The following is a 55,441-nucleotide window of genomic DNA, read 5'->3' on the forward strand; positions in this document are numbered from 1 at the left end:
CTCCGACTCGACCCTGGCCAACGGCTGGAAGCCCGACTACTTCCCCGGCGACGTCGCTCCGGTCCGCGCCCTCGTCGTCGACGGACACGCCGTCAACGACACCTCGATCGACGCCGGACAGGTCTTCGCCCAGCAACTCACCGCCGACGGCATCACCGTGGACGGCGACGTCACACGCCGGACGGCGGACATCACCGACGTACCGGTGGCCCGTCACTGGTCCGCCCCGCTGTCGGACATCGTCCACCACATGCTCAAGGTCAGCGACAACAACATCGCCGAGACCCTGCTGCGGATGACCGCGCTGGGCGCCGGGCAGCCGGCCACGTTCGAGGGCGGCACGGCGGTCGTGCGCGACGTGCTGAGCCGGCGGTACGGAGTGTCGCTGGAGAACTTCGAGGTGTACGACGGGAGCGGCCTCTCCCGCGCCAACCGCATCCCGGCCCGGACCCTGGCGGAGATCCTCGACCTGCTGACGGAGCCGCGCTACGAGGACATCCTGGGCTCGATCCGCGACGGCCTCCCGGTCGCGGGCGAGGCCGGCAGCACGCTCGGCCCGGAGTGGGGCCGCTTCGACGACGAGAACTCGAAGTGTGCCGTCGGCAAGGTGTACGCGAAGACCGGCACCCTCACCGGTGCCATCGCCCTGAGCGGCCTGACGCAGGGCAAGGACGGCCGGTGGAAGGTCTTCTCCTTCATAGAGAACGACTCGACGGCCTCCGGCAGCGCCATCAAGGACGCGATGGACGGCCTCGCCGCGACCGTGAACGGCTGCTGGGCCTGACGGCTGCTGGGCCTGACGGCTGCCGGGCCTGACGCGAACGTGTGCCCCGGGCGTGGGTGCCCCCTCCCACGCTGATGAGCGTGTCCGAGGAAGCCGCCGGATCCCGACGGGGCACGCCCCTGCCGTACCCCCGTCCTCGCCGTCCTCACCCACCTTCGGTGCATGACGGCGGGCGGCCGGGGACGGCGAGGTTGCGGTGTTCGTCCGCGGCCCCAAGCATGGGGTCGGGGAACAGCGACAGCGCCCCTCGGAAGGCACCTCCCAGGAGGACGTGAGAGCCATGACGTTTCCTGCGCCCCGGTCCGCAGGCCGTCGCGGGACACAGCGCACTCGAAAGGCATGCGTGCGACCGGCATGACCGACGACGACCGGCCGCTGCGCTGTCTGGTCACCGGTGCCACCGGTTACCTGGGTGGCCGGCTGGTGCCGGAGTTGCTGGCCGCCGGGCATTCCGTGCGCTGCCTGGCCCGCTCGCCCGGCAAGCTGCGGGATCATCCGTGGGCCGGGCAGGCGGAGGCCGTGCGCGGGGACGTGACGGACGAGGGCGCCGTGCGCGCGGCCATGGAGGGCATGGACGTCGCGTACTACCTGGTGCACGCGCTGGGCACCGGTCGGGGCTTCGAGGAGACCGACCGGCGCGCCGCCCGGATCTTCGGTGAGCAGGCGCGGGCCGCCGGAATCCACCGGATCGTCTACCTCGGCGGACTCAGCCCTTCCGGAGTGCCCGAGCACGCACTCTCACCCCATCTGCGGTCCCGCACCGAAGTGGGCCGCATCCTCCTGGCCTCGGGCGTGCCGACCGCCGTACTGCGGGCAGCCGTGATCATCGGCTCGGGCTCGGCCTCGTTCGAGATGCTGCGGTACCTGACCGAGCGGCTGCCCGTGATGGTGACCCCGAGCTGGGTGCGCACCCGCATCCAGCCCATCGCCGTCCGCGACGTGCTGCGCCTCCTCGTGGGGTGTGCGAGGCTGCCGTACGACGTGAACCGCGGCTTCGACATCGGCGGACCGGACATCGTCACGTACGAGGAGATGATGCGGCGGTACGCCGTCGTCGCCGGGCTGCCGAAACGGGTCATCGTCCCGGTTCCGCCGCTCACCCCCCGGCTGTCCAGCCTCTGGGTCGGTCTGGTCACCCCGGTGCCGGGCGCTCTCGCGCGCCCGCTGGTCGAGTCGCTGAGGCACGAGGTGGTCTGCGCCGAGCGGGACATCGTCCGTTACGTGCCGGACCCGCCGGAGGGACCGGTCGGTCTGGACCGGGCGATCCGGCTGGCTCTGCGGCGTGTGCAGGACGCGGACGTCGCCACCAGGTGGTCCTCGGCCTCGACTCCGCGCGCCCCCAGCGACCCGCTGCCCACCGACCCCGACTGGGCGGGCGGGAGCCTCTACGCCGATCACCGCGAGTGCACGGTCGCTGCGCCGCCGCAGGCGCTGTGGCGGGTGGTGGAGGCGATCGGCGGCGAGAACGGCTGGTACTCCTCGCCGCTGGCCTGGTCCCTGCGGGGCCGGCTGGACGCTCTGGTCGGCGGGGTCGGTCTGCGCCGGGGCCGCCGGGACGCGACCAGGCTGCGGGTCGGCGACAGCCTGGACTTCTGGCGAGTGGAGGAGATCGAGCCGGGCCGGCTGCTCCGGTTGCGCGCGGAGATGCGGCTGCCGGGCCTGGCCTGGCTGGAGATGACCGTCGACCGGGATCCACAGGGGCGCACGGTGTACCGGCAGCGGGCCCTGTTCCATCCGCACGGTCTGGCCGGGCACGCCTACTGGTGGGGCGTGGCCCCCTTCCACGCCGCGGTCTTCGGCGGCATGGTCCGCAACATCGCCGCCGCGGCCGAATCGGCTGCCGCCGAACCGGCCCGTACTCACTGAGGGGGCTCGAGGAACGGTGAGCGTCTGCGTCGCCCTGTTCACCGCCGACCTGCGGGTGCACGACAACCCGGTCCTTCAGGCCGCTGTGAAGGACGCCGAACGTGTGGTCCCGCTCTTCGTCGTGGACAGCGGCATCCGCCGCACCGGCTTCACCGGACCCAACCGCGCGGCGTTCCTCGCCGACAGCCTGGCCGATCTCGACATGGCCCTGCGGGCCCGGGGCGGCCGGCTGGTGGTGCGCGTCGGTGACGTGGTCGAGGAGACCTGCCGGGTGGCGGCGGAGACGGGGGCCGCCGTGGTGCACATCGCGGGCGGGGTGAGCCGCTACGCGGCACGGCGCGAGGACCGGCTGCGCGCGGAGCTCGTCGGCGCCCGACGCGAACTACGCGTCCACGACGCCTCGTTGACGGCTGTGCCACCGGGGGCGCTGACGCCCGTGGGCAAGGACCACTTCGCGGTCTTCACCCCGTACTTCCGCCGCTGGGAGAGCTTCTCCGTGCGCGGCGTCCTGCCGGCACCGGACGCCGTACGGCTACCGGACGTGGGCTCGGCCGGCCTTCCTCGCGCGAAGTCCCTCGCGTCGGGCTCCACCTCGCCGGGCCTGCCCGCCGGCGGGGAATCCGAGGCCCGCCGCAGGCTGCGGTCATGGCTGGCGGGCCCGCTGTCCGCGTACGACGACCGGCACGACGACCTGGCCGCCGACGCGACCTCCCGGCTCTCTCCCTACCTGCACTTCGGCTGCCTCTCACCCACCGAACTGCTGCACCGGGCCCGCGCCCAGGACGATCCCGGTGCGCGGGCCTTCGTCCGCCAGCTCGCCTGGCGGGACTTCCACCACCAGGTCCTGGCGGCCCGCCCCGACGCTGCCGACCACGACTACCGGCCCCGGCACGACCGTTGGCGCCGCGCCACGAAGGAGTTCGAAGCCTGGCAGGACGGCCGCACGGGCTACCCCGTCGTCGACGCCGCCCTGCGCCAGCTTCGCCACGAGGGCTGGATGCCGGGCCGTGCCCGCCTGCTCGCGGCAAGTTTTCTCACCAAGACGCTGTACATGGACTGGCGGGCGGGAGCCCGCCACTTCCTGGACCTCCTTGTCGACGGCGATGTGGCGAACAACCAGCTCAACTGGCAATGGGTCGCCGGGACCGGCACGGACACCCGCCCGAACCGGCTCCTCAACCCACTCGTCCAGGCACGCCGGTACGACCCCCGCGGGGAGTACGTACGCCGCTGGCTCCCCGAGCTCAGCCACCTCGACGCCACCGCGGTCCACCGCGTCGTTCACCTCGACGCGGCCACCCGGGCGGGCCTGGACTACCCCGCCCCGATCGTGGACCTCGCCGCGGCCGCCACCCGCTTCAGGGAGCGGCGGAGAGCCGACTGACCTCCGTTTCGCCTTCGGAGCAAGGTGTGGCGAAACGGCCAGGACCGGCGTCGGGCTGCTACGCGGGTTCGAGCACGAAGACGGGGATCACGCGGTCGGTCTTCTCCTGGTATTCGGCATACGGCGGATACGCGGCGACCGCGCGCTGCCACCACTGGGCCTTCTCGTCCCCGGTGAGCTCACGGGCCGTCATCTCCCGGCGCCGAGAGCCGTCCTGGAGCTCCACACGCGGGTCGGACTTGAGATTGAAGTACCAGACCGGATGACGCGGGAAGCCGGCTTTCGAGGCCACGGCGGCGTAGCGTCCTTCGTGCTCCACACGCATGAGCGGGATCTTACGGATCTTGCCGCTCTTCGCGCCGCGCATCGTGACGATGACAACGGGCAGGCCCGTGTCCCACAGGGTCGTACCCTGCGTGCCGCCCGAACTCTCGTAGAGCTCGACCTGTTCACGAATCCACTGCGCTGGACTCGGCCCGTATTCGCCCTCAAGAGCCATCGCCTTCGTCCCATCGTCGCGTGCGGAGTATGCGGCGCAGTTCACCACCATCCTCGTGCCTGGGCGAGACAGGCGTGGACCAGGGCGAGCAGGTCCCGGTGGCGGTGGAGGAGGCCCGGCTGCCGGGGAGGAAAGCGGAGCCGCGCCCGTGTGCTGTGGGCCGCTGCCAAAGCCGGCCGTGCGGGTGCGGGACGCCAGGGCTTCGCCGGTCACAGCCGGAGGGAGAACCAGGTGGTCTTCCCCTGCTCGTCGGGGCGGACGCCCCAGTTGTCGGCGAGGGTGTCGACGAGGATGAGGCCTCGTCCGGATTCGTCGTCCTGGGCGGCCAGCCGTGGCTCGGGCAGGTGCGGGCTGAGGTCGCTGATCTCGACGGCGAGTTCGGTGGCGGTGTGGCGCAGGTGGAGGACGACAGGACCTTCCGCGTGCTGGACCGAGTTGGTGAGGACCTCGGAGACCAGCAGTTTCGCGTCGTCGGCTTTGTGGGCGCAGCCCCAGGCGGCGAGGGTCTCGACCACGAAGGAGCGGCCCGCGGACACCGCGGAGGCAATGGCCGGTAGTTCCTTACGTGCGATGTCCAGCGGGGCGGCGGGGAGCTGGGCCAGAAGGAGGGTGACGTCGTCGTCGTGGCCCTCGGCGTCCGGCAGCAGCGCGGCGAGTACGTGGTCGGCGGCATCCTCGAGGCCGCTGGAGAGCGTGAAGGCGTCGTCCAGGGCCGTGGTGAGCTTGTCGATCTGGTGCTCGATGTCGCTGCCGGGGGTTTCGACCAGGCCGTCGGTGTACAGCACGAGGGCGGCGCCGGGTGCGATGGCCGCGCTGGACTGCTGGTAGAGAATGTCACCGACGCCGAGAGGGGCGTTCACCGGTGTGGGAAGTCGGCTGACGCCGTTGCCGGCGGTGGCGACGAGCGTGGGCAGGTGGCCGGCGGAGCACAGGGTGACGGATCCGGCGTCCGGGGCGATGACCAGGTAGCAGCAGGTCACCAACTGGTCTGGGACATCGAGGTCGGCGACGACCGCGTCCAGAGCCTGCATGAGCTGACGGGGCTGCATTCCGGTCTTGGCCAGGGCATGGGCGGCGGAGCGCAACTGACCCATGACGGATGCCGCTTCCAGACCCCGGCCCATGACGTCACCGATGAGGACGCCGACCCGGCCGGCGCCGAGCGGGATCAGATCGAACCAGTCGCCGCCCACACCGGCGCCCTGGGTGGCGGGCCGGTAGCGGCTGGCAGCGGCCAGGCCGGGGATGGCAGGCGGGGTGCCCATGAGGCTGCGCTGGAGGGTGAGGGCGATGTGCTTCTGCTGCCTGTACAACTCGGTGAGTTCGGCCTCGGCGCGCTTGCGGTCGCTGATGTCACGGACGATGGCGCAGGCGCCGACGACCGTTCCGGTGGCGTCCCGGGTCGGCCACAGGGTGACGTCGACATCGAGCATGACACCGGTACTGGTGACCCGCAGGGTTTCGAAATGCTCGATCTTCTCGTCCTGCCGCAGCCGCTCCAGCAGCTGGATGATCTCGTCCTTGCGCTCGGGCGTGGCCAGCATGGACACGTGCTGCCCGACGGCTTCCTCGGCCGTGTAGCCGTACAGCCGCTGAGCGGCGGTGTTCCAGTACGTGATGCGCCCGTCGAGCGTCTTGGCGAGGATCGCATCCTGAGAGGACTCGACCAGGGCGGCGAGCTCGGTGATGCGCGCCTCGGCGGCCTTGCGTTCGCTGACGTCCCGTACGGCCGCGGAGACGAGGAGCCCGTCAGCCGTCTCCAGGGGGCTGAGGCTGATCTCGACGGGGAACTCGCTGCCGTCCTTGCGCAGTCCGTGCAGTTGGAGCCCGGCCCCCATCGGCCGCACCTGCCGGGTGGCGGCATAGCCGTCCCGGTGCCGGGTGTGGTGGGTCTGGAACCGCTTGGGCACCAGCAACTCGACCGGGCGGCCCAGGAGTTCGTCGCGCCGATAGCCGAAGAGGGCTTCGGTCTGGGCGTTGACGAGCCTGATGGTCCCGGTGTCGTCCACGATCACCATCGCGTCCGGGGCCGCCTCCAGCAGTGCCCGGAACCTTTCCTCGGCGGCCTTGCGTTCGCTGACGTCGCGGACGGCGGCGGAGACGAGGAGGCCGTCGGCGGTTTCCAGGGGGCTGAGGCTGATCTCGACGGGGAACTCGCTGCCGTCCTTGCGCAGTCCGTGCAGTTCGAGCCCGGCCCCCATGGGGCGCACCTGCCGGGTGGTGGCGTATCCGTCGCGATGGGTGGCGTGGTGGGCGTGGAAGCGGCTGGGGATGAGGATCTCGACAGGGCGGCCGAGGAGTTCGTCGCGGTGGTAGCCGAAGAGGGCTTCGGTCTGGGCGTTGACGAGTCTGATGGTCCCGGTGTCGTCCACGATCACCATCGCGTCCGGGGCCGCCTCCAACAGCCCCCGAAACCGGTCCTGGACTGTTCCGGGCGTGCTCGGACGGTTCGTGGTGCCGCGTCGGCGGCCAGCCTGCTCGGCACGTCCTGCTCTGCCGGTCGACCCTGATGTGATCGTGTCGCTCATGGCGGCCCCAACTGACTGGCAGGTTGCGGTGAGTCGGGCCATCCCAGCGCATCCCGGTCATGCCCGCCCCGGTCTGCCCCTTATTGGCCCCGGGACGGCCGTACCTGCCTGCTTGCGACCGGACGCTGTTCCTGTCTGGCGAAAACGAGAGGGGGGACCACGATGTCACTGGTCACAAGCGTCCGACGCGTTTTCGGCGCATGTTCAGCGGCCGCAGGCCACGAGGACCAGGCGCTGGGTGTCGGGCAAGCGGCTCAGCACGGCGAGGTCGATGGCGGTGATGGCAGGCGCGGTGGCGAGGACTTCCTCGAGTGTGAGGATTTCCTTGAGTGTGGCGATGATGGTGGAGCCCATGGACGTCAGCCACCACAGGACGCGATCGCGTGTGGTGAGGTTCTTCAGCGTCGGCCGTCCGCCGGGCGCCAGGCCGGGCGTCTGGGTGGGCATCGAGTCGACGGGGTCACTCCCGCCTCCGCCGCCAGGTGCCGCCGCAGCGAGGTGGCGGTGGCGAACCCGACCTCGTGGGCGACCCGTTCCACTGACAGGTCGCTGGACTCCAGCAGGTGCCGCGCTCGCCGCAGCCGTTGCTCGGTCAGCCAGCGGCCGGGGCTCAGATCGGTTACCTCAAGGAAGCGGCGGGCGAAGATGCGGGTGCTCATCGCCGCGTGCTCGGCCAGCTCGTCGAGTGTCAGAGGCAGTTCCAGCCGTTGCAGCGCCCCGTCGCGGGTCGGCCCGGTGCCGGTGTCGCTCACTGGCGGCGGTAGCGGCCGCTCGATGTACTGAGCCCGCCCGCCTTCCCGGTAGGGCTGTACGACGCAGCCGCGGGCGACCTGGTTGGCCACCTCGCTGCCGCGGTCCTGGCGGTCTCAGCCTGGGAAGCGACGGTGCTTGAACCGGCGCTTCAGCTCTGACCCGCAGAGATGCTGGCCCGCTGGGTGGCCGTGCGGGTCGAATCGCACCGTTGTCGACCGTTGGTACCCGCCCGTATGGGCACGGCGTTCTGGATGGGCGGGACATTGCGTGAGCGCCCGTGGGCGGCCCCGGGCCGGGGCCGCCCACGGGTTCTTCATCCGCCCGCACCTTCCTGGGCCCCGGAGACACCAGATGGGCGCAACCCCCCGACCGTCGCGCCGGCTGTTCCTCGGCATGGCCGCGGCCGTGCTGTGTCTCTTCCGCCGTCCGGCCCGGCAGCTGACACCCTCCCTCGCTCCGGCCCGGATCCGCTCCTGCCGGAGGGCATCCCCGCCGGCGCGTTCGGGAACGAGAAGGCCGCTGACCCTCACGCGGGGCTGCACACCCGCCGGTACGGGGCGTCAGGAACGTAGGTCTGCCACTGGGCCGGGCTGAGGCCGGACCCGCCTGTGCGGGCGCACACCCGCGACAGGGCGTGGGCAGGGTCGAGGTCGTACCGCTGGAGGGGGACACGGGCGCTGCCCGCGTACAGGGTGGTGCCGCGTAGGGGGCGTAGACGGCGGTGACCATGTTGGTCTTCCGCGGCCTGCGGGTCGCGTTCGATCCGGTGTCCTCGTTCGGCCGGCGCCCGTCACCGGGATGGCCTGGCCCGCCATGCGCCGCTCGTCGACTGCCTCACCGAACACTGCCGACTGCGTGCGCTGACCTTGCACGCCGTGTTCACCGCCCGCGAGCGGTCCGGACCGTGCGGTCACCGGTGGCCACGCGGGAGGACTTTCTCACAGCCGGGTGTCATTTCCGTCTGTCGGACAGCTGTGAGTCGGCTGAGATGCCACTGCCATGTACGACCGCTTCCTTGCTGCCACCGGGGCGAACGGCCCCCGGGCGAAACACCCGAACCAGTCGCCGGGCAGGAACCGGGATACCCATTCACATGCGATCCCCACTGTTGCTGTCTGGCGCGGCACGCACGGTTCAGTCAGCCCGCGGCACCAGCAGTGCCACCACGGGCACCTCGGCCGGTCCACCGAGCACCAAGGAAAGACACAGATGAAACCGACAGCAAGAAAGAAGTACCTCGCGCGGGTCCTGACCGCGACCGTCGCCGTCGGCGCGCTGCCGATGATCTTCGGCGTGCCCGCGGCGTCCGCCACGCCGGACTCGTCGTCGGACACCCCGAGCCAGGCACAGTGGCAGGCACTCGACAAGGTCGCCACCGCGAATTCCGCCCTCGGCGTCTACGGGCTCACCGACACGGTGCTGATGCTCCCCGCGGGCACACCGGCCGCGAAGAAGGCCAGGGTCGAGGCGGAGATTCCGGCGGGGATGAAGGTCGCCGTCAGGATCAGCAAGTTCACCAAGGCCGAGAAGGACCAGGTGGTGAAGTCCGTTTCGAGCGGCCAATGGAACAAGACCGGGGAGCAGCTCGGCCTCGCCGCCGCGTACGACGGCCAGAAGGACAAGGTGCAGGTCGCCGTCGAAGGACCTCGATCCGCTGCGGGCGTCTTGCAGAAGCGTTACGCGGGCAAGGTCGAAGCCGGTCCGGGGCGAATGACCCCGGAGTGGGGCCGATACGACGACGCCATCCCCTTCTGGGGCGGCAGTTCGATCAAGGCTGTAGGCGGCGGCACCTGCACGGCGGGTTATGCGGTCTGGGACAAGGCGACCAACGTGACCAAGATGGTGACCGCCGGTCACTGCCAACAACTCTTCGGCAAGTGGCAGACCCAGGCCGGCAAGGACTTCGGCACCGTCGAGCGGCGGGACACGAACCTGGACGCCGAACTGATCAGCGGCAAGCAGTACAACGGCACCATCTGGACCGGCGGCACCGCGGAGAGCGACAGCAGCCTCAAGGTCGTGAGCTGGAGCGGCTGGACCTTCCTGGGCAGACAGCTGTGCGTGAGCGGACAGACGACGTTCAACCACTGCGGACATCCGGTCAGCGTCAACGGCGTGGCGGTCAACTACTCGGCCTTCGGCCAGAACCACACGATCAACTCCGACGCCGCCTACATGATGGACCGTGGCGGGACCGACCCGTGCCACTGCAACGGCAAGTTCACCGCCCCCGGAGACTCCGGCGCACCGGTCTACGAACAAGGCTGGAACGCGGACACCCCGGGCAACCAGGCAGCGACCATCATGGGCCACCACTTCGGGGCGGTCTTTTTCGGCGGCGCCAACCGAATGGTCAACGTCAAGCCCGGCCAGGTCCTGGACAACTGGAACCTCCGCATGGCGTACGGGTCGAGCTGATCTGAGTGGCGCTCCTGCGCCGCCGGACGGCCGGCACCCCTTCGAGTGCCGGCCGTCCTCCTCGGCTCCACCCACCCCACTGCTCCTTCCCGTGACCGGAGTTTCGCATCATGTCTCACCCCGAGAACCGCACCACCCGCACCGCCGTCCCCATGGATCGGGACCCGATCAGCGGCAACCACCTCGGTGACCGCTCGGTCGTCGTCCGGTTCGGCCGATGGCTGGCAGGCAGCACCCATTACGTCGGCGCGCTCGTCGCGATCGGCGGCCTGCTCACCTTCCTGGCCTACGCCGTCGGCGGCGTGGAGGTCGCCGGGAACGCGGGCACACTGCTCAACGACGGGCCGCTGACCCAAGCCGACTCCTGGGCCGCGCTGATGATCCAAACCGGCGCCTCCGCGCTGCTCCTGCTCACGCCCGTCGTCGGCGGCTACGTCGCCTACGGCATCGCCGGGCGGCAAGCGGTCCTTCCCGGTGTCATCGGCGGCGTGGTCGCCATGGTGTCGATCGGGGGTTTCCTCGGCGGGATCGCCTCCGGCGTGCTGGCGGGCGTCACAACCGCGGTGGCGCGGCGGATCAGCGGCCGTCTGGCCCAGCGCGGCACCGTCTCGATCGTGCTCGCTCCCACGGTCGCCACCGCGGTCACCGCCGCCGTGATCTTCGAACTCGTCGGACCACGCGTCAGCGACCTCGTGGACGCGCTGCACAACGAGCTGCCGCCACTCACCTGGGCCAGCGGCCCGGTACTGGGCCTGGTCCTGGGGCTGCTGGTGACCGCGGACCTCAGCGGCACGATCAGCAAGGCCGCCATCGCGTTCGCCGCAACCGGCGTCGAGGTCGCGCCGAACAGCCTCAATTTCACGATCATGGCGACGGTCATGGCCGCGGGCATGGTGCCGCCCATCGCCCTGTCACTGGCCACCCTCGTGCGCGGCAGTGTGTTCACCCCGGCCGAACGCAGCTACGGCAAGGTCTCCTGGTTGTTCGGCGCCGCCTTCGTCCACGAGGGCGCTGTGCCGTTCGCGTTGGCCGACCCGCTGCGAGTCCTGCCCGCGACGCTGGCCGGCGGTGCCGTCACCGGCACCCTGACCATGACGTTCGGCTCCACGATGACCAGCACCATCGGCGGTGTCTTCGCGATCGGCAAACTCGGCTCGCCCCTGCTCTTCGCGGGCGCGGTGGCGGCCGGCGTCCTGGTGACGGCCGGCGCAGTGGTCGGCCTCAAGAGCCTGCGGCGCGCGGTGCCGGCAGAGACCAACGCGCGAGCCGCCACCCGGCGTACCACCAAGATGGATGCCTCGATGGCATGAGGACGCACCGACGTGTGACGTCGTCGACCCGGTCGCTCGTGCCGGGTCAGACAGACCGGCGACCTTGGTCGCCGGTCTCCGTCGGTGACAGCCTTCACCGGGCACCAGGAACCGGAGCGACTTCAAACAGCACCACGTGCGAGTCAGCACCCAAACGTATCGCCGAGCACGCCTTCACCCCACTGCTCGAGATCTCCCCACACACCTTCTCGGCCGCTCCGGGCCGCAAGTGTTGCGGCCCGTGGGCGAGCAGCTCTGCCGAAGCCCGGGCCTGGTGTGCGTACGACGACAGCAGCGCCGTTCACCGTCGGTGAGACCGGTGCCCGCCCGTGCCGGCGGGCGTTGCCGGATCAGCCTGTTCCGCGCCCGTGTTCGGCCTCGACACCGCCAACAGCTTCTCGACCAGCCTGCGCACCCCCGGACCGGGTCCCGCATCAGATCGGGCGCCTTGCTTTCGGTCCTCGCAGCCTGAGCGGTGCGCGGCTGAGCGGCTGCCATGTCCACCGAGTCCTCGTGCGGTCACCGCCCCGGTGACCTGTGCGACAGCTGTGACGTGTCTCACCGGAACTCGCCCGCACCGGACGTCAGTTCAAGACGTGACCACAGATATGCGAACCCGGGTGCGAAACGGAGATCCGGACGCCTTCGCGGAACTCTTCGACGCGTGCGCCCGCTCGGTGTACAACCACGCCTTCCGGCTGACCGCCGACTGGTCGCTGGCCGAGGACGTGATGTCGACGACCTTCATGGAGGCGTGGCGGCGCCGCGCCTCGGTCGAGGCCGAAGGCGGCTCGCTGCGGCCGTGGCTGCTGGGCATCGCCACCAACGTCGCCCGCTCCCACCACCGCAGCAACCGCCGCTACCGCAACGCGGCGAGCGCCGCGGCCGCCGCGCACGCCGCTGAGGAACGGGTCGAGGACCACGCCGAGGAGACCGCCGGACGCCTGGACGACCGGCGCCGTATCAACGCCACGCTCGCCGCCCTCAGCCTGCTCAAGCGTCCCGAGCGTGAGGTCCTGACGCTGTGCCTGTGGGAGGGGATGGAGTACGCCGAGGCGGCCCGCGCTCTCGGCATCCCGGTCGGCACCGTCCGCTCCCGCCTCTCCCGCGCCCGCGCCAAGCTGCGCAAGCTCGCCGATGCGCAACTCCTCGGAGAAAAACGGGAACCCACCCGCACGAACCGGCAGATAACAGGTGATCGCGGATACGCGGTCCGGTCCGCACAGGAAGGAAACCGATGAACGCCAGCCCCTCCCACCGGCCCCACCCGGCCGAGTGGACGGAGACGCAGAGTCTGCTGCCCTCCGCCGAGCGGGATCTGCCGGCGGGCCGCCACCAGTTCCACAAGGAGCAGATGATGGCCCGGATCCACGAAGACCTCCGCACCTCCTCCCGTACGTCCGCCACCTCTCCGGTCGCGCCCCTGAAGCGCTCCAACCCGTTCCTGCGCCGAGCGGTCCTCCTGCCCGCCGCGGCCTTCGCCCTGGCCGGCGCGGTCGTGGGCGGCCTCGCCCTCACCGGCGGCGGGGCGGACGACGGCAAGGCCACCCTGGCCACCGGCCCCGCACTGACCACCAGGATCGGCGCCGCCGACGCCAAGGGCGCCCCCCAGCTCCTCGAACGCATCTCCCTGGCCGCCGCCGACACCTCCGCGCCCACCCCGCACAAGGGCCAGTACATCTACATCGCCTCGAAGGTGGCCGACACCTACATCAAGACCGTCGGCGACAAGAGCGAGGCGGTCAGCGACGAGCTGCACTCCCGCCAGGTCTGGAACTCCCTCGACGGCAGGGACGGCTGGCTGATCGAGGCCGGTCAGACCAGCGACAAGGGCATCACCCTGAAGGGCGACACCCCGTTCAGCGGCGCCTACAACGCCCTGGCCGCGCTGCCGACCGACCCCGACGCGCTGCTCCAGCGGATCTACCGCGAGTCGGACGCCGTCCGGGACCCCGAAGTCCCGCGCGACCAGGCCGCCTTCGTCGCGATCGGCGATCTGTTGTTCGAGAGCTACCCGCCCGCCGAGGTCGGCGCCGCCCTCTACAAGGCCGCGGCCAAGATCCCCGGAGTCGTCTCGGTGGATGACGCGGTCGACGCCACGGGCCGGCACGGTGTCGCGATCGCGCGGGAGGACTCCGGCAACGGCGAGCGCATCGAGTGGATCTTCGACAAGAAGACCCTGCGGTTCCTCGGCGAGCGCATCGTGGTGGTCAAGGCCACGGCGGACAATCCCCTCAAGGTCGGTACCGTCACGCACACCAGCGCGATCACCGAGCGCGCGGTCGTCGACGCCAACAAGCAGCTCCCCGGGCAGGTGAGCTGAATGCGCGACAGAACCACAAGCGCCTCGCTGGCAGCCCTGCTGGTGGCGGGGCTGATGACGGGCGTCTCGGTGGCGGCCACGGGCTCCGGCCTCGGCTTACGGACGCAGGACACCGTCACGGTCGCGGCGCCCGGCGGCTCCGTCCTCGGCGCGCGGACCGCCGGCTCCGCCTCCGCGACCGGCCGGTACGTCACCCTCCTCACCGGCGACCGGGTTCTGCTGGACGCCCGGGGCCGGGTGACGGGCGTACGGCGGGCACCGGGCCGTGAGCACGTCCCGGTGTCCGTGCGCGGCGTCGGGGGCGATCAGTACGTCGTCCCCGCCGACGCCGCCGCCCTGATCGGCCAAGGCGTCCTGGACATGCGGCTGTTCGACGTCAGCGGCCTGATACGCGCCGGTTACGACGACACCCGGCGCGGCACGCTCCCGCTGATCGTGTCGTACGAGGGCACGTCCGCCCAGCACAGGAGTACGCAGAAGTCGCTGGTCGCGGACGCGGACGCCACCGTGCGTCGGGAGCTGCCCAGTGTGGCGGGCGCCGCGATCACCGTACCCAAGGCCGGGGCCGACGACATGTGGCAGGCCCTCACCGAGGGGAAGGGAGTCGCGCGGGTCTGGCTGGACGGCCGGTTCAAGGCGCCGGCGGACGAAGACGGCGCAAGGGCCGGGGAGGCGGGCGGCGGCGTCGCGCAGATCGGCGCCCCGGCCGCCTGGGCGGCCGGATACGACGGCAAGGGCGTCAAGGTCGCCGTCCTGGACACCGGCATCGACACCACACACCCGGACCTAGCCTCGGCGGTGACGGCAGCGAAGGACTTCAGCGGCACCGGCAGCACCGACGACAAGGCCGGCCACGGCACGCATGTCGCGGCGACGGTGGCGGGCTCGGGAGCCCGCTCCCGCGGGCGCTACAAGGGAGTCGCACCCAGCGCGAAGATCCTCAACGCGAAGGTGCTGAACGACGACGGCGAGGGCACCGACTCGTCCGTCATCGCCGGCCTGGAGTGGGCCGCCGGGCAGGGCGCCAGGGTGGCCAACCTCAGCCTGGGCCAGGCCGACACCCCGGGGGAGGACCCGGTCGAGGCGGCGGTGAACGCCCTCTCGAAGAGCACCGGCATGCTCACCGTCGCCGCGGCCGGCAACGAGGGCCCCGACGCGGGAACCGTCGGCTCCCCGGGGGCCGCGGAATCGGCGCTCACCGTGGGCGCCGTCGACGGCGAGGACCGGCTCGCCGAGTTCTCCAGCACCGGTCCGACCGCCGACAACGCGCTGAAACCGGACCTCACAGCACCGGGCGTGGCCATCGTCTCGGCGAGGGCGGCGCACGGCCACATGGGCGACCCGGCTGCCGACGGCTATGTCTCCATGTCCGGTACGTCGATGGCGACGCCGCATGCCGCGGGGGCGGCCGCGATCCTCGCCCAGCGGCACCCCGACTGGACCGGCGCACAGATCAAGCAGGCGCTCACCGCGTCCACCACCCCGACCACCGGCGCGACCGTCTACCAGCAGGGGACGGGCTGGCTCGACGTGTCCCGGGCACTTCAGGGGACGGTGGCGAGCGAACAGACCTCCGTGTCCTTCGGCAAGCAGCTGTGGCCCCACACCGACGACCGGCCGCTCACCCGGCACATCACCTACCGCAACGACGGCGACCACCCCGTCACCCTGGACCTGACGGCCACCGCGACCGGCCCCAAAGGCAGTACGGCCCCCGAAGGCATGTTCACGCTGAGCACCACACGGCTCACCGTCCCGGCGGGCGGCACCGCCGGCGTCGACCTCACCGCGGACACCCGCGTCGAGGCGGCGGACGGCGCCTACTCGGGCACGCTGGTCGCCACCGCGCGGAACGGCGCCGACCCCGCGGCCGTACGGACCGCCTTCGGTGTCGTACGCGAGGCCGAGGCGTACGACCTCACCCTGAAGTTCCTCGACCGCGACGGTCGGCCCGTGAGCGCTCCGCTGACCGAGATCCTCGGGTACTCGGGCACGTACTGGACCACGAACCTCGCGGACTCCGAGCAGATCTCCCAGGGCGTGTACCGGGTGCGGGTCCCGCGCGGCGACTACGTCGTGGACACCGTGCTGGAAGACGCCGAGGGCACTTCCGCGCTGGTCCGGCCCCGGCTCTCGCTCACCGGCGACACCACGGTCGTCTTCGACGCGCGCAAGGCGAAGCCGGTCCGGATCACCGCGCCGCAGGGCGCGAAGATGTCCGACGGCCAGCTCAACCTCGCCGTGGGCCCCGGGGACACCGGGAGCGAAGCGCACAACAGCACCCTGTTCTGGGGAACGTTCAAGAACCTGCGCACCGCGACCCTGGGACCGACCGCCCCGGCCGGAAGGCTCAGCACGCAGCTCGGCGGCCTGTGGCAGAAGGGCAACACCACCTACCACCTCCTTTACAACCTGCCCGACCGCTTCCCCACCGGCTACCGGCACACCACGCGCATGAACGAACTGGCCCTGCTGAAGCGCAACTTCGGCTCGTCCGCCGCGCACAGCAAGGGCATCGTCAACGTCCTGTGGACCGGCCCCACCCTGTCGCTGGGCACGGTGAGCGACCCCTTCCCGCTGCCGACGACCGCGAAGATCTACGTCACCACGCCCAAGGGCTTCCAGTGGACGGCCAACCTGGGCCAGCGAAACGCCTCCGGGGACGACGACGTCTTCTACGGCACGGAGAGCGCGAGGGCGTACCAGGCCGGCCGGACCTACGCGGCCACGTACAACGTCGGCGTCTTCAGCCCGATCACCGGCGGCCCGTACGGCGCACAGCGCGACGGCGACACCCTCGACCTGTGCGTCCCCGACCTCGCCGACGGGAGCGGACACCCCGCCTCCTCCACAGCGAAACGCCACACCACGGTGACCGCGGACGGCAGCACCCTGCTCGACAACGACGGCGACCTCTGCCAGACCGTGGAGAAGCTCCCGTCCCTCCCGGCCCGCTACACGATCCGAACGAACCTGACCCGCCCGCCAGGCGTGGCCACGACCACGACCCGCCTGACAGCGGCCTGGACCTTCACCTCCAGCCCCTCCGACCCCACCCCCCTCCCCCTCTCCACGGTCCGCTTCCACCCGAAACTGACCCCGACCGGCACGGCCCCCGCGGGCCGCCGCACCACGATCCCCCTCTCCCTCCAGGGCCCGGCGGCCACCCACCTGAAATCCCTGACGGTGAAGGTCTCCTACGACGCCGGCAAGACCTGGTCCCCCGCCCCGGTGACCACCACCCACGGCAAAAGGACCCTCACCCTGACCCACCCGGAAAACGCCCGCTCGGTCTCCCTCACATCCACCCTGACCGACACCACCGGCAACACCTACGCGGTGACGATCCTGAAGGCATACCTCCTGACCTGACGTGGTCCAGACACTCCTCGACGCGGTCACGCATCACCCGGAGCACTTCGCCGCTGCCGACCGAGACCCACGTTTCCGTCGATCCGCAGAGGCGGGCAACTGCGGCGGAGGGACGACTGGTGAAGGCTCGGAAGGCTGCGGTGTCACGGCCGAGTTGCACTTCCACGACCTTCGGCACACGGGCAACACGCTCGCCTCGACGGCGGGAGCCGGCACCCGGGAGCCGATGACGCATGGGCCACAGCAGCTGCCGAGCCGCGCTGATCCACCAGCACATGACCAGCGACCGGGACCGGTCCAGCGTGCAAAGTGCCACAGCCACGTCATCGAGGGTCCCCACCGCCGGGGCTGTCCGGTTTGGAAGCGTTTATCGTGCGGCGCACCACACTGGCCAATCGCGCCAGCGCAAATCCCCAGGAACTGATCACCGCCGCGCGCCTGCCGTCCGCCCGCGCGGACGGCGAGGATTGCATCGGCTCCAGTGCCGCAGTGCCGTAGTCGATGGCTGCCTTGCCGGAACGGGACTCGTCCGGGCCAGACCATGAGGACATGTGCATTCAAGGCCAGTGGGGTCGTACGTCGTGAGATGGGCTCCCGAGCCGGGTTGACCCTCGACCTTGTGCAGGGCCCAGAGTGCTGGGTGTGGAGAACGACATGCGCAGCATCGGCGAGATGGCCCGTGACAGCGGTCTGGGCGTGAGCGCCCTGCGGTTCTACGACCGTGCCGGTGTGCTGGTCCCGGCCTGGGTGGATCCGGTGAGCGGTTACCGCTGGTACGAACCCGAGCAACTCGAAGAGGCGCAGCTGCTGCCCGCTTGCGCCGGGCCGGGATGCCGCTGGCGGACATCCGGCTGGTGCTGGCCAGCTGGTTCGGGGCGGACACCGATCTGGCCCGGAAACTGCTCAAGGCACACCTGCGCCGCCTCGAACAGGGACTGTCCGATGCCCGCAGCGAGTTCTCCGCGCTCCGAGCACTACTCGATCACAGGGAGAACGTCATGACTTCGCTCCGCATCGCCACCGTCCGGCTGTCCATCGCCGCGTCCGACCTGGCAGCCGCGCTGGACACGGTCCGTTTCGCAGCGAGCACCGACCCTGAGCTGCCGATGCTCGGCGGGGTCCTGTTCGACATCGAGGGCGAGAGCCTCCACGTCGTGGCCACCGACCGGTACCGAATGGCTGTCGCGCACGCCGGTATCGCCGGGTACGACGGGAACCGAGTGCAGGTCATCGTGCCCACCCCGCTCGCGGACGCGATGCGGGCGCTCTTGGACGGCGAGGGAGCCGTGCGGCTTTCTGTCGACGGTGACCGTGTGACGCTGGAGACCGGGGACAGGCAGGCAGCCGGCCAGTGCCTCGACCACGACTTCCCCGACTACCGCCGTCTCCTCCCCCAGGCTGCAGGGCGCCGTGCCGTCGTCGAGGCGGCGGCCTTCCAGGAGGCTCTGGAAACCGGTCCCGTCCATTCTGGAGAGGCCGGAGCGCACGAGCTCAGCGTGCTCAAGGTGGTGGATGGCGGCACGGTGACCCTCTGCTCTGACGGTGATGAAGACCCGAACCGCGTCGCCGTCAACCGTACGTTCCTGCTGGACGCACTGGCCGCCGGGGCCCGGGACCGACTGATTCTGGAATTCGGCGCCCCCACAGTGCCGATCGCCATCCGCCGGCCCGACGACGAGAGCACCTTCTCGATCCTTATGCCGGTCCGCCTCGAGGACTGACGGTGCACTCACCCTGATCCGGCCCGCACAGACCAGTCAGACGCAGCCGAATCAGGGTGCCGGGCGACCCGTTGCCGGCGACGCTCCGGGGTCGGCGGAGTCGATGACGGGCGAGGAGACGGCGGGGGTGAACCACTGCCGCGCCCAGGCGGATTGCACGGTGAGCTGGGGGCTGGCGGAGATGTCGGCGCCGCCCTGTCCGGTGGCCGCTGCGAAGGAGGACGAGTCCGGATAGCCGGTACCCGCCCACGAGTAGAGGGGGCCGCCGCTTTTGGGGTCGATGGCCCGGTCCCTGAGCGCTCACGACCTCGTGTACCGAAGTTGAGGAGGAACGGGCGACCCGAGGAACGGAGAACTCATTTCACGCGGTCTGTCACAGGCAGCTTCATGGTCGAGACACCCTGGGAGCCGCGGACGAGCCGATGTCCGCGCCGCCAGGTGTCACTGGGCTGTCGGGGCGGCCGGCAGTGGCTTCAGGCCGCAGTGCCCTCAATGCCATCTTCGTCATCTCGGCCTCCACGGTGACCCGGTCCGGGACCACGCTCGCGCGGAAGGCACGCCCGGCCAGGAGAGAGACGAGCCACCAGGCAGCGGTGTGCGGGTCGAGGTCGTCCCGCACATCGCCGGCCGTCTGACCGCGGCGAATCAGCTCCGCGAGCGTGTCGGCGAAGTGCTGGTGCACCTGGCGCAGGGCCTCGCCGAGGTCAGGGTCGTGGGCCAGGGCGGTGGCGTCGGCGAAGAGGAATCCGTGCGCGCCGGGCTGGTGGAAGCGGTCCATGTGCGCCGGGTCGAGGAAGGTCGCCAGCACTTCGGGGACCGGGCGGCCCGCGTCGGCGGCATGGTGCAGGAGTGCGGAGACCGCGTCGGTGGCATGGTCCAGGGCCGCCCGGTACAGCGCGGCCTTGGAGCCGAAGTTCTGGAAGACCACCGGTTCGCTGACCCCGACCTTTTTGGCGATGTCGGAGACCTTGCCGCGCTGGTAGCCGGTCTCGGAGAAGACCTCGGTGGCCGCGGTCAGGATCGATGCGCGCCGCTCGGCTGCGGGCAGGCGGGTGCGCGTGCGGGGGCGGTGCTCGGTCACGACAGCCATCGTATGCGGCGCCCTTGCGGCTTTTCTTAGTCGGGACTAAGTTAGGAGTCGCACTTAGTCGTGACTAAGTTATGGAGCGGGTCATGAACCTCGGGCAACTCATGCAGGGCAAGCAGCACGCGGAAACCCCCGGCGTCACCATCGCAACCCCGCGCGCGTACGAACTCTTCGGCGACGTCTGCTTCTTCGGCCGCCGCGGTCGCGCCTTCACCCGCCTCGCCGAACTCAGCGGCGCCGAGCCGGGCCACCAGGTCCTCGACGTCGGCTGCGGCACCGGCTACCTGACCCGGCGCGTGGCCGCGCGGGTCGGCCCGGACGGAGCGGCGACCGGAGTGGACCCCTCGACGCCGGTCCTGGACTACGCCCGCCGGAGGAAGCAGCGCCCTGGCAGCGCCGCCTGTACGTACCAGGAAGGCATCGCAGAGGCCCTCGACCTGCCGGACGCCTCCTTCGACACAGTCGTCACCAGCCTGATGCTCCACCACCTCCCGGAGGACCTCCGTCCCGCGGCGCTGCGTGAGATGCGTCGCGTCCTGCGACCCGGCGGGCGGCTGCTGGTCGTGGAGTTCCGGCCGCCGAAGAGCCGGATCGGCCGCCATCTGGTGCACGGCGGTGCGGGCCACGCCATGGCCCACAACCGGGTGGACCTCCTGGAAGGGCTCATCACGGACGCGGGCTTCGAGGTGACCGGGCAGGGCGAGGTGCGGCCCTGGCTGTGCTACGTACAGGCGCAGCGCACGCGGCACTGACAGGGCGCCGGCCCAGCCCTCATGATGGGCAAGTCATGGTGACTTCAACCCTTGGGTCCCGCCTGTGCCGTTCCGGTGACGTACCGGCCGCGATGCGGGTTGCGGCTGTCCGGGCGGCCGTGTTGCGGCGACGGGGACGGTACTCGCGGTCGCGGGGCACCGCGTCGTGTTCGACATGTTGCCTTCCTGGGGAGCCCGTGGGGCCCTGGCCGGCCTTCTCTTCGTCGTGGCCTTTCCCGCTGCCGGGCAAGAGAGCTCGCCCACACGGCAATTGATTGTCGCTTTCCTGGGCCAGGCGTTCGGAGTCTGCTGGTTCACCACGCCCACCGAACTCGCCTACGAACACCTGTCCGCGGCCGGGCCTTTCGTGATCGCGCATCTCGCCATGCCCCCTGCTCCTGCACGGCCTGCCGGACGGCCGGTTCGGTCTTCACCGGGTGGCGGGTGAACTGCGTTGCCCGTGCGCCTGGTTGTTGCGCCTGCTGCTTCCCTCAGGTCAGTGTCGAAGCGACCACAGCGGCGCTCATACCGACACCCGTCTGCCGTGGCCCGGCCCGCGCCTCGCCGCGCAGAACCGTCGCTCGTCCACTGTGTCGTACGACGCGGCCCCCCTCTCGGCGTATGGCCCACCGCTGCCTGAACGGCCGTAGACGGCCGGGCGGCGGTTGGCGTGTTCGCGCACGTATTGCCTGAGAGACCACATTCACGGTGGCCCAACGGGCCGCCACCTGGGGGAATTCATGTCCACGACGGTCGTCGTGATCGGGGCGGGCCCGTGCGGCCTGTCTACCGCCGCGCACCTCAAGGCGCGCGGTCTGCACGTCAGGGTGTTGGGCTCATCGATGGCGAGCTGGGCCGAGAGCATGCCCGTGGGCATGCTGCTGAAGTCTCCGCCGAGCGCGTCGGTGCTGTCCGCGCCGAAGCCCGGCGTCACGCTGGACGCCAACGCCCGGCAGACGGGGGAGCCGCGGCTGACGGGACACGACCCGGTACCGGTCGAGACGTTCGTCCGGTACGGGCGGTGGTTCGCCGAGCAACTGGTGCCCGAAGTCGAGAACGTGCGCGTCCTGGGCGTCGACCGGCAGGCCGACGGGTTCCACCTCAAGCTGGCCTCAGGCGAAGAACTGCAGGCCCAGGCAGTAGTGGTCGCCAGCGGGATGGACGGCTTCGCGCACGTCCCCGAGCCGCTCACCGCCCTCGTCCCGGAAGGGCTCGTCTCGCGCAGCTCCCACCTGGCTCATTTGCCGGCTTCGGGGCCGTACCACTGGAGTGCCTGGCCTGTGACGGCGGCGATGCACTCGAAGCCGCGGTCGCGGTGCAGCAGGGTCAGACCCTGCAGTTCGGCCGTGGCGGCGACCACGAGATCGACGGCCCCGGTGCTGCGGTGCTCTCCGCGGTGGGTGAGGATCTCCTGGACCTGCCAGGCGCGGTCGTCGACAGTCACCCAGCCGAAGAGCAGGCACTCACCCCAGGCACACCGACACGGAAGCCGAACCCCATGACGTACCCCTCTCCCCAGAAACAGTCTGGGACCCGAAAGGGGCGTGTGAGGTCGGCTCGGCAGGTCCTCGGCAACACGACATGGGGAGGTGTACCGGATACATCAATCCGGTACATGGACTACTCTTGGTACATGTCCATGAAGCGCACCAACGTCTACGCCGACCCCGAGGACCTGGCCATCATCAAGGAGGCCGCCAAGCGCCGGGGTATAAGCGAGGCCGAGATCATCCGCCAGGGCATCCACCTTGCAGCGATGGCGAACCGGGTCTGGGACGAGCCGCTGTTCTCACGCACCTTCGAGGGCCCGGGGCGCACGCTCTCCAAGTCGGAGGTCCGCGACACGGTCACCGACGCCGTCCGGCGTGGGACCGACTCGGGGTCCGGATCCGCCGCGTGATCATTGTCATCGCCGATACGTCCGGCCTTCTGGCAGCGCTGGACTCGGCTCACCCGGAGCACCGGGCGGCGAACGAGGCGATCATGGCGGCGGGCCTGCTGGTCATGTCCCCGCTCCTGCTGGCCGAACTGGATCACGTGGCGACGCGTGAGCTGGGCAGGGAGGCTGCCGTCAGCGCGGTCGACGACCTGCGGCGCTGGATGAGCCGGGGTCGTGTCGTCCTGCCGGAGATCACGGAGGACCACCTGGGCGCCGCCCAGTCCGTCCGTGTCCGCTACCGCGCGCTGGACCTCGACCTCGCCGACGCGGTGAACGTGGCGCTTGCCGCCGATTACGACACGGACGCGATTCTCACCCTCGACCGACGGGACTTCCGGGCCGTACGCCCGCTGGGCCGTTACAAGGCGTTCCGGGTACTCCCCGACGACCTCCCGCTCTGACGCAGGGCCCCGGCGGTCAAGTGCCCGCTTCTACAAGGGGCTTGTGCCCGCCCACGCAGCATCGGCCCCTCTATGAACAAACCCCAGGTCACTGACCTGGGGTTTCGTCATGGAGCGGGTGACGAGAATCGAACTCGCGCTCTCAGCTTGGGAAGCGACGGCGCTTGCGGAGGGGAATAGCTTCTGACCGGGGTGTATGTGCTGTGACGTGACGTCCGAGGGCGCAGAACCGCACCGCTGTTGACCGTGGTTCACCGGTCTTATGGGCACGCTATGGGCACGCCATCGGCTCGGAGGCGCGGGGAGCACCCCACCTTCAACACGGTCAACAAGTGGGCCGCCGGCATCTGCGACACGCTCGCCCTGGGCATCCTGTGCGAGGCGTACGGCATGGGCATCCCGACCGCTGTCCTGAGAAGGGGGCGAGCGTAGCCGCGGATGCCGCCGCTTGCCTCGCTCGCGTACACCGCCCGCTCGAACGGCTCGCCATCCTCGATCGGCCGCATGCGCATGCCGCACATGCGCCCGCCGTACGGTCTTCTCGACGTCCCCTGCCCGGTAGGGCTTGCCAAGCCTCGTTCACCCGTCACAGCTTGACCTGCACCGCCGGCCGAGTGGTGAAGGCGACGGGCGGTCCGCCAACCACGGTGGGGCCGCAGGCCGTTGAGCCTGCGGCCCCTTTAGGAGGTCGGGATCTCAGGAGGGGTCGCCGTACTGGAGACCGCGTCCGTTGGTGCCGATGTAGACGCGGCCGAAGGTGTCGGGGTCGCCGGTGACGATGCCGATGCCGCTGATGCCGCCCCACTGGTGGGCGTCGTCGTTGACGCGGAGCCAGGTGGCGCCCTTGTCGGTGGAGCGGAACACTCCGGCCACGTCCTTGACGGTGCCGATCATGTACAGCGCCTGGTACGAGGCGCCCGGTGCGGCCTTGCCGAAGCCGAGGGCGGAGGCGGACTGCACCGAGGAGAGCGTGGTGAAGCTGCGGCCGCCGTCGGTGGAATGCAGCAGCCCCTTGCCGCCGCCGGAGAGCCACAGGTCACCCGCGACACCGGGGACGGCGCTGAGCTTGCCGCTCGGCAGGTTGGATGCGCGGGCACCGAAGGTCGCGCCGCCGTCGGTGCTGGCGTAGAGCGTGCCCTTGTTCAGCGAGTAGAAGGTGTTGGCCGAGGACCGGTCGGCGACGACCACGGCATCGTTGCCGAGACCGCTGACCCTCGACCAGCTCGCGCCCCGGTCGGTGGAGCGGTACGGGGCCAGGCCGGCCTCGGCCCAGACGAACGTGGAGCCGTCCGCCGCGATCGCGATGTGGCCGCTGTCCGCGCTGGGCACCGGCTCACCCTTGAAGCCGTTCCAGGTGTGGCCGCCGTCGGTGGAGAGGGCGCCGTCCTGCTTGCCGCCCCGGCCGACCCGGACCACCAGCGAGGGGTTGGACTGGGCGAAGTCGACGGAGGTGCTGTTGTACATCTCCGGGTTGGTCAGCCGCCCGGTGGGCTCCTTCGTCAGGTCGTCGTACACGAAGCCGCCCTGGTCGCCCAGCGAGGTGATGAGGGCGGCGGCGCCGGGCGGGGAGACCGCGTCGTAGTACGCCGTCTCCTCCAGCCCGCGGGCTCCGATGAACCAGTGGCTGGTGCCGCCGTTGTCGGTCGCGTTGGCGTCGTTGCTGGCCCAGATGCCGTTGCCGGTCCCGTACAGCACGTGCCCGGAGTCGAACGGGTCGATGCTCAGCGCGGTCATCCAGTGCCCGATGCCGGTGCCGAGGTACGGGGCGATGGAGGCGTTTCGCACGGACTTGTCGGACTGGGTCTTCCAGGTCGCACCGCCGTCGGTGCTGCGGTAGACCTCGTCCTGCGGCCACCAGCGGTCCAGCGTGGTGACCATCACCGTGGACGGCTTCTGCGGGTCGACGGCCAGACCGCCGAAGCCGTAGTTGCCCTGGGACGGCGAGATGTTCTTCCACGCCCCGCCGGCGTACTTCCACACCGAACCACCCGACACGTTGTTCGGGCCGGTGTTGTTGGAGTACGACACGTATAGCGAGCCGTCACCGGAGAGCACGCCGTGCTGCGGCACCTGGCCGGTGGGCTGCCCGGAGACCGCCTGCCAGGAGTTGCCGCCGTCGGTGGACCGGTACAGGTTGGTGGACCTGTCGGCGACGCCGACGTAGATCGTGTTGCTGCCGGCCGGGCCGTACGTCACGAAGGAGATGCCGGTGCCGAAGCTCGCGCCGTCCTTGACCGGGAACGAGGAGACCTGGCTCCAGGTCTTACCGGCGTCGGAGCTGCGCCACAGGCCGTTCTTGCGGGTGCCCAGCAGCAGGTGGTCGTGGTTCGCGGGGTCGATCACCAGGCGCTCGCCCGCCCCGCGGGCGTCCTCGTTGCCGCCCAGCTTGAACGGCAGGTCGGTGCGCTGGAAGGTGCGGCCGCGGTCGGTGGAGCGCAGGAGCGCCCCGTTGCCGGCCCACTCGTTGGTGTAGGTGCCGGCCGCGAGGTAGAGCCGTTCCGGGTCGACCGGGTCGGTGGCCAGCGACTCGATGCCCAGCAGGTTCCAGTCCTTCTCGCCGAACTGGTCGGTCAGCGGGATCCACTGCTCGGCCCCGGTGTCCCAACGGTACGCGCCACCCATGTCGGTGCGCGCGTACAGCAGGTCCTTCTCCTTCTGGTTGAAGACCAGGCCGGTGACGTAACCGCCGCCCGCCACCGGGGCGTTCTTCCACACATACGGTCCGGCCGCGGCCGTGGTCTGCGCGCTGCCGGTCCCGGACGCCTGGGTCTCGGCTGTTTTCACCAGCTTCCACTGCTGGTTGGTGCCGCCCGTGCCCGGATACTGGATGACTGCCGCGCCGTCGGCCGTGGAGCCTCCGGAGACGTCCAGGACCTGGCCGCTCCTACGGGAGGTGAAGGTGACGGCGTCGGAACCGCTCACATCGCTGATCCGCCACTCCTGGGAGGTGGCGGAGCTGTCGGTCTGCTGCTCGGCGGCGGCCGTCTGATCGGTGGAATTGCCCGCTATGCCCAGCACTTTGCCGCTGTTGCGGTTCACCAGCTCGTAGTAGCCGTCCCCGGTGGACTTCAGCTTCCACTGCTGGTTGGCGGTGTTCTGATCGGTCCACTGCTGGATACGGGTGCCGTCGGCCGTGGAGAAGCCGTTGACGTCCAGCACCTTGCCGCTGCGCACGGAGACCAGCCGGTAGTAGGCGCCGGCGTCGACCGTCGCAGCCTGCGAGTCCTCCTGCATGAACAGGAGATACGGCACGACGATGGCGGGCGCGCCGACCAGCACAGCGGTGGCGGTCCAGCGACGGCGGTGACGCCCGCGGCGCCTGCCGTTCGTGGGGTTGCTCATGGGTAAAGGCTCTCCTTGCGGACTGTGCACGAGGGGGGGGACCTGGCCACCGGGCTGGCCGGATCCACTCCCTTGTGGTCGCAGGAGCCGCAAAGGGTTGCCGCGAGCCGAGAACTTCTTGACGGGAGTTTTCCTCCCCGATCACGGCAACCTTTTTGTGCGCACGGCGGCAACTGACGGGTAACCGGGACCGGGACCAAGGCTCACTGCGCCGAAGCGTCCGCCACCGCGTACATCAGCGCCGTCCAGGACTGCCTCAACGTCCCGCGCTGCACGGGCATCACGGTGTGGGGCATCCGCGACAGCGACTCCCGGCGCGGCCTTGATCGGGCGCATGAGAAGAGGACGGCGGCCGTCGCGTGCGGGTCGACGAAGCGTCGGCACCAGCACCATCGCAGGCAGCGCACCCAGGGGCGTTCAACTCCAGCGGGTGCGCGGCTACTTCGAGGCGTCTTCGATTGCCTCGAAGATGTCGGCGTCCGTCTCCTTCTGCCAGTCGGGCAGGTCGGGCCAGTCGGCGACGTATCCGGGCTTGGGGTCCTCGAAGTGCTTGTACATCTGGGCGGTCCAGCAGGTGGCGACGAAGCGGCTCTTCTGCTCGCGGGTGAGCCTGGAGGCGTGGCGGTCGCTGAGGTCGAGGAACTGTCGCACCTGGTCGTACACGGCCCCGGCGGCCCGGCGCTCCCACTCCGGGGTGTCTTCCCAGGGGGTGATGTAGCCGGGCTTGGGTTCGCCGGGGAAGTGCTTTCGAACGCCGGTGATCCAAGCCTCGCGGAACACTCGTGCGCCCTCGATCTGCGACATGCCTTCCCCTCTCGTCACGTCGTGCACAGTGCGTCGATCTCGGCGCCCAACTCGACCACACGGGCGTCGCGGGCGAGGGGGCCGAGGTCGGTTCGTAGCCCCTGGAGTTTACGGGCGACGTATCCGGAGGACGTCGCTCGGGCGAGTTGCAGGGCCTCGCGGCCGTAGGTGAGGACTTGGTCCGGGTCGTGCCGCTTGGCGCCGATGGAGGCGAGGTCGGTGAGGATGGCGCCGCGGCGCCGGAAGGATTGCCCGGAGGCGAGTACGTCCTGGCGCAAAGCAGCGGTGAGGGCCTTCTCGGCGAGGTCGAGGCGGCCGAGTTGGAGGTAGCGGGCGCCGCGTTCCTCGGCGAGGCGGGAGCCGTCGAAGCGCAGCCAGCCGCCGTTGTGGAACGAGCCGCCCAGGTCCGTGACCTTTTCCGCCTCGTCCAGGGCGCGCTCGCAGGCGGACAGGTTCCCGAGTCCGGCATACGCCTCGGCTTGAACGGAGGCGACCCAGTGGCGGGTGGACAGGGAGCTGTCTCCTCGCCGCGCCACCCGCTCAGCCGCCGAGAGTGCGGTGGCGGCCTCGGCGTAACGCCGTTCGTACAGATCGACGTATGCGTGTCGGACCAGGGCGCATGCCCAGAGGTCGTACGACTGGGCTTCCTTGCTCGCGGAGGCGGCGAGCGTGTAGGACGCCGCTGCGTCGGTGTAGCGGTTGCCGTCGAAGGCCAGCTCACCGGCGAGCTGGAAGAGGTCGCCGGCCGCGCCGCACAGGGCCTGGGATTCAGCTGCCGGCTGGCCGTCGAGGGTGTCGTTGAGCGTGGTGAGCTGGTCGCGGACGATCGGGTACACGGAGCCCTTGGCGCGGGCGAGTTGATACACCTGCCACAGGTGGCCGTTCATGCGCAGGAAATCCTCCGACATCCCACGGTGGGCTCCGTCGGTGAGGGCGGCGCTGTCGTCGGCGGGCAGGGCCACGAGGGCGCTGGCGACGGCTATGGCGCGCAGAAACTGGCGTCGGATCATGTCGTCGAGGTCCCCTGAGCCGTGGTGGTCGCGAGGCGCCGACCCTGCCGGCGCCGGACGGGCTGCTTGTGGCTGTCCCACCAGGGCGTCGAGTTCGTCAAGGTCGAGGTGCAGCAGCTCGGCCAGCCGTGGCCGTAAGGGCGGCTGGGGTGTGGTGGTCCGCGTCTCCCAGCGTCCGATCGTGCGCCGGTCGACGCCGAGGGCGTGCGCGAGCTCTTCCTGACTGTAGCCCAGCGCCCTGCGCCGCTCCGCAAGCCCCATGCCGCCCCCTTTCCACGTTCCCGTCCGTGTCTACCCTGGCGGCGCTGATCTGTCCCATGAGTGTCCCAGGACTGCCTCATGGATGCCGTGGTCCGCGCCAACCCGCTCCGGTTTTCTGGACGTTGTCAGCCACGACAACAGTGGACACCGGAGAAGGGGTGCGGGCATGGGAACACAGAGCGCCACGTCGTCCGAGGCGGCGCAGCTCCCGATCGTCCTGGAGGCGGTCGACGAGAGCGTGGCCACGGCGCTCGCCGTCGGGCTGGCGATGCCCGATCGCCCGGTCATCGACGCGACGACCCGGAACCTGGTCAGCCACCTCAGAGCGCTGATGGCCGAGGACCTCGGCTTCGACGAGGACCCAGCCGTGCAGGCGCTGTTCCGGGAGGGCTACCGGATCCTCGACCTGACGCGCCGGCCCACCGCGGAGTCCACCCACTTCGGCGCCTACCAGTACATGCGTGAGGTCGGCCTGCTGACCAGGCGGTTCGCCGACGTCTATCGCGAGACGCAGGAACAGGATGCAGCCGATGGCTGACGAAGCCCCCACCGATCTGCCCATGCGCCAGCCCGGAGCGACCCTGTCTGAACAGGAGTGGGCACGACGCCTCTTCATCAGTCCACCCGGCCTCCGCCCAGTGGCTGCTGTCAGCTCTGATCATCGCCTCCACCGCACCGGTCGCCTGGGCCTTCTGGTACCTCGACCGCTCCTAGCCCTCGACGGGCACTCACTGACTCCCGCTCTGGCCGCGCGAGCCCTCAGGAAGACCCGGTTCCCCGCCGGGGCGGGCTCCACAACTCCCCAGCGGCCAGAGCGGGATCCCATCAGGCAGCATCACCGGCGGCACCCTGCCGCCTTGGCAGTCCCCTCGATGAGCTCCCGTCCCGGTCGCCGGCCTGCCCGCGGCCGGGACGGGGCCAGGGCTCCGCACTTCGCGGGGCTCATCCACTCACCTCGAAGGAGAAGAACGACCATGAACATCGACGAACTGTTCACCGGCGACCTGATCACCGGCGTCCCCAGCATGGACGCGGCGCTGCTCGACAAGATGCCCGGGGGTGGTGACAACAACGGCGACCACTGCAGCTGATCAGCCCGTGAACGCGGTGGAGCAGGGCCGAACGCCCTGCTCCACCGCCCCATGACCGAGGGGGAAGCAGGTGCTTTCGTTTCGTGTGCGTCTGGCCGACACCCGGAGCACAGCGTGGCGCTGGGACACAGACCGGTGGGTCAGCGGGCAGAGCTGGATCAGACCCGCTCACGTAGCCGCCCTGGAAGCCGAGCTTGTGCCGGGCGATGGATCCGGCGTCCACGCGCTGGTGAGGGAGGACAAGGGCGGGGAGGTGGACTTCACGTCCCTGTTCCTACGCCCGGGCGAGGTTCAGGTTTCAGCGGGCGTGTTCGGCACCGCGCCGCTGTACCTCGTCGCGGCCGGAGAAGACCTGTACGGCTCCTGGGACTTGGCTGACCTACGGCTCCACCTACGACCTGATCGACTTAATCCCCGGGCCATGGCGCGCACCTTGACCCGTCGACACCGCTACAGCGCCGACACCCTCTTCGACGGTGTGTACCGGCTCACGGAACGCGCCACGGCCGTCTTCACGACCGCGGGACTCACGATCCTCTACCCCGAGCCCGCCCAGCACGTACTGGAACCCCGAAGGCTGCGCCCGGGTGTTGACCCGGTGGACGCGTTCGATGTGCTGCTGACCGAGGTTGCGGCCGGGTGGCGTTCTACGGCGAGCTGCGTCGGCGTGGAGGTGTCCGGCGGGGCCGACTCGGGCAACGTGACTCTCTCCACTGCCGCAGCCGGCTTCGGCTCCGTCCACACATTCGGCCTGCTCATGGCCGGCCGGATCGGTCGGCTTCAGCAAGACCGACGTCGCATGCTGGTGGATCACCTGGGACTGCGGGACACCGCCATCCCGGCCATGCAGCATCCGCCGTTCGTGCCCGGTGGGGTACGGGGCCGCGGATTGCCGCACGACCCGGCAGGAGCCTTCTACCAGGAGGCGTTCGACGTCTTGTGCGGGCACGCGGCCGCCCACGGTTGCGAGGTGATCTTCACGGGCGGTGGCGGGGACGAGGTCAACGCCTGCCACTCCCGTACGGACGCCGAACTCCCCGCTGCAGAGCCCATCCCTTGGCTCGGGGACAAGGCCGTCGAGGCCCTGGTTCAGGTGGACGAGAACCTCGCCCCCATCCCTGTGCTCCCGGTGCCCACGCTCATGGCCTTCGGCCTGCACAACCCGGCCTATCTGAGACTCGGAATCTGGCCGGTGGCTCCGCTTGTCCACCCCCGAATGGTTCGTTTCATGGAGCAACTGCCCCACGAGCACAAGGAGGGCAAGGCGATGTTCCGCGACCGCCTGCGGCGTGCCGGACTGCCCGAATCCGTCGCGGCCCCGAACGAACCGGAGAACTTCCTCGCGGTCATGGAGTCGGGCCTGCGAAGCTACGGCCTTCCCCTCCTGGACGACATGCTCCGCGAGTCACTGCTGGTCGACCTCGGCTACGTTGATCCCGTCGCCCTGGCCCGAGCCCGGGAGCACGCCGAGCGAGCCCCCGTGGTGCCTGACTTGCTGTGCGACACACTCGCCCTGGAAGTCGGACTCCGGAGCCTTGCATGAGCAGCCTGGACATCGTGGAGGCAGAACGCCTCGAAGCGTCGAACCTCTTCTACCGGGACCCCACGCTGTACGATCACGCGCAGGCTGACAGCGACAGCGCGAGCCTCTGCCGGGAACTCATCGACCGGCACTACCCCGAAGCCCGCACACTGTTGGACTTCGGCTGCGGCACCGGCAGGGACCTGGAACTGCTGGCCCAGCACTTCGACTGCATCGGCGTTGATCTTCAGCCCGGCCTGGTCGACTACGCACGCCGCACCCGCCCCGAACTCGACTTCCGGGTCGGGGACATGCGCACCGTCCGACTCGGGCACACCACCGACGTCCTGGTGTGCCTGGGCAACTCGCTCGCCTACGTGCACGACAACGCTGATATCCGGGCAGCGTTCCAGACCTTCGCCGCACACGCGCACCCGGACACCCTGCTCGTCCTGTGCTCCCCGGTAGCCCCGATCGAGTCTCCAAGCCCTCAACAGGCCCGCGTAGAGACCCCCCTCGGAGCCGCCACGGTGACCATCAGCTACCAGTGGGACCTGCGGACACAGATCAACACCATGCGCCGGCACTGGGTGTTCGACTCGGGGGAGGAGTGCCACGATGCCATCCGGCGGCGTGTTCTCGGCCCTCGTGAACTGGAGCTGCACGCGCTCCTCGCCGGTTTCGAGGTCTTTGAGATGGTCAACGAAACCGGCGAACAGCCTGTCCTGGGCCCAGGCGCCTACACGGCGGCTCGCTATCAGGGGTGAGGCTCCGGCCAATGCTGCTGCAGTATGACGAGTTGGGTCATCGCCTGAAAGCCGAGGACTCCGCTTGATCGGCAGGCGGTTGCTCGCTGACCTCGACTGGGCAGCATGGCGGGAAGGAAACGGGGTCGCCCTTCAGCACATGCTGAACCCTCAGCCGCCCAGCATCGAGGGCATCCGGAAGGACCAGCAGGGATGAGCCAGGGAGTGCCGGTGCCGGAGCACGAGCAGCGCCAGATCACCGACGAGCAGTTCCACGACGCGGTGCTGATCCGGGACTACCACCGGATGGGCCACGAGTGGCGGCTCTGCTCGGCGGCGATCGGCCTGGGCAGCCCCGACCTGGGCGTCGCCACCACGGCCGTCGTCCTCTACCTGGGTGTGGTCCAGAGTGTGGAGCTCCGCCTCGTTGGTTCCGGGGAGTGCGGCTCGCGGTCGCCGGTTTTGGTCACCGATCCGGGCTGCCGTTGGGAAGGGGTGGCCCGGCGGAGGAGGATGGACACGACCTCGGCAGCTCCTCACCGGTGCAGAGCGTCGGGGGACAGACGGTGGGTGAGGAAGGAACGGGCCAGGTCGGGCAGCAACTGGCCGTGGGCGGCGGCGTGTGCGCGCAGCCGCAGCAGGGCCTGGTCGATCGGGATGTCGAGTGCGGCGGCGAGGTAGCCCGTGGCCTGGTGGACTTCGGCACGGTAGAGCCGCAGGTCGGCGCCCGGTGCGGTGTCGCCGGTCGGATCGCCGAATTGGGTGACCAGTACAAGCAGCAGGATCTGTGCCAGACCGTGCAGGGCGTCGAGGCAGGCCGGGGTGAGCGGGCCGGGGGTGGTGCGGTAGCCGGTGAGGACCCCTGCGGTGGTGGCCCCGATCTGCAGGGGCAGCGCCACGATCGTGCGGGCCGGGGTGCGGGCGGCGGCCGGCAGGAACAGCGGCCAGCGGGCCGGGTGTGCAGCGTGCAGATCCGGTTCGGTCACCGTCCGGCCCTCTCGGGCGGCCTGGAGGGTGGGGCCGTCGCCGAGGGTGTACTGCAGGGTGTCGAGATCGATACCCAGGCCCTGCGGCGGGTCTGCCCACAGCAGTTCGGGCCGGCCGTCCCGGGTGACGGCGTTCAGGGTGAAGGCGTGCAGCCCGAACAGGCGAGCGCTGCCAGACGGCAGTGCTCGCGACGGTCCCTCTCCGGCGCGGACCGCGGCGTGCGCACGGGCCAGTAGATCGGTCAGGGCGTCGTCGGGTCGCGGGACATTCCGGGATCCAGTGTCCTCCGTGTCGCGAGGCACGTCACTGGATGATAGTGAGTTCGGCGGGGATGTCCCCCCGCACGACCTGGTGGGCCAGGTCGGTGAGTTTCTGCCGTCGGCAGCGGGCGTGCCCGCGCAGCCGCCCGAAGGCGTCGTGGACGTCGATCCCGAGCCGGGCGGCCAGCACGCCCTTCGCCTGCTCGATCACGATGCGCGACTGCAGGGCGGTCTCGAGCTGGGCGATGGTCTCGTCCCTGGAGATCAGGCTGTGGCGGTGGTGCAGACAGGCCCCGGCGGCATCGGCCAGCACCTGCGCCCGCTGCAGACCGTCAGGTGTGATCGGGTGGGGCCCGCCATGCAGCAGGTTCAGGGCACCCGGTGTGTGCTGGGCGACGCGCAGCGGTACGGCGGCGACACTGGTGAAACCCGCGGCCGCCGCCCGTGGGGTGAAGCCGGGCCAGCGCTGCGATCCGGGGCCGCCCGGGTGCAGCGAGACCGGTTCGAGCATGCTTCCGGTGCGCGCGCTGTCCACGCAGGGGCCCTCACCCAGGTCGAGCTGAGCCTCCTCCAGACGCCCGCACGCCTCGTCGGAAGCGGTCAGGTAGTCGACCCGGCCGGTCCCGTCGAGGACGGTGACACCGGCCGCGTACACGCCCGCGAACCTCACCGCATACGCCGTCAGATCGTGCAGCATTTCCAGGACATCGAAACCGTCCGTGCGCGAGCCCAGATCGAGCACGGCCCGGGCCAGCAGAACATCGTGGGGCACGGCAGACATCACAAAGATCCGTTCCGTCGCCTCCCGGGACGCACGGCGAGCAGATGCCGGGGTACAGACACACCCGAAGAGGCCACCGTTTGAAGGGTTCGGCTGATGGCAGCCGTGTCATGCCCGCTGACGGAACGCTCCGAATCTCGCCTCGTTTCCTGTCCACCGTCCGAGCCGCCCCTCACGACCGGATCCACGGCCCGGGCAACTCACGGTACGCAGCCCAGCGTATTACCGCCTCCGCATCAAAGCCTTCGCCGCATTCATATCGGCGAAGTCGATGGCCTACGTCGCCGACAGCCGACTGCCCGGCCCAGCCAAGTCCAGGCAATGGTTCCGAGCGCCGTTCTTCGGCGTACTCCCGCTACGTCCAACCGTCGAGTGACACCTGAGAGCCCCCGCGGAGACAGTCGTGGAGGGCGCTTGCGGCGACCCGTTGGGGGCTTCGGCAAAGCCGGTCCCCCGGGGCCGTCCGGCAATCGGCCGGTCGGCCGCCTGAGCGCACACGCCGCGGGTCGCACGCCGTACCTGGAGTAGCGTGGTCAGGGCGAGGTGAATTCTGCTTGCATCGGATCCCGAACGGGTGGTCCACGATGGCCGACTCCGACGCATCCCCTGGTTCCGGGGAGCTGCCGAGTGGTGTGCACCATGCCGTGCGGCCAGGGAGTGCACTGCTCCGGCTGGAGACGTCGGCATCGCGCGAAGGCATCCTCGACGGGGCGTGGTGGCCACGGTCGCGTGACATCGGTGCCGAGCTGCCCGCGCTGCTGAGCGCCCTCACCGAGCACCTGGGGCCTGTGACCCGCGTCGGGCTGGATGCCACGGCCTGGGAGGGGCTCAGGACACGGATCGTCGTCGGTGACCACGTGGTACACGTGGACTCCTTCCCGGTGAGTGACGACACGGTCCTGATCACCCGGAGCGAGGGTGACCTCTTCTCGCTGCTGGTGGTCCCACCGGACACGCCTCCCGAGGCCGCCCGCGCTGCGATGGCACAGGCTGCCCTGGCCGGCAACGTCAGCGAGGCGGGGCAGATCCTCATCGACACGGGAAGCGGTGAGAGGCCGTCCGGCTGACCTTCCTCGTGGCCGCTGGTGCGGTCAGCCGCGCCACTCCACCAGGAGCAGCGTCGCGTCGTCCGTCGTGTGTCCGCCCCGCGCCCGCTTGAGGGTGTGCGACAGGGAGCGCGCCACCGCCCGCACCCCGCGGCCCGTTCTCGCCAGCCGGTTCACCCAGTCGATCAGCTGGTCCTCCCCGAACTGTTCTTCACCAGCCGTGTGTTCCTCGATCAGCCCGTCGGTGAAGCAGAGGACGCGGTCTCCGCGCTCCAATCCCAGCTCGGTCACCTCCGGCGCAGGCCCGCCCAGGCCGACCGGAAGGGTCGTGGGGGCGAGCAGCCGACGCACGACGCGGTGATCGCGTACGAGGATCGGTGGCGGGTGGCCCGCATTGACCAGGTGCACTCGCCCCGTCGTCGTGTCCAGCCGCAGCATCTGGGCGGTGACGAAGTGGTCCGGGCCGAACTGGTGTGCCACGGCTGCGTCCATGGCGGCGTAGATCTCCGACAGGCCGGTGCCGAGGCGGCGGGCGTGACGGTAGGCGCCGATGGCCACGGTGGCCATGGTGGCCGCACCCAGGCCGTGCCCCATCGCGTCGATCATGGCCACGTGGAGGATATCGCCGTTGAGGGCGTAGTCGAAGCTGTCTCCCGCCACGTCGTAGGCGGGCTCCAGGATTCCGGCCACGGCGACCCGCGGCATGATCATGGCCAGAGGCGGCAGCAGGGACCACTGGATCTCGGCGGCGACGCTCATCGGTTCTCCACGGCGGGTGGAGAAGAACAGGTCGGAGTAGCCGTGCTTGGTCACCAGCAGGTCGGCGACCAGGCCGGAGAGCCTGGCCAGCAGCCTTCGGTCGTCGTCATCGACCCGGTCCAGCGTCACGGACATGATGCCCACCTGGTCTCCGCCGTCCAGCAGCGGCAGGTGGATCCGTACACCGTCGTCCTCGGGCACCTCGACGGGCCGGGCATCGAGAAAGCACCGGCCCGCGGCGGAGGCATCGATGTCCTGTGCATCCCCGCCCACGAGGCCCTCACCGTGCAGAGGTACGAGCAGCAATTGGCCGTAGTCCTGGAGCAGCACCTGCGGACGGCGGCCCCCCAGCCGCTCCACCACGTCGGCGACCAGCGGGCCGATGAGATGGGGCGGGAGCTCGTGCGCCCGGTCGAGAACCGCCCCCAGAAGGGCTTCCCCGAAGCTCTCGGAGCGGTCCGTGCCCGGTGCGGCCGTCATCCGCTCACCCGCCGTGATCCACATGGACGCGGGCGGCGGGGTCGGGCCGGTGAAAGAGCTGCACGTCTCATCGCTTCATCATGGGGCGTGCAGTTCCCCGGCGCCCTCCCGGCCGAAGCCGTCCTCGACACGTGCCAGGGTGCGCTGGGCCGACAGCGGGTTCCGCGGATCGGCGGCGGCGGTCAGCAGGCGCTCGGCGGTTCCGGCCGGCTCGTCGGGCGGGACGACCAGCAGCTCCCAGCGCCCCACGGTGCCGCAGTCCAGGGTGATGGCATGCTCCTCGGCGGTGGCGTCGCTCAGGACGACCTCGATCACATGGTCGGGCGCCGACACGGTCAGTGGCGCGTCGGGCCAGGCCGCGGCGCCCACCGTGACGCGGGTGACCGTGCCACGGCCGGGGTCGAGCGAGCCCACCAGCGCGGGCAGCTCCAGTTCCAGGGCGTCGCAACGCGGCCACCACGCTCCGTCCAGCGGGCCGTGGCTGGCCTCCGGCGTGAGCCTCAGCCGCGCCAGCGGCATCGTGTACGTGTGGGCCTCATGCGGAGGCACGCCTCCGGCCGGCGGTGTGAGGGAGTCCATCGTGCGATCCCGTCCGGGCGGCCCGCAGCCACCCTCGTTCCGTCACTCGCCGGGAACGGCGCTGCCGTGATCGTGCGCCCGACATGCTCTCGGTGCCACCAAGGCTACGCCCGGCCCGGACGGGCGGCCCGAGGCGCCGGAAGCGACGGCCCGCTTCCCCGGAACAGGGTCAACACGCAAGGAGCGCTCCGACCGGGCAGCCCGACCATCTCCCCGAGGTTCCGCCACCCCCACGAGTCGTAGGCGGCCTGCCCGGCCCGGTCGGCCGGACTCAGCAGGGCCACTCCGAGCTCGGTGCGCTCATCGGCCAGCAGACGCTGTTGCAGACGGCGTCCGATGTCGCGGTGCTGTGGGTGCCGGTGCGCCACGACCTGGGTGAGGAGCAGGAACCGGGCACAGCCGGTGAGCCGTTGGATGCTTTCCTGCAAGCCCCGCTCGGACGGGCCCACGGGGCTCACCGGGAATCCGAAGACGCATCCCACCAGCACCGTCGTCTCGGCGAGGAGCAGCGCGAAGCCAGGCCGTCGGGCGCTGACGGCAAGCCGCCGCAGGAGGTCGCCCCGTGCCCGGTACACCTTTCCGGAGGAGCCCGCCACAGACGCCACGGCCAGGTCGGCGATGTCCTCTCGTATGTCCTCCGCCTGCCGACGGGTAAGTCTGCGCAGTCGGATCGCGTCCGCGACGACCGACGCACTGGCGCAGTCACCAGGGGGCAGTCTCCCGGGCGCCGGCGGAACCGCCGCGATCGTGTCCGGCAGACCGCGGAGCAGGGTCGGCGGCACAGGATGTGCCGGGGACGGTAGGAGCAGGGGCGCGGAACCGGTGGCGGCGAGGAGCTTGGTGATCTGCGCGCACGGATGGTGCAGGTGCAGATCGGCGTGTACGCGGCCGGCATGCCGTGACGCCGTCAGGAAGACGTCCAGCCCCTTGGCGTCACACGAGCCGACCGTGGTCAGATCCACGTCGATGGCGGTCATGCCGTCGCGCAGGCACTGCTCCAGCGCGGCCCGCAGCAGGGGCGCCGTGGCCGGCCAGATGTCGCCGACAAGGGTGACGAGGGCCCGCTCCCCCCGGTCACGCCGGTGGATGTCCAGGCGCTGCACGTCCATCACCCCGCCCTTCGGCAGGGAAGCACAACGACCAAGGGAAGGTACGGAGTTGCTGTGATCGCGGCGGCCATGACGCCGACCTGTCTCCGCACCGCCGCTCGGACGACCCGGGGTTGGTCTCTCGCCGAGGACGACCCGGCAGGACGGCCGGAGTGCGTGATGCCCTCGGTATCTCCACCGTACTCCGCCGGCCACCTCGACCCGCAGCAGCGGACGGGTCCACGGAACGAGCGCACCGCCTGCCGGGCACTCATGAAGACATCCGGGGCAGACGGCCCACTCGTGAGGCACACTGCCGTACCTCACGCCGCCCGGGTATCCGGTGAGGGCGGTCTCACACAAAGCCGCCACAGGTAGGCGCGTTTCCGCTCACGCAGGGCCCTGAAGACGAAGCAGCGCCGGAAACTCGGGGTACGTTCAGGCTACGCCTGGCCTGGGAGCGACGCCCGGGCCGTCACAGGGCCAGGACCGCGCGCACTCTGTTGCCGCCCCCGCTGACCGGATCGATGTCGAGGCGCTGTGCCAGGCATCGCACCATGGCGAGGCCCCGCCCGCTCTCGCCCGAGGTCGTCAGCGGTCGCACGCGGGGCCGGCCGGGGCTGTCGTCGTAGACCTCGACGGTCACCTGCGTGTCGGACGCGTGCAGGCGCAGGCGGCAGGTGCCGCCGTGTCGCGTGGCGTTGGTGACCAGTTCGGAGACGATGAGGGTCGCGTCGTCGATGTGCTCGGCGTCGAGCCCTGCCGCCCGGCGCTCGGGCCGGGCGAGGAACTGCGAGGTCAACTTGCGTGCCCTGCCCGCCGATTCGGCCTTGTCGGGCAGGAGGTACTCGACTCGTACGGAACGCCGATGGGTACGCCGATGCGCACGCATGGCGGATCACTTCCCCTCCTGGGCCACCGACCGCCATGGCCGTGGCCACTCGCCGGGCCGCGGCATGTCCTGCCCGGCCGGGCCTGTCCCCTCCTGATGCCCCGCGGGGGTGATCGCCAACCGGAAGCAGGCGAGTCACTCATCGTCTCGTCGGGGCGGGTGCGGCGGTGCAAGCGCGGTGGTCACGTGTCTTCTGCCGGAGGACTTCCTCCCGCATCCTCCAGGAGCGCGCTCGCCGTGAGGTGAAGCGCGGGATCGGCCGCGGCCGTCATCAGCCGCCCGGCCGTGGCCGCCCCGGTCCCGGGCGGGACGATCAGCAGGTCCCGGCGTCCGACGCCGTAGGAGAAGAGCCGGATGGCGTGCGGGTCGAACCCGGACGTGTACCACGTGGCCCGCACCGTGTGACCGGCGACGGGCAGCTCGCACGGCGCCTGCGGCCAGGCACTGCGGTGCGCGGCCATGCGCGTCACACGCCCCCACGATGTGTCGAACGCCTCGATGAGAGCGGGCAGTTCGGCGGGAAGGTCGTCGGAACGGGGCCACCAGGCGCCGCTCACGGGGCCGGGCGGAAAGGTCGGCGGGCGCAGGGTGAGCCGGGTGGGACGAAGTGAGGAGGGGCGCTTCCGGGAGGAGCGCTTGCGGTCGGGCGAGGCGCGTCGACCGGTGGGCGCGTTCATGTCGCGGTCCCTGTCTCCGGGCCGCCGGGCGACGGGCCGGTGTCGTGGTGCGCCGAGAACGACGCCGACGGGGGACGGCGCACGGGAAACTCCCGGTTCGCTCCACGCTACTCCGCCCCGGTGCGTCGACAGGCGGGCCGACCGACGGATTCTCAAGGGTCGTCATGGGTTCCCACCCGGGGAGAGTCCGCATAGGCTTGCACGATTCCGCCGCGCACAGGATTTCGTTCGGAACGCACGACGTTCGGCAGCCCCTCGGCTGCCAGTGCCCCGAGAACCCGGGCAAGGACCGATTCGCAGCTCCCACAGAGCAGTCGGCTCTCGTTGCCCGCCCGGTCGGCTCCTTTGCTCGCCTCGCCCTGCTTCCCCTCGTCGCGTGACCGGCACGGTGATCTTCCGCTCGCCGTGGCACGGTCCGATGTGGGGCACACGGCTCCCGAAAGCGCACCGAGACCGGGGGGAATCGGCCGCGCGGGGAGCCCAGGGCGGCCGTCGTCGGGGATCGGACGCCCGACGGCGGCCGTCGGAAGGCGCGTGCACGGAATGCTCCCGATGACTTCACGCTCCCCCCGAAGAGGCCGGACGGACGTCGCCTCACTTACGTCGGCGGTCCTCCCCGGGGGAGCGGCTGGTCTCCAACCAGGACCGCGCCGGTTCCGCCGCCCGCGTCGTGTCCACGGCGAGCTCACGCCGCGTTCCTCCCCCGGCGCCCGCGGGGAAGCGGCGATGCTCGGTGGCCGCGAAGCAATGGCGGAGAACCTCCGCAACGCGACGGGCGACCTCGGGGGAGGCGGCGACGATGCGTACCTCGGCGCGTCCGTCCGGGGGTGTTTCCGTGGGCCACCAGGCGCCGCTCACCGGGCCGGGCGGAAAGGCAGGTGGGCACAGGATGAGCCTCGCCGGACAGCGGGGTGTATGGGAGGGTTCTCACCCGGGGCGAGTGCACGTAGGGCTACCGTGTTCGGCCGCCCGTGGGATCCCGCGGGAACGCATACCGTTTGGCGGCCTGAGGCTGCCCGCGCCCCATGACCCCGGGCAAGGACCGATTCGCAGCCCCTGCGGAGCCGGGTGACCGGCGGCGGCCGCCGGATGACGCGGTGCCGGGCACGCCCCGGCGCGCGGCGGTACATCGCACCCACCGCCGGTCCCGTGGCCCCCTAGGCGCGCAGCAGCCGTCCGGTGATCTCCCGGTACTCCCGCAGCGCGAACCGTAGTTGGGTGGACTGTGTCTCGGGGTCCAGGGCCGCCCAGTCCGCGCGCAGGGCCCGCCGCCGCTCCGCGAGGGCGTTCACCAGCTGGGCGGCGGCTTCGTCGCACGCGCCCGCTGCCTCCTCCAGTGCCTCGCGCGGGCTGTCCGCGAAGGTGTTGACGGCATGTCCGAGGCGGCGCACGATCTCCTCCCGTCCGTCCGAGGGGAGCAGCGGCTCCGGGCCCGTGGCACGGCGTCCGACGGGGCCCGAGGGCCGGTCCGCGGGCTGCTGGGCGCGTGTCCGGTCGTACATCGTCGTGTGTACCGCTTCCATGGGGACGGGTGTCACCGTGCGAAGGCGCCGTTCGCCTCCTGGACGGCCTGCCGCAGGCTTCCGGAGACCCGGTCGGCCCTGCCCTTCCTGGCCCTGCGCCGTGCTGCCGGTCACCGTCCGGCGACGGTTGGTGGGCGTCAAGGCGCCGCCGGCCCGGAGGTACCTGCCGGAGGGTGCTGACCAGCGGTGTCCGGGCGTTCCCCCGCACGAGGAGTACGGTGGGCAGAACGAGGGTGTGTCGTGCCGATCCGACAGGTCGTCTCCAGCACACCACCCGCCCCATGGGCAGCCCGTGACCCCGGCCGCACTTCCGTCAGAGCGGCCTCATCGAGGGCAGGAGCCCCGTCCCATGTCACTCAGTCCCACCACGCCTGTCACGTCTGTCCCGGCACCCCCGCCGGACACCGTCCCGCCGCCGCAGACCTACGACGGCACCTCCCCCTTCCCCTCGGACGGCCCGTTGCCCGCGCGCGACGGCGGGGAGCGGCTGTACGTGGCCGTGACCGCGGTGATCGTCGTCCTGCCGTTCGTGGCCCTCGGCCTGGCCGGCCGGCTGCTGTGGGGCAGCCTGATCCACCCGGCCGACATCGTGCTCGCCGCCGTCCTCTACACGATCACGGGCCTCGGCGTCACGGTCGGCTTCCACCGCGGACTCACCCACGGCGGCTACCGTGCCGCCCGTCCCGTGCGCATCGCGCTCGCGGTGGCCGGTTCGATGAGCTTCCAGGGCGACGTCATCGGCTGGGTCGCCACCCACCGCCGCCACCACGCCTTCACCGACCGGCCCGGCGACCCGCACTCGCCGTACCGCTACGGCACGCATCTGCGCGGCCAGTTGCGCGGGCTGCTGCATGCCCATGTCGGCTGGCTGTTCCGCAACGACCGTACGCCTCCGGAGCGTTACGCCCCCGACCTGCTGGCCGACCGCGACATCCGGGCCGTCGCCCGCGCCTTCCCGCTGCTGTGTGTCCTCACGCTCGCGCTGCCGTTCGGGCTGGGCTGGGCGATCGGCGGCAGCTGGCTGTACGGCGTGACCGCCCTGCTGTGGGCGGGACTGGTCCGCATCGCCCTGCTCCACCACGTCACCTGGAGCGTCAACTCCCTCTGCCACCTGATCGGTGAGCGTCCCTTCCGCACCAGGCGCCACGACCGGGCCACCAACCTGTGGCCGCTCGCCCTGCTCTCCTTCGGCGAGAGCTGGCACAACCTCCACCACGCCGACCCCACCAGCGCCCGGCACGGCGTCGACCGCGGTCAGCTCGACCCGTCCGCCGCCGTCATCCGCCTCCTCGAACGCCTCGGCTGGGTGCACGACGTGCGCTGGCCGACGCCGGAGCGGGTCGCGGCCCGTCGCGCCTGACGTCAACCACCCACTCGCGCACGGCCAGTCGACAGGAGCCCGGCCCATGACCACCGCACTGCAACCCCCGCTTCCCTCCCACCCTGTCCTGCGCCTGCGCCTGGCACCCCACGGCGACCTGCCCCGGGCCATCGACGGGGCGTGGTGGCCGCGCTCCTACGACCTCCTCGTCGAACTCCCGCGCCTGCTCGCCGGGTTGCCACGGGAGTGGGGTCATGTCGCCAGCGTCACCGTCAACGGGGCGGCCTGGCCCGTGACGGCCGGCCGGATGTTCGTGTCCAACCAGGTCGTACGACTGCACAGGACCCTGGCCGCGTCCGCCCCGCCCACCGTCGTCCTGCTCGCCCCCGGCCGGGGGCGCTGGGACCTGCTGGTCGTGCCCCCGGACACGACCGCAGAGGCCGCAGAACCGCTCATGGCGGCCGCGGTGGCCGACATCGAGGGAGGTTCGCCATGGGTACCGGACCCGGTTCCCCGCGGGTGACCCCGCTCCCGCCGGACGCCGTCCACCGGGCCGTGAAGCCCGGTACGGCCGTCGTGCGGCTGGAGACGACGGATGACCGGCGGGGCGTTCTCGACGGGGCGTGGTGGCCGCGCTCCCGTGACATCGCGGCCGAACTCCCCGCCCTGGTCACGGCGTTGACCGAGCTCCTGGGTCCCGTCACACGGGTCGGCCTGGACGCCACCGCGTGGGACGCGCTGCCGACGCGGCTGGTCGTCGGCGACCGCGTGGTCCGCATCGACTCCTTCCCGGTCGGCGACGACACCGTCCTGGTCACCCGGGGCGATCAGGACCACTTCTCCCTCCTCGTGGTCCCGCCGCACGCGACGCCCGAGGCGGCACGCGCCGCGATGGCCGAAGCGGTACGCGCCGACAACGTCACCCAGGCCGCACAGATCCTCATCGACACCGGGACGTGAGAGAGGTCAGCCGCCGCGGTCCACGGAACGGTCCGGTGCCGGTGGCGGGATGTCCGCGGTGTCGAAGCCGCCCGAGATGATCTGCGTGGCGAACTCCGACAGACGCAGGTGACGGGCGCGGGCGTACGACCGGAACGCGGCGAAGGCGTCGTCGACGGAGGTGTTCCAGCGTTCCGCCAGCACGCCCTTGACCTGTTCGATCAGGATGCGGCTGCTCAGCGCGGTCTCCAGCTGGCTGTTCTCGACGTGCGACTGCTCCAGTGTGCGCTGCTGCAGGATCGCGATGGTGGCCACGTCGGCGAGGGCGCGGGCGAGCGCGATGTCGTCGTCGCCGAGGCGTTGCGGTGTGGTCTGGAAGAGGTTGAGCGCGCCGACGATCCTGCTGCGCAGGCGCAGCGGTATGGCGTGGGTGGCCACGTACCCGGTCTCGCGGGCGCGGGTCGCGAAGCGCGGCCAGGGCACGGTCGTCTCCGGGCGCGTCAGGTCGATGTTGGTGCGGGCGTTGCCGGTGCGGTAGCACTCCACGCACGGGCCCTGGTCCTGCTGGAGCGCGAACAGCTCCAGCAGCCGGGTGTGTTCGTCCGAGGCGGCGATGATCTGCAGTTCGCCGTGCGCGTCGGCGAGCAGGATGCCGGCGGCCGACACGTCGAGCAGCTCGACGCAGCGTGTGGACAGCCGTTGCAGCAGGTCGATGACGTCGAAGTCGTCGACGAGGGAGTCGGCGACCTCCACGAAGATCTCGGCCAGACGTCGTTCGCGGGCCATGCCGATCATCCCTTTCCTCCGTCGGGCGAATTCGGCCCGCTTCCATCGTCGTCGAAATCGTCGGTGAAGTCGTCGGTGGGGTCGTTGCGGAAACGGAGCCTGCGGGCGACCACGTCCTCGGCCACCTCCCCGAGGGGGCGTTCGCTGCCGTAGGCGTGGGCCCGCAGGCGCAGGAGCGCTTCCTGCATGGACACATCGAGCTGGACGCTGATCATTCCCGTGGCCTGGTGCACGGCCGGGCGGTGCAGCACCGACGGTGGCTCCGGAATTCCGAGCGGCGAACCGTCCCCGCCCCGGCGCAGGTCCCCGCCCAGGAACGCGCCGGTCAGCGCCGCCGCCAGGGCGCCGGCGTCCGCGTACTGCTGCTCGCCCATCCGCCGGTCCCCGTCGCACAGCACGGTCAGTACGCCGACCCGGATGGCGCCGATGCCGAGCGGGAAACAACAGACACCGTGGACCCCCAGCTCCTCCGCGGCGGACAGCAGCGCGGGCCAGCGCTCGGGGCGAACGCGGTCCAGGTCCGGCTCCAGGACGGGCGAGCCGGTGCGGACCGCGTCCGGTGCCGGGCCCTCGCCCAGCGTGAACTGGAGCTCCTCGAACCGCGCGCTCAGCTCGGGGTGACACCACAGTGGCTCCGGCGTCCGCTCGGCGCCGACGAGCAGGGTCAGCGCGACGCCCTCGGCGCCGAGGACCCGCGCCCAGGCCGCCGCCGGATCACCGGGCGCGTCCAGGTGCAGTCGGCGCAGCACCTCGGCCATGCCGTCGCTGATCACGGTGCCCGATTCTGCCACGGGCGGGGCTCCGTGCCGCGGGGCACCGCGCGGCCGTCGTCGCACCTCATGTGGGCCGGTCCGGTGCCGTGCGGCCGGCGGGTATGCCCCGCCAGGCGTCCCCTGGGTTGGCGTACCGGGGGAAACGGGCCAGCAGGCCGCAGGCCTGGAACAGGAGGGTCGTGCCCGGCCGGACGTGGACGACGCGCACCCATCCGCCCCGCCGGCGGCAGTCGTGCCACGCCGCGCACAGCGGATCCAGGACGCTGCCGTCCATGAAGGTCACGCCGCGCAGGTCGACGATGAGGAAGGGCGGCCCGCCGTCGCACCGGGCGGCCTCCAGGTCGTGCGCGAAGGCCGGCGCGGTCGTCACGTCCAGCTCACCGCCGGCCCGGACCACATGGCACTCGTCGAACAGATCGGGATACGGGCTCATTCGCGCCCATCTCCTCTGTCGGTGGAGTGGCTTTCGCCTTGCGCAGGGCCTCTGTTGCGCGGAACGGGGCTGCACGGAGAGGGCCGGGGTCACGGGCGGCCGTGCACCCAGCGTACTGCCGCGCACACGCGCGGCGGGGCGGGGGCCGGGCCCGGTTTTCCGCACTCTCTCGTCACCCCGGCCGTTCGGCTCCCCCAGCACGTTGGCTGAACCGGAGAAGCCTGGGCGGGGCCAATCCCCAGGGGAACGCTGCTGAAACCCGCCTTGTACACCAAGTCCCCTGCCCGGCCGAGCGCACACCTCCGCGGAGCGGTTCACTCGTGTCTTTTCGCGATCAGGAATCAGGCAGACGCAGGGCGAGGAGGGCCACGTCGTCGGTGCTGCCGGGCGGCATCCGGGCCAGCAGTTCGTCGCACAGCGTGTCCAGCGGTGCGGTGGCGAGCGCGAGGGCGTGGCGGCGCAGCCGGCCCAGGCCGGTGTCGAGGTCGCTGCCGGGGATCTCGATCAGCCCGTCGGTGTAGAGGAGGAGGGTGGCGGCCGGCGGCAGGGGCAGGGTGGCGTCGGGCCTGCTCGCGCCCGTGGCCGGGGGAGCGCCGAGGACGAGTCCCTGTCCGGCTTCGAGGTACTGGGCCTGTCCGCCGGGGGCCAGAAGCAGAGGCGGCGGATGTCCGGCGCTGGTCCACCTCAGTGTCCAGGGGCCGGTGTCCGGGTGGCCTTCGACCCGCGCGAGGACGAGGGTGGCCATCGGGACGGTGGTGATGGCGGGCATGGCGTCGTCGAGGCGGTCGACGATCGCGCCCGGCGGTTCGGTGTGGTCCCAGGCCAGGGACCGCAGGATGCCGTGCAGTTGGGCCATCCCGGCCGCCGCGGTCAGATCGTGTCCCACGACGTCCCCGATGACCAGCGCGAGCGCGCCGTCCTTCAGCTCGAACGCGTCGTACCAGTCGCCGCCGACCTGGGAGCCGACCGGAGCGGGCTGGTAGCGGGCGGCCAGCCGCAGGCGGCCCGGCTGGGGCAGCGGGGCGAGCAGGTTGCGCTGCATGGCCTCCGCGACGGCGCGCTGGCGGCCGTACCGGCGGGCGTTGTCGACGACCAGGCCCACCCGGCGGCCGATGTCGCTCACCACGTCCAGGTCGGCGGTGTCGAAGGGGTGCGCCGGATCGGTGCGCACCAGCGTCAGCGCGCCGGTGATCTGCCGTCTTGAGCCCAGCGGCACAGTGATGACCGACGTCGCGTGCACCGTGCGCAGGAAATCGCTGTGGAGGGCGGCCAGGGGGGAGCCGGAAGGGGCCGCGGCCTCCGCCTCCTCCTGCTGCTGCAGAAGGGGAGAACTGCCGTTCAGCACCTGGACAAGAAGCGAGTGGTCACCCTCCGCGGCCTCGGGAAGGTGCTCACGCCCGCCCTCCAGTCCGGCGTCCCGGCCCGCGGGACCGGTCACCGTCACCCGGTGGACCTGCCCGGAACCGGCCCGTAGGTCCACCGCCGCCCAGTCGGCGAGGCGCGGAACCAGCAGACGGCCCAGCCGGGCGAGGGCCTCGTCGGTCTCCAGGGTCTGGCCCAGTATGTCGGTGATCTCCGCGACCAGCGTCAGCCGCTCGTTGAGATCCTCCAGGGCACTCGTATAGGCCGCACGTTCCCGACGCGCGCCGTGGTCGACCGTGACGTCGGTGAAGAGCACGGCCATGCCCGTGAAGGAGCCGTCGTCCGCCAGGGGAGAAGCGGACCAGGAGATCGTGACCAGGCGACCGTCACCGCGCAGATAGCTGTCGCCCTCCCCGCGCGCGGCGACCTTCCCGGCCAGCGCCTGGAGCAGCGGGCACAGCTCCCTCAGGAGGGTGCTGCCGTCCGCATCCCGGTGCAGCAGCTCGTGCGCGTCCATCCCGCGCATAGCGCGGGCGGTCCGGCCCAGCAGCCGTTCGGCGGCCGGGTTGGCGACGAGGATCCGTCCGGCCGGATCCACCACCATCAGGGCGTTGCCCAGCTGCTCGACGACCTGCCGCCAGAAACCCTGCTCGATCGCCCCTTCACCTCCCGCACCCTCCACCGCGCCGCCCTCCGCCGGTGGTACGACGGCCTCGGCTGACCCACATGTCATCGTATGACCCAAAAACCCTGCCGTCATTGGATGCTTCTGCGGGCAGTACGGCGTCCGAGGCCCAGCTGCGCACCGGGTCGTTCCTCCGCCGACCGAACGGTCCGTTGAGCCTGTCCGAGGAGTACGCTGAAATCACCGAGGATATTTCGCGCACCGGCTTCCATGCTTGTGACGTTTTCGGCGATCGAATATGCCGGGCCGGTTGCCGCCGGCCCGGGGCAGGGTTCGCGTCATGACTGCGACCACTTCCCTCCCGCCGACAGCCGAAGCGGAAGACCGTTCCTCCTCGTCCTCCGTCCGTCTGTCCCTGGCTCCCGTCGGTTCCGCACCGGCTCTGCTGGACGGCGCCTGGTGGCCCCGCTCCCGCGATCTGGTGGCGGAACTCCCCTCCCTGACCGACGTGCTGGATCCGCTGTGGGGGCGGATCACCCGGGTCACGGTGAATCCCACCCACTGGCCGGTCGTCCCGCGCAAGGTGCCGGTCGCCGGGCATGTGGTGAAGGTGGGCTGGTTCCTGGCCGAGCAGGACCCGCATGAACTGCTGTTGCTCTCCTACCGCACGGGCCGCTGGAACCTCCTCGTGGTCCCGCCGCAGACGACTCCCGTCTCGGCCGCCTGGTTGATGGCCGCCGCGAGCGACCCACTGGGCACGTCGACCGCGAGCCGGCTGATGGAGGAGGCGGCGCGCCTGCGGACGGTGTCCGAGACCGACCGGGCCGTCGAGGCGGTCTGGGTCTCCGAAGGAGGACATGCGGCCCGCGATCCGGTCGCACCTCCACGGATCCCGGCCGTGACCGCTGCGCTGCCGTACCGGTCGATGGGGAGGTGAGGGCCGTGGAGACGTTCGTGACGGTGCTCGTGATCCTCGCGATGATCGCTCTCGGGGTGTTCCTCATCCATCTGCTCGACGCACAGCACGGCGCCCGCATCGCCGCCTTCCACTACGGCCGCTCCGGAACGCCTGTCGCGGGACCGGCCGCGTCGGCTCCGCGGAAGGCCCGCGGCGGGGTGGAGACGGGCAGCGCCGGCCGCCGCCGCGACCATCGCGACGGCGGACGCGGGCGGCTCCGGCCCCGGCGCCGCACCCGTGACGGAGCCGGGTGAGCCCGTCTCCGGCAGGCACTCCCCGCCCGTCACCGAACGGGCGAACCGAACCAACTGATGCGCACAGCCCGCAGCCCGGGACCCCGGCCGCCGCACCGCTCCTGACAGGCCGGGGTCTTTCCGTGTCCTGCTTCCCTCCGAGCCGACCAGGCTTCCGACAGCGCCGTCCGCGCCCCGGACGGTAACCCTTCAGGACACGATGCCCGCCGGGTGCGGACCTTCCGTCCGATCGCCAGGCACATCTCCGAACGGCCGATCCACCACCGCCCTCCCCGACTCGGGCTGCCGGACCGGCCGTTCACTCCTCACCACGTACATCCCCGCATCGGCGGTACGCCGCGACGGGCACCCCGAACCGAGGAGCCATGCCCCTACCCCAGCTGAAAGTCCACCGGCACGACCGCAGCCACCGCACCCTGATCACCCTCGCAGGAGAGATCGACACGGCCACCGCCCCGCTCGTACGCACCGCAGTGGCCGCATGCGTGCTCGACGGCGTCCGCTACGTCGACGTCGATCTCACGGCGGCCACCTTCTGCGACGCCGGCGGACTCAACGCCTTCCTCGCGGCACACCGGACGGCCACCGATGCCGGAACAGCCCTCCGACTGCACTGTCCGCCGCCGGTCATGGCCCGCATCATCGAGATCACCGGCTCCGGCTTCCTGCTCCACGAGCCGTTCGCCGTTCGACCATCACCCGGTCGGGTTCCCGCTGCCGCGGGCGGTGCGCCGTGACGGCCCCGCTCCGCCGCGAGCCGCCATGGAGCGAGGGATCGACTCCCGCCCACGCGGTACGTCTGCGCCGACTGAACCGCTGGCAGGCCGAGACCCTGCGGGAGGACCTCGCCGATCTGTACGTGGAGTCCTCCCGGGCGCAGGCAGGCCAGGAGTACCGGGGGCGGGAAGCGTTTCTGCGGCGGCTCACCGGCGACATCCGGCGGGCCGGATTCGCCCTGCTGATCGCCGAGGACACTGCCTTCGCCGGGTGCGCGTACGGATTCCCCGTACCGCGCGAGGGAACATGGTGGAGGGGGTTCGACGGGCCCCTGCCGCAGAGCGTGGAACAGCTCACCGTGTCCGGACACGTCTTCGCGATCACCGAGATCGTGGTGCATCCCCATACGGACGACCAGGGCCTCGCCCGCCGACTCCAGCAACGTCTGCTCGCCGACCACCACGCCTCGCTCGGGGCGACCCTGGTCGACCAAGCCGACGCCCTGGCCTGCGACACCTTCCTGTCGTGGGGATGGCAGGACATCGGAACGGTCCGTCGACCGTCGGATCCCACGGTCCTCCGGTCGACGGCCCCTGTGCTGCTGCGGGCACTGGTCCTTCCCCTCGGGCAGCGCAGTGCTGCCCACCCGGACGGCCTCGCCCACGAGAACCGCACCCAACGGCCGGACTGACAACCGACGAGCGGCCCGCCGCGCGTACAACTCATCGCCGACCAGCGTTGGTTGAGGATCACGCCTGCCTGCACTCGAACGACCGAGCGCGCAGCCGCAGGACACGGCTGCACCGCTGTTGACCGCGCTTCGCCGACAGGCAGAGCGCATGATTGCCTTCCACGAGGTCGGCCGGGTGACGGCCGCGACGCACATCATGCGCTTCGGTGAGAACTCCACCTACGAGCTCGGCATCACCCCGGACGACTACGACGCCCAGCTCGACGTCGACTTCAGCGCACTCGGCAAGCGCGTGGCGGTAGCCGCCTGACCGAGGAAGAACGCGGGCGCTCGTACGCCGTCGAGGGAAGGCAGGAGAGGGTCATAGCTGCGCGGCCGTGGGATCGCCCGGCGAGGGCCAGGGAGCGGCTGTGCGCGAGCCAGGCGATGTGGGTGACGACGGGGGGCGCGTCGGTCACGGGGACGGCGGTGTGCTCGGCCCACAGCCAGGCGCGGGCGGAGTCGGGGAAGACGGCCACGGTGCGTCCGAGGGCGATCAGCTGGGCCAGCCGCGTCTGGTCGTGGATCTCGGGGCCCGGGCCGGGTGGGTACGTGCCGTGGCGGGGCCAGCGGGCGAGCGGAAGGTCGGCGATGTCGCTGACGTCGGCCAGGGACAGAGTCCTGCGCGCGGCGAGTGGGTGCCTGGCGGGCAGGATGGCGATCTGCCCCTCGGTCATCAGTTCCTCGCTGTCGAACCCGGCGAGGGACTTGAACGGGGCGTGCATGAGCGCCGCATCGGCGCGGGGCATCGGCAGTACCTCTAGGCGGGGACGCCGGGGTGCCTGAGCGGTGCTCCAGCGTGATGGAGGCTGGTGAGGGCCTGCCGGTAGGAGGTGATCAGCCCGGTCTCGACGTAGTCCACGCCCAGTTCCTCGCAGTAGCGGCGGACGATGGTCCGGGCCTTGCGCAGGTTGGGGCTGGGCATGCTGGGGAACAGGTGGTGCTCGATCTGGTGGTTCAGCCCGCCCAGTGCGATGTCCGTGAACCAGCCGCCGCGCACGTTGCGTGAGGTGAGCACCTGGCGGCGGAGGAAGTCCGGACGGTCTTCGCCCGTCAGGATCGGCATGCCTTTGTGGTTGGGCGCGAAGAGGGAGCCGAGGTAGACGCCGAACAGGCACTGGTGGACGGCGAGGAAGGCGATCGCCATGCCGGGCGGCAGCAGCCAGAGCAAGGCGGTCAGGTAGGCCGCGAAGTGACGGCATCCGCATCGTCGATGTCGACCTCACCTCTGTGACCTTCTGCGACTGCAGTGGCCTCAATGTCTTCCTCTGCGCCGGGCAGCGGACGAGGGAGGCCGGCGGGATCCTGCGACTGCACAACCCGCCGCAGTCACTGGGGCGGATCCTCGACCTCACCGGCGCGGGGTTCCTGCTTCTGGGCCTTCCGCCCGGGCATCTGCCACCGGCTCCCGGGGACGTCCCTGCCCCGGTCGCTCCAGCCCCGCCGGACCGGAGTGTTCCGTTGGTGGCGGTCCTCTGTCCTCGCCGATACGTCCGGCCTTCTGGCGGCCCTGGACTCGGCTCATCCGGAACACCGGGCGGCGAACGAGGCGATCATGGCGGCGGGCCTGCTGGTCATGTCCCCGCTCCTGCTGGCCGAGCTGGATCATGTGGCGACGCGTGAGCTCGGCAGGGAGGCTGCCCTCAGCGCGGTCGACGACCTGCGGCGCTGGATGAGCCGGGGGCGTGTCGTCCTGCCGGAGATCACGGAGGACCACCTGGGTGCCGCTCAGTCCGTCCGTGTCCGCTACCGCGCGCTGGACCTCGACCTCGCCGACGCGGTGAATGTGGCGCTTGCCGCCGACTACGACACGGACGTGATTCTCACCCTCGACCGACGGGACTTCCGGGCTGTACGCCCGTTGGGCCGCCACAAGGCGTTCCGGGTACTCCCCGACGACCTCCCGCTCTGACACAGGCTCCTGGGGAGTCAAGTGCCTGCTCCTGCCAGGGACTTGTGCGCCGCCCACGACGAAGCACGTGCAGGACGGGTGTCCGCCATCGCCCAGGGACGGTGAGCTGAGGGCTCGCCTCCACGCGGCAACGGCTCCCCAATGAAACAAACCCCAGGCCACTGACCTGGGGTTTCATCACAGAGCGGGTGACGAGAATCGAACTCGCGCTCTCAGCTTGGGAAGCTGATGTTCTACCATTAAACTACACCCGCGTAAGACGCCGACCGGAGTCGGTGTCCGAACGCATCGTCACCTTACCTCATCCCCGGCCCCCGGCGCTGAAGCCGTGGGGTCGGCGTGCGTTTCGGGGGGCGATGAGGCTGCGGGGGGCCGGAGTTGGGGCGTACGGTGTGGGGGTGCGTGAGGGTCCGGGGGAGGTCGGAGAGCCCCCTGGAGAGTCGTTCCGTTGATCCCGTAATGTGGCATTTGTCGTCAGGTGAGCAGTAGCCGGGCGCGGCTCTTGGGGAAGGGACTCTTGGACTTGATGGAGCGCACCGTCGTCCGTTGTGCCGATGGGCACGTGTTCAGCACCGCTTCGTTCCCGATGCAGCAGGCCGAGCGGCTCGGCCCTGGCCGGCTCCTCCGGTGTCCACGGTGTGCCCGGCTCCGCAGTGTGGTGCCGGTCAGCCTGGAGAGGCAGAAGTACTAGGGGCGGGACAGAGCGGTAGCGGGCGCGCGGGTGGCTGGATTGTGGCCGGTCCGCGCGCCTTGCGTATCCTCAGGGCGTGCTTCTCTCAGACAAGGACATCCGGGCCGAGATCGACGCCGGGCGGGTGGTGATCGATCCCTACGACAAATCCATGGTGCAGCCCTCGAGTGTCGACGTGCGGCTGGACCGTTTCTTCCGGGTGTTCGAGAACCACCGCTACCCGCACATCGATCCCTCCGTCGAGCAGGCCGATCTGACGCGGCTCGTGGAGCCCGAGGGCGAGGAGCCGTTCATCCTGCACCCCGGGGAGTTCGTCCTCGCCAGCACGTACGAGGTCATCACGCTTCCCGACGATCTTGCCTCGCGGCTCGAGGGGAAGAGCTCGCTCGGGCGGCTCGGACTGGTCACCCACTCCACCGCCGGGTTCATCGACCCCGGCTTCTCCGGGCATGTGACGCTGGAGCTCTCCAACCTCGCCACCCTGCCCATCAAGCTCTGGCCCGGCATGAAGATCGGCCAGCTGTGCATGTTCCGGCTGAGCTCGCCGGCCGAGTTCCCGTACGGGAGCGAGCGGTACGGCTCCCGGTACCAGGGCCAGCGCGGTCCCACCGCCTCCCGGTCCTACCTCAACTTCCACCGGACCCAGGTGTGAGCGGAGCGAGTGCGGTGAGCGGTGAGCGGGAGAACCTGACCTACGAGGCCTTCGGGCACGCCGTGCGTGAGCTCGCGCAGGCCATCGCCGACGACGGGTACGAGCCGGACATCGTGCTCAGCATCGCCCGCGGGGGCGTGTTCGTCGCAGGCGGGCTCGCCTACGCCCTCGACTGCAAGAACCTCCACCTGGTGAACGTCGAGTTCTACACGGGCGTGGGCACCACCCTCGAGATGCCCGTCATGCTCGCTCCCGTTCCCAACGTCATCGACTTCTCCGACAAGAAGGTGCTCATCACCGACGACGTCGCCGACACGGGCAAGACACTGAAGCTGGTACGCGACTTCTGTCTCGACACCGTCGCCGAGGTCCGCTCCGCCGTCATCTACGAGAAGTCGCAGTCGCTGGTGAAGTGCGAGTACGTGTGGAAGCGGACCGACGACTGGATCAACTTCCCGTGGAGTGTTCTGCCCGTAGTACGTAAGTCGGGCGAGCCGGTCACTCCGTCCAAGGAAGCTCTGTGACCTGCGCTCATGCCTGGCTGCTCGCTGAAGACCAAGATTGGTGAGCCAATGGTCGGGGCGTTTGTCGAGCCGTCCCCCCGAGCTGCTTTGATCAGCGCGTGACCCGTACTGATGATGTGACAGGCGGTAGAGCGGGACTGGCCGTCGTTTTCGGCGCGGCTTCTGTCGTGTGCTGGTTCTGCTGCCCCTTCTGGATGGTGGTGTGGCCGCTTGCTCTGCCCATCGGGCTTACCGGCGTCGTCCGGGGAATCATCGAGTGCCGAGCCGCCTCCCGTCAGGGCGTCAGCCGTGCCCAGCCCTTGATCGGCTTGGCGCTGGGGACGGTAGGAACGGTGGCGGCAGTCGCGTACATGACCTTTGTGTTCACGCATCCAGACCTGCCGATTCAGGGCTAGGTCGGTGGAATGGTGCCCCGCCCGACACCCACGCGCGCATGGGTGTGGCAGGTCAACCCTGCCCTACGGTGTTTGGCATGGAGGAGACACCGGCGCACATCGAGGTCCCTGACGTCGTCGGGATGACCACGCGGGAAGCCCACGCATTATGCCGTGACCTGGGGCTGTTCCTGGGCTACTACAACTTGGACCAGCAGTTGCCGCGACATGCGGTGATCGCTCACCAAGAACCACCGGCCGGCACCATGGCACCTGCTGTTGCCACTGTGAGGGTCTGGACGACGTTGGATCCGCTGCCCGACGACCGGCGGTCACGGTAGCCCCCTCCAGCCCGGTGCCGGCCGATCCCCCGCCGGATGCATGTTCTTGACCGGGCCGCGCTATGCGGTGATCGGCTCATGGCCACCGGCCCCATCCCCGACCTCGCCCCATCGTGCGTCTTTCGTTGCTCAGACGGCTACGCGAGCAGGGCGCGCGTTCTCACGGCCGTAGGCCAGTACGCGAGGAAGCACCTCGCGGAAGCGGGCGATGTCCTCGGCCGGCGCCTCCAGTACCGCCTCGACCTCCGCGTCGTCCAGGCCCAGCGCGGGCAGAGCCTCAGAGGCCAGGGAGATGCGCAGGACGTTCCCCGTGAGCTCGACCGACCGTACGCATCCGTATGCCGTGCCCTGGCCGGCCGTGACCACGCAGTGCGTGTCGAGTCCCAGCGAGACGTCTTGCTCGTCCGGTTCGTCGGAGCCGCACTGGAACAGCATGATGAAGCCGCTGCCGTCTTCCCCCTCGGAGATGCCTGCCTCGATGAAGCAGTCGTAGTCGAGGTCTATCTCCGCCCCGGCTGCGCGGGCAACGAACCTGTAGGTCATGACGGTGTTCTATCAGCAGTCCCGACCGCGTCGGCGCTGACCGGCGAGGAATCACTGTGAGTGACGACGCTCATCCAGTCGACTACGCCTGGAGTGTTCTGCCTCCGGTGCACCGGTCGGGAGATGTGGCCAAGGAGAACAAGGAAGCCCTCTGAGTCTGGAGTTTCTCAAACAATCGCGTGGTAAAAGCTTTGGCCAACACCGTAGGCTCCCTCTGACCGATCAAAGATTCATGTGGGGGGAACCATCCATGCGCACAACCGCGCGCCTTGCCCTGCTCGGGACCAGTTTTGCGCTGCTCGCCGGGGTGGCCGGTGCCACCGCCGCGCAGGCGGACGACGGCGGCTCGGGCAACATCACGATCGACAAGGTCGTCGTCAACGGCGGCAAGCCGGTCGTGGTCGGAACCACCAAGGCGGTGAGCTTCAAGGTGTCCGTAACCGCCTCGGACGACTCGGGCATCAAGGAGACCACGTACATCCACGCCCAGGGCCCGAACCCGAACTACGCGCAGATCTGGT

General features: G+C 70.6%; 49 protein-coding genes, 1 tRNA gene and 10 pseudogenes (2 of these 60 running past the window's edge). 34 read left to right on the plus strand and 26 right to left on the minus strand.

Going from position 1 to position 55,441, the window contains the following annotated elements:
* From dacB to ACWC1K_RS00625, 3 genes are all read left to right on the plus strand, one after another.
* Window positions 1-784 carry the 3' portion of a D-alanyl-D-alanine carboxypeptidase/D-alanyl-D-alanine endopeptidase gene (dacB, locus tag ACWC1K_RS00615; protein WP_450827548.1) on the plus strand. The gene continues 596 nt to the left of window position 1, outside the view, so 784 of the gene's 1,380 nt are visible here — the last part of the coding sequence; the start codon falls outside the window, past its left edge; its stop codon occupies window positions 782-784.
* 339 nt (window positions 785-1,123) lie between these two features.
* A complete protein-coding gene (locus ACWC1K_RS00620) occupies window positions 1,124-2,650 on the plus strand; it encodes an SDR family oxidoreductase (protein ID WP_450827550.1) in 1,527 nt (508 codons plus the stop codon).
* A gap of 16 nt (window positions 2,651-2,666) precedes the next feature.
* Window positions 2,667-4,034, plus strand: a complete 1,368-nt coding sequence (locus tag ACWC1K_RS00625; RefSeq protein WP_450827552.1) for a cryptochrome/photolyase family protein — start codon at window positions 2,667-2,669, stop codon at window positions 4,032-4,034.
* 58 nt (window positions 4,035-4,092) lie between these two features.
* On the opposite strand, the gene ACWC1K_RS00630 is transcribed toward ACWC1K_RS00625, so the two are convergent.
* From ACWC1K_RS00630 to ACWC1K_RS00645, 4 genes and pseudogenes are all read right to left on the minus strand, one after another.
* Window positions 4,093-4,533, minus strand: coding sequence for a nitroreductase family deazaflavin-dependent oxidoreductase (locus ACWC1K_RS00630; protein ID WP_450827554.1), 441 nt, complete (start codon window positions 4,531-4,533; stop codon window positions 4,093-4,095).
* Between the two features lie 209 nt (window positions 4,534-4,742).
* Entirely contained in the window at window positions 4,743-7,061 is a 2,319-nt protein-coding gene (locus tag ACWC1K_RS00635; protein ID WP_450827556.1) for a SpoIIE family protein phosphatase, read from the minus strand.
* Window positions 7,062-7,265: 204 nt separating this feature from the next.
* Complete coding sequence (locus tag ACWC1K_RS00640; protein WP_450827558.1) at window positions 7,266-7,508, minus strand: hypothetical protein; 243 nt, start codon at window positions 7,506-7,508, stop codon at window positions 7,266-7,268.
* Window positions 7,460-7,924: pseudogene (locus ACWC1K_RS00645) on the minus strand (helix-turn-helix domain-containing protein); the annotation flags it as partial. The pseudogene ACWC1K_RS00645 and the gene ACWC1K_RS00640, both read right to left, overlap by 49 nt.
* Window positions 7,925-9,023: 1,099 nt before the next feature.
* On the opposite strand from ACWC1K_RS00645, the gene ACWC1K_RS00650 reads away from it, so the two are divergent.
* The 7 genes and pseudogenes from ACWC1K_RS00650 to ACWC1K_RS00680 all read left to right on the plus strand — a co-directional run bounded on the left by ACWC1K_RS00650 (window position 9,024) and on the right by ACWC1K_RS00680 (window position 18,958).
* Window positions 9,024-10,232, plus strand: coding sequence for a hypothetical protein (locus ACWC1K_RS00650; RefSeq protein ID WP_450827560.1), 1,209 nt, complete (start codon window positions 9,024-9,026; stop codon window positions 10,230-10,232).
* A gap of 110 nt (window positions 10,233-10,342) precedes the next feature.
* Window positions 10,343-11,542 (plus strand): fructose-specific PTS transporter subunit EIIC, encoded by a 1,200-nt coding sequence (locus ACWC1K_RS00655; RefSeq protein ID WP_450827561.1) that lies wholly within the window; start codon window positions 10,343-10,345, stop codon window positions 11,540-11,542.
* Between the two features lie 596 nt (window positions 11,543-12,138).
* Window positions 12,139-12,783 (plus strand): RNA polymerase sigma factor, encoded by a 645-nt coding sequence (locus ACWC1K_RS00660; RefSeq protein WP_450827563.1) that lies wholly within the window; start codon window positions 12,139-12,141, stop codon window positions 12,781-12,783.
* Window positions 12,780-13,865: a CU044_5270 family protein gene (locus ACWC1K_RS00665; protein ID WP_450827565.1), complete on the plus strand. Its 1,086-nt coding sequence runs from the start codon at window positions 12,780-12,782 to the stop codon at window positions 13,863-13,865. The genes ACWC1K_RS00660 and ACWC1K_RS00665 overlap by 4 nt, the downstream gene beginning before the upstream one ends.
* Complete coding sequence (locus ACWC1K_RS00670) at window positions 13,866-17,237, plus strand: S8 family peptidase (protein ID WP_450827567.1); 3,372 nt, start codon at window positions 13,866-13,868, stop codon at window positions 17,235-17,237.
* 13 nt (window positions 17,238-17,250) lie between these two features.
* A pseudogene (locus ACWC1K_RS00675) lies at window positions 17,251-17,536 on the plus strand (site-specific integrase); the annotation flags it as partial.
* 355 nt (window positions 17,537-17,891) lie between these two features.
* A pseudogene (locus tag ACWC1K_RS00680) lies at window positions 17,892-18,958 on the plus strand (DNA polymerase III subunit beta family protein).
* A 385-nt stretch (window positions 18,959-19,343) separates the two neighbouring features.
* Here ACWC1K_RS00680 and ACWC1K_RS00685 read toward each other — a convergent pair.
* On the minus strand, window positions 19,344-20,039 hold the full coding sequence (locus ACWC1K_RS00685; RefSeq protein ID WP_450827569.1) for a TetR/AcrR family transcriptional regulator: 696 nt from the start codon (window positions 20,037-20,039) through the stop codon (window positions 19,344-19,346).
* A gap of 92 nt (window positions 20,040-20,131) precedes the next feature.
* On the opposite strand from ACWC1K_RS00685, the gene ACWC1K_RS00690 reads away from it, so the two are divergent.
* Together ACWC1K_RS00690 and ACWC1K_RS00695 are read left to right on the plus strand one after the other, a co-directional pair.
* Complete coding sequence (locus ACWC1K_RS00690; RefSeq protein ID WP_450827571.1) at window positions 20,132-20,797, plus strand: class I SAM-dependent methyltransferase; 666 nt, start codon at window positions 20,132-20,134, stop codon at window positions 20,795-20,797.
* Between the two features lie 740 nt (window positions 20,798-21,537).
* A pseudogene (locus ACWC1K_RS00695) lies at window positions 21,538-21,900 on the plus strand (FAD-dependent monooxygenase); the annotation flags it as partial.
* A gap of 134 nt (window positions 21,901-22,034) precedes the next feature.
* Here the strand turns inward: ACWC1K_RS00695 and ACWC1K_RS00700 are convergent.
* Window positions 22,035-22,256 (minus strand): annotated as a pseudogene (locus tag ACWC1K_RS00700) (PIN domain nuclease); the annotation flags it as partial.
* A gap of 174 nt (window positions 22,257-22,430) precedes the next feature.
* Between ACWC1K_RS00700 and ACWC1K_RS00705 the strand changes: the two are divergent.
* The 3 genes and pseudogenes from ACWC1K_RS00705 to ACWC1K_RS00715 all read left to right on the plus strand — a co-directional run.
* The gene (locus ACWC1K_RS00705) at window positions 22,431-22,697 is read left to right on the plus strand and encodes a ribbon-helix-helix domain-containing protein (protein ID WP_450827573.1); all 267 of its coding nucleotides are present in this window, start codon (window positions 22,431-22,433) and stop codon (window positions 22,695-22,697) included.
* The gene (locus ACWC1K_RS00710; RefSeq protein WP_450827575.1) at window positions 22,694-23,137 is read left to right on the plus strand and encodes a PIN domain-containing protein; all 444 of its coding nucleotides are present in this window, start codon (window positions 22,694-22,696) and stop codon (window positions 23,135-23,137) included. The genes ACWC1K_RS00705 and ACWC1K_RS00710 overlap by 4 nt, the downstream gene beginning before the upstream one ends.
* Before the next feature lie 309 nt (window positions 23,138-23,446).
* A pseudogene (locus ACWC1K_RS00715) lies at window positions 23,447-23,551 on the plus strand (flavoprotein); the annotation flags it as partial.
* A gap of 282 nt (window positions 23,552-23,833) precedes the next feature.
* On the opposite strand, the gene ACWC1K_RS00720 reads toward ACWC1K_RS00715, so the two are convergent.
* The 3 genes from ACWC1K_RS00720 to ACWC1K_RS00730 all read right to left on the minus strand — a co-directional run bounded on the left by ACWC1K_RS00720 (window position 23,834) and on the right by ACWC1K_RS00730 (window position 28,554).
* A complete protein-coding gene (locus ACWC1K_RS00720; RefSeq protein ID WP_450827577.1) occupies window positions 23,834-26,479 on the minus strand; it encodes an RICIN domain-containing protein in 2,646 nt (881 codons plus the stop codon).
* Between the two features lie 438 nt (window positions 26,480-26,917).
* Complete coding sequence (locus tag ACWC1K_RS00725; protein WP_450827579.1) at window positions 26,918-27,283, minus strand: hypothetical protein; 366 nt, start codon at window positions 27,281-27,283, stop codon at window positions 26,918-26,920.
* A 14-nt stretch (window positions 27,284-27,297) separates the two neighbouring features.
* Window positions 27,298-28,554, minus strand: coding sequence for a helix-turn-helix transcriptional regulator (locus ACWC1K_RS00730; protein ID WP_450827581.1), 1,257 nt, complete (start codon window positions 28,552-28,554; stop codon window positions 27,298-27,300).
* A 166-nt stretch (window positions 28,555-28,720) separates the two neighbouring features.
* Here ACWC1K_RS00730 and ACWC1K_RS00735 point away from each other — a divergent pair, with 166 nt between their 5' ends.
* From ACWC1K_RS00735 to ACWC1K_RS00750, 4 genes and pseudogenes are all read left to right on the plus strand, one after another.
* Window positions 28,721-29,092, plus strand: a complete 372-nt coding sequence (locus ACWC1K_RS00735) for a DUF6415 family natural product biosynthesis protein (RefSeq protein ID WP_450827583.1) — start codon at window positions 28,721-28,723, stop codon at window positions 29,090-29,092.
* 974 nt (window positions 29,093-30,066) lie between these two features.
* Entirely contained in the window at window positions 30,067-31,188 is a 1,122-nt protein-coding gene (locus tag ACWC1K_RS00740) for an asparagine synthase (protein WP_450827585.1), read from the plus strand.
* Complete coding sequence (locus tag ACWC1K_RS00745) at window positions 31,185-31,934, plus strand: class I SAM-dependent methyltransferase (protein ID WP_450827586.1); 750 nt, start codon at window positions 31,185-31,187, stop codon at window positions 31,932-31,934. Before ACWC1K_RS00740 ends, ACWC1K_RS00745 begins: the two co-directional genes overlap by 4 nt.
* Window positions 31,935-32,144: 210 nt before the next feature.
* Window positions 32,145-32,306: pseudogene (locus tag ACWC1K_RS00750) on the plus strand (YdcF family protein); the annotation flags it as partial.
* 143 nt (window positions 32,307-32,449) lie between these two features.
* On the opposite strand, the gene ACWC1K_RS00755 reads toward ACWC1K_RS00750, so the two are convergent.
* Together ACWC1K_RS00755 and ACWC1K_RS00760 are read right to left on the minus strand one after the other, a co-directional pair.
* Window positions 32,450-33,202 carry a GAF and ANTAR domain-containing protein gene (locus ACWC1K_RS00755; protein ID WP_450701054.1) on the minus strand — a complete coding sequence of 251 codons (753 nt, stop codon included), beginning with the start codon at window positions 33,200-33,202 and terminating at the stop codon, window positions 32,450-32,452.
* A 1-nt stretch (window position 33,203) separates the two neighbouring features.
* Window positions 33,204-33,941, minus strand: coding sequence for an ANTAR domain-containing protein (locus tag ACWC1K_RS00760; RefSeq protein WP_450827588.1), 738 nt, complete (start codon window positions 33,939-33,941; stop codon window positions 33,204-33,206).
* 584 nt (window positions 33,942-34,525) lie between these two features.
* Here ACWC1K_RS00760 and ACWC1K_RS00765 point away from each other — a divergent pair.
* A complete protein-coding gene (locus ACWC1K_RS00765; RefSeq protein ID WP_450827590.1) occupies window positions 34,526-35,008 on the plus strand; it encodes a DUF5994 family protein in 483 nt (160 codons plus the stop codon).
* A gap of 24 nt (window positions 35,009-35,032) precedes the next feature.
* On the opposite strand, the gene ACWC1K_RS00770 is transcribed toward ACWC1K_RS00765, so the two are convergent.
* The 7 genes from ACWC1K_RS00770 to ACWC1K_RS00800 form a co-directional block, all read right to left on the minus strand.
* Window positions 35,033-36,226: a PP2C family protein-serine/threonine phosphatase gene (locus tag ACWC1K_RS00770; RefSeq protein WP_450827592.1), complete on the minus strand. Its 1,194-nt coding sequence runs from the start codon at window positions 36,224-36,226 to the stop codon at window positions 35,033-35,035.
* A 78-nt stretch (window positions 36,227-36,304) separates the two neighbouring features.
* Window positions 36,305-36,805: a DUF5994 family protein gene (locus tag ACWC1K_RS00775; protein WP_450827593.1), complete on the minus strand. Its 501-nt coding sequence runs from the start codon at window positions 36,803-36,805 to the stop codon at window positions 36,305-36,307.
* Between the two features lie 104 nt (window positions 36,806-36,909).
* The gene (locus tag ACWC1K_RS00780; RefSeq protein ID WP_450827595.1) at window positions 36,910-37,914 is read right to left on the minus strand and encodes an STAS domain-containing protein; all 1,005 of its coding nucleotides are present in this window, start codon (window positions 37,912-37,914) and stop codon (window positions 36,910-36,912) included.
* Window positions 37,915-38,368: 454 nt separating this feature from the next.
* Entirely contained in the window at window positions 38,369-38,785 is a 417-nt protein-coding gene (locus tag ACWC1K_RS00785) for an ATP-binding protein (RefSeq protein ID WP_450827597.1), read from the minus strand.
* Between the two features lie 182 nt (window positions 38,786-38,967).
* A complete protein-coding gene (locus ACWC1K_RS00790) occupies window positions 38,968-39,462 on the minus strand; it encodes a DUF5994 family protein (protein ID WP_450701047.1) in 495 nt (164 codons plus the stop codon).
* Between the two features lie 594 nt (window positions 39,463-40,056).
* The gene (locus ACWC1K_RS00795; RefSeq protein ID WP_351472818.1) at window positions 40,057-40,320 is read right to left on the minus strand and encodes a hypothetical protein; all 264 of its coding nucleotides are present in this window, start codon (window positions 40,318-40,320) and stop codon (window positions 40,057-40,059) included.
* 299 nt (window positions 40,321-40,619) lie between these two features.
* Entirely contained in the window at window positions 40,620-40,964 is a 345-nt protein-coding gene (locus ACWC1K_RS00800; protein ID WP_450828070.1) for a hypothetical protein, read from the minus strand.
* Between the two features lie 370 nt (window positions 40,965-41,334).
* Between ACWC1K_RS00800 and ACWC1K_RS00805 the strand changes: the two genes are divergently transcribed.
* From ACWC1K_RS00805 to ACWC1K_RS00815, 3 genes are read left to right on the plus strand one after another with little or no spacing between them, the layout of a single operon-like run.
* Window positions 41,335-42,345, plus strand: coding sequence for an acyl-CoA desaturase (locus ACWC1K_RS00805; protein WP_450827599.1), 1,011 nt, complete (start codon window positions 41,335-41,337; stop codon window positions 42,343-42,345).
* Between the two features lie 46 nt (window positions 42,346-42,391).
* Window positions 42,392-42,829 carry a DUF5994 family protein gene (locus ACWC1K_RS00810; RefSeq protein ID WP_450827601.1) on the plus strand — a complete coding sequence of 146 codons (438 nt, stop codon included), beginning with the start codon at window positions 42,392-42,394 and terminating at the stop codon, window positions 42,827-42,829.
* Window positions 42,799-43,266 (plus strand): DUF5994 family protein, encoded by a 468-nt coding sequence (locus ACWC1K_RS00815; RefSeq protein WP_389072327.1) that lies wholly within the window; start codon window positions 42,799-42,801, stop codon window positions 43,264-43,266. The genes ACWC1K_RS00810 and ACWC1K_RS00815 overlap by 31 nt, the downstream gene beginning before the upstream one ends.
* Window positions 43,267-43,272: 6 nt before the next feature.
* Here ACWC1K_RS00815 and ACWC1K_RS00820 read toward each other — a convergent pair whose 3' ends face one another.
* The 4 genes from ACWC1K_RS00820 to ACWC1K_RS00835 form a co-directional block, all read right to left on the minus strand.
* Complete coding sequence (locus ACWC1K_RS00820) at window positions 43,273-44,040, minus strand: GAF domain-containing protein (RefSeq protein WP_450827603.1); 768 nt, start codon at window positions 44,038-44,040, stop codon at window positions 43,273-43,275.
* A complete protein-coding gene (locus ACWC1K_RS00825; protein WP_389072323.1) occupies window positions 44,037-44,822 on the minus strand; it encodes a GAF and ANTAR domain-containing protein in 786 nt (261 codons plus the stop codon). Before ACWC1K_RS00825 ends, ACWC1K_RS00820 begins: the two co-directional genes overlap by 4 nt.
* Before the next feature lie 46 nt (window positions 44,823-44,868).
* Window positions 44,869-45,237 (minus strand): STAS domain-containing protein, encoded by a 369-nt coding sequence (locus ACWC1K_RS00830; RefSeq protein ID WP_450827606.1) that lies wholly within the window; start codon window positions 45,235-45,237, stop codon window positions 44,869-44,871.
* A 334-nt stretch (window positions 45,238-45,571) separates the two neighbouring features.
* Window positions 45,572-47,332 carry a SpoIIE family protein phosphatase gene (locus ACWC1K_RS00835; protein WP_450827608.1) on the minus strand — a complete coding sequence of 587 codons (1,761 nt, stop codon included), beginning with the start codon at window positions 47,330-47,332 and terminating at the stop codon, window positions 45,572-45,574.
* A 232-nt stretch (window positions 47,333-47,564) separates the two neighbouring features.
* Here ACWC1K_RS00835 and ACWC1K_RS00840 point away from each other — a divergent pair, with 232 nt between their 5' ends.
* The 5 genes from ACWC1K_RS00840 (at window position 47,565) to ACWC1K_RS00860 (ending at window position 50,154) form a co-directional block, all read left to right on the plus strand.
* On the plus strand, window positions 47,565-48,161 hold the full coding sequence (locus ACWC1K_RS00840) for a DUF5994 family protein (RefSeq protein ID WP_450827610.1): 597 nt from the start codon (window positions 47,565-47,567) through the stop codon (window positions 48,159-48,161).
* A 5-nt stretch (window positions 48,162-48,166) separates the two neighbouring features.
* Window positions 48,167-48,436: a hypothetical protein gene (locus ACWC1K_RS00845; protein WP_450827611.1), complete on the plus strand. Its 270-nt coding sequence runs from the start codon at window positions 48,167-48,169 to the stop codon at window positions 48,434-48,436.
* A gap of 365 nt (window positions 48,437-48,801) precedes the next feature.
* A complete protein-coding gene (locus ACWC1K_RS00850) occupies window positions 48,802-49,173 on the plus strand; it encodes an STAS domain-containing protein (protein ID WP_450827613.1) in 372 nt (123 codons plus the stop codon).
* Entirely contained in the window at window positions 49,170-49,844 is a 675-nt protein-coding gene (locus ACWC1K_RS00855; RefSeq protein WP_450827615.1) for a hypothetical protein, read from the plus strand. Before ACWC1K_RS00850 ends, ACWC1K_RS00855 begins: the two co-directional genes overlap by 4 nt.
* Window positions 49,845-49,992: 148 nt before the next feature.
* On the plus strand, window positions 49,993-50,154 hold the full coding sequence (locus ACWC1K_RS00860) for a hypothetical protein (RefSeq protein WP_351472787.1): 162 nt from the start codon (window positions 49,993-49,995) through the stop codon (window positions 50,152-50,154).
* On the opposite strand, the pseudogene ACWC1K_RS00865 reads toward ACWC1K_RS00860, so the two are convergent.
* Window positions 50,117-50,644 (minus strand): annotated as a pseudogene (locus tag ACWC1K_RS00865) (LysR substrate-binding domain-containing protein); the annotation flags it as partial. The gene ACWC1K_RS00860 and the pseudogene ACWC1K_RS00865 overlap by 38 nt on opposite strands.
* Window positions 50,644-51,078, minus strand: a pseudogene (locus ACWC1K_RS00870) (acyl-CoA desaturase); the annotation flags it as partial. The pseudogenes ACWC1K_RS00865 and ACWC1K_RS00870, both read right to left, overlap by 1 nt.
* An 11-nt stretch (window positions 51,079-51,089) precedes the next feature.
* On the opposite strand from ACWC1K_RS00870, the pseudogene ACWC1K_RS00875 reads away from it, so the two are divergent.
* Together ACWC1K_RS00875 and ACWC1K_RS00880 are read left to right on the plus strand one after the other, a co-directional pair.
* A pseudogene (locus ACWC1K_RS00875) lies at window positions 51,090-51,236 on the plus strand (STAS domain-containing protein); the annotation flags it as partial.
* 100 nt (window positions 51,237-51,336) lie between these two features.
* Window positions 51,337-51,795 carry a PIN domain-containing protein gene (locus ACWC1K_RS00880; RefSeq protein WP_450827617.1) on the plus strand — a complete coding sequence of 153 codons (459 nt, stop codon included), beginning with the start codon at window positions 51,337-51,339 and terminating at the stop codon, window positions 51,793-51,795.
* A gap of 183 nt (window positions 51,796-51,978) precedes the next feature.
* Here the strand turns inward: ACWC1K_RS00880 and ACWC1K_RS00885 are convergent.
* Window positions 51,979-52,049 (minus strand) — tRNA-Gly (locus tag ACWC1K_RS00885).
* A 513-nt stretch (window positions 52,050-52,562) separates the two neighbouring features.
* Between ACWC1K_RS00885 and dcd the strand changes: the two genes are divergently transcribed.
* The 3 genes from dcd (at window position 52,563) to ACWC1K_RS00900 (ending at window position 54,377) form a co-directional block, all read left to right on the plus strand.
* Window positions 52,563-53,138: a dCTP deaminase gene (gene dcd / locus ACWC1K_RS00890; RefSeq protein ID WP_450827619.1), complete on the plus strand. Its 576-nt coding sequence runs from the start codon at window positions 52,563-52,565 to the stop codon at window positions 53,136-53,138.
* A gap of 14 nt (window positions 53,139-53,152) precedes the next feature.
* Window positions 53,153-53,662 (plus strand): phosphoribosyltransferase, encoded by a 510-nt coding sequence (locus tag ACWC1K_RS00895; RefSeq protein ID WP_450827621.1) that lies wholly within the window; start codon window positions 53,153-53,155, stop codon window positions 53,660-53,662.
* A 472-nt stretch (window positions 53,663-54,134) separates the two neighbouring features.
* The gene (locus ACWC1K_RS00900) at window positions 54,135-54,377 is read left to right on the plus strand and encodes a PASTA domain-containing protein (protein WP_450827623.1); all 243 of its coding nucleotides are present in this window, start codon (window positions 54,135-54,137) and stop codon (window positions 54,375-54,377) included.
* 129 nt (window positions 54,378-54,506) lie between these two features.
* Here ACWC1K_RS00900 and ACWC1K_RS00905 read toward each other — a convergent pair whose 3' ends face one another.
* Complete coding sequence (locus ACWC1K_RS00905; RefSeq protein WP_450827625.1) at window positions 54,507-54,920, minus strand: Imm10 family immunity protein; 414 nt, start codon at window positions 54,918-54,920, stop codon at window positions 54,507-54,509.
* A 250-nt stretch (window positions 54,921-55,170) separates the two neighbouring features.
* Here ACWC1K_RS00905 and ACWC1K_RS00910 point away from each other — a divergent pair, with 250 nt between their 5' ends.
* Window positions 55,171-55,441 carry the beginning of a calcium-binding protein gene (locus ACWC1K_RS00910; protein ID WP_450827627.1) on the plus strand. The gene runs 515 nt beyond the window's last position, so 271 of the gene's 786 nt are visible here — the first part of the coding sequence; the start codon lies at window positions 55,171-55,173; its stop codon lies off the right edge, out of view.

This window comes from Streptomyces sp. NPDC001492 (genome assembly GCF_053597275.1).

What these genes read in the sequence shown, in the direction of transcription:
- ACWC1K_RS00620 (WP_450827550.1), top strand. Translation starts at nt 1,124, where the DNA reads ATGCGTGCGACCGGCATGACCGACGACGACCGGCCGCTGCGCTGTCTG.
- ACWC1K_RS00630 (WP_450827554.1), bottom strand. Translation starts at nt 4,533, where the DNA reads ATGGCTCTTGAGGGCGAATACGGGCCGAGTCCAGCGCAGTGGATTCGT.
- ACWC1K_RS00635 (WP_450827556.1), bottom strand. Translation starts at nt 7,061, where the DNA reads ATGAGCGACACGATCACATCAGGGTCGACCGGCAGAGCAGGACGTGCC.
- ACWC1K_RS00640 (WP_450827558.1), bottom strand. Translation starts at nt 7,508, where the DNA reads ATGCCCACCCAGACGCCCGGCCTGGCGCCCGGCGGACGGCCGACGCTG.
- ACWC1K_RS00650 (WP_450827560.1), top strand. Translation starts at nt 9,024, where the DNA reads ATGAAACCGACAGCAAGAAAGAAGTACCTCGCGCGGGTCCTGACCGCG.
- ACWC1K_RS00655 (WP_450827561.1), top strand. Translation starts at nt 10,343, where the DNA reads ATGTCTCACCCCGAGAACCGCACCACCCGCACCGCCGTCCCCATGGAT.
- ACWC1K_RS00665 (WP_450827565.1), top strand. Translation starts at nt 12,780, where the DNA reads ATGAACGCCAGCCCCTCCCACCGGCCCCACCCGGCCGAGTGGACGGAG.
- ACWC1K_RS00670 (WP_450827567.1), top strand. Translation starts at nt 13,866, where the DNA reads ATGCGCGACAGAACCACAAGCGCCTCGCTGGCAGCCCTGCTGGTGGCG.
- ACWC1K_RS00690 (WP_450827571.1), top strand. Translation starts at nt 20,132, where the DNA reads ATGAACCTCGGGCAACTCATGCAGGGCAAGCAGCACGCGGAAACCCCC.
- ACWC1K_RS00705 (WP_450827573.1), top strand. Translation starts at nt 22,431, where the DNA reads ATGTCCATGAAGCGCACCAACGTCTACGCCGACCCCGAGGACCTGGCC.
- ACWC1K_RS00720 (WP_450827577.1), bottom strand. Translation starts at nt 26,479, where the DNA reads ATGAGCAACCCCACGAACGGCAGGCGCCGCGGGCGTCACCGCCGTCGC.
- ACWC1K_RS00725 (WP_450827579.1), bottom strand. Translation starts at nt 27,283, where the DNA reads ATGTCGCAGATCGAGGGCGCACGAGTGTTCCGCGAGGCTTGGATCACC.
- ACWC1K_RS00730 (WP_450827581.1), bottom strand. Translation starts at nt 28,554, where the DNA reads ATGGGGCTTGCGGAGCGGCGCAGGGCGCTGGGCTACAGTCAGGAAGAG.
- ACWC1K_RS00735 (WP_450827583.1), top strand. Translation starts at nt 28,721, where the DNA reads ATGGGAACACAGAGCGCCACGTCGTCCGAGGCGGCGCAGCTCCCGATC.
- ACWC1K_RS00740 (WP_450827585.1), top strand. Translation starts at nt 30,067, where the DNA reads ATGGCGCGCACCTTGACCCGTCGACACCGCTACAGCGCCGACACCCTC.
- ACWC1K_RS00745 (WP_450827586.1), top strand. Translation starts at nt 31,185, where the DNA reads ATGAGCAGCCTGGACATCGTGGAGGCAGAACGCCTCGAAGCGTCGAAC.
- ACWC1K_RS00760 (WP_450827588.1), bottom strand. Translation starts at nt 33,941, where the DNA reads ATGTCTGCCGTGCCCCACGATGTTCTGCTGGCCCGGGCCGTGCTCGAT.
- ACWC1K_RS00765 (WP_450827590.1), top strand. Translation starts at nt 34,526, where the DNA reads ATGGCCGACTCCGACGCATCCCCTGGTTCCGGGGAGCTGCCGAGTGGT.
- ACWC1K_RS00770 (WP_450827592.1), bottom strand. Translation starts at nt 36,226, where the DNA reads ATGACGGCCGCACCGGGCACGGACCGCTCCGAGAGCTTCGGGGAAGCC.
- ACWC1K_RS00775 (WP_450827593.1), bottom strand. Translation starts at nt 36,805, where the DNA reads ATGGACTCCCTCACACCGCCGGCCGGAGGCGTGCCTCCGCATGAGGCC.
- ACWC1K_RS00780 (WP_450827595.1), bottom strand. Translation starts at nt 37,914, where the DNA reads ATGGACGTGCAGCGCCTGGACATCCACCGGCGTGACCGGGGGGAGCGG.
- ACWC1K_RS00785 (WP_450827597.1), bottom strand. Translation starts at nt 38,785, where the DNA reads ATGCGTGCGCATCGGCGTACCCATCGGCGTTCCGTACGAGTCGAGTAC.
- ACWC1K_RS00790 (WP_450701047.1), bottom strand. Translation starts at nt 39,462, where the DNA reads ATGAACGCGCCCACCGGTCGACGCGCCTCGCCCGACCGCAAGCGCTCC.
- ACWC1K_RS00800 (WP_450828070.1), bottom strand. Translation starts at nt 40,964, where the DNA reads ATGTACGACCGGACACGCGCCCAGCAGCCCGCGGACCGGCCCTCGGGC.
- ACWC1K_RS00805 (WP_450827599.1), top strand. Translation starts at nt 41,335, where the DNA reads ATGTCACTCAGTCCCACCACGCCTGTCACGTCTGTCCCGGCACCCCCG.
- ACWC1K_RS00810 (WP_450827601.1), top strand. Translation starts at nt 42,392, where the DNA reads ATGACCACCGCACTGCAACCCCCGCTTCCCTCCCACCCTGTCCTGCGC.
- ACWC1K_RS00815 (WP_389072327.1), top strand. Translation starts at nt 42,799, where the DNA reads ATGGGTACCGGACCCGGTTCCCCGCGGGTGACCCCGCTCCCGCCGGAC.
- ACWC1K_RS00820 (WP_450827603.1), bottom strand. Translation starts at nt 44,040, where the DNA reads ATGATCGGCATGGCCCGCGAACGACGTCTGGCCGAGATCTTCGTGGAG.
- ACWC1K_RS00830 (WP_450827606.1), bottom strand. Translation starts at nt 45,237, where the DNA reads ATGAGCCCGTATCCCGATCTGTTCGACGAGTGCCATGTGGTCCGGGCC.
- ACWC1K_RS00835 (WP_450827608.1), bottom strand. Translation starts at nt 47,332, where the DNA reads ATGACATGTGGGTCAGCCGAGGCCGTCGTACCACCGGCGGAGGGCGGC.
- ACWC1K_RS00840 (WP_450827610.1), top strand. Translation starts at nt 47,565, where the DNA reads ATGACTGCGACCACTTCCCTCCCGCCGACAGCCGAAGCGGAAGACCGT.
- ACWC1K_RS00850 (WP_450827613.1), top strand. Translation starts at nt 48,802, where the DNA reads ATGCCCCTACCCCAGCTGAAAGTCCACCGGCACGACCGCAGCCACCGC.
- ACWC1K_RS00860 (WP_351472787.1), top strand. Translation starts at nt 49,993, where the DNA reads ATGATTGCCTTCCACGAGGTCGGCCGGGTGACGGCCGCGACGCACATC.
- ACWC1K_RS00900 (WP_450827623.1), top strand. Translation starts at nt 54,135, where the DNA reads ATGGAGGAGACACCGGCGCACATCGAGGTCCCTGACGTCGTCGGGATG.
- ACWC1K_RS00905 (WP_450827625.1), bottom strand. Translation starts at nt 54,920, where the DNA reads ATGACCTACAGGTTCGTTGCCCGCGCAGCCGGGGCGGAGATAGACCTC.